The following is a 55,417-nucleotide window of genomic DNA, read 5'->3' as shown; positions in this document are numbered from 1 at the left end:
ACGGAATCGACGACCTCGGTAGCATCGGTGCCACCGACCACAAGCCCTATGCCGTGGCTTTCTACGACTACTCCCTTCCCGTTCTACGACGAGAACACGACGAAGTCTGGTACGCGACGCTGGCAGAGGACGACCCGGAAGATGCAGAGGCAGCACGGGAGCGTGCCGAAGAGGAAATACAGAACTTTGCCCTGCGAGAGCACTACGGCCTTGTGCATTCAGGGGAGCTTCCTTCACCAGGCCTCCTTCCTGACACCAGAGACGAAGGGGTCTATCGCGCAGATTGGTCAGAGTTCACACCAGGCTCGGGCAACCGCTCACGGCTCGGTGGGCCGCCCAACTGGATGCAGAGTGCCAAGTTCCCCATCAATGCCACAGGTGAACCACTCCTCTTTGTGGCACAGCTAGATTGGGTGATGGCAAACCACAGCTTCTATCTCTTTGCCTCACCCTCAGACTACTCTGTGCGTACCGGAGAGATGGTTTTCCAGAGCACCTAACCAGGATGAGCGGGGTGGACAGGCCCGCCTCCAGCGCTAGTAGTAGTAGCCGACGATTCCCTCTCCACGCGACGCGGCAAACTCGCACCAGGCTAGGATCGCGGCCAGCTCTTCGGACTTGTTCTCCACAGCGCGGAGAGGGGCGATGCTCGCCGCCGCGGCAGCGGCTTTCCAGTGCCCATAGACCGGAAAGTCATCGGGAGCAGGGGCATCGATCGGCCGCTCAAAAAGGAGGGAGTCCATCTCCACCACCGCCCCCGCAGCTCTCAGCTGCTCCCCGATCTCCTCACGGAGCCAATCAAACTTGCAGGTGTAGAAGAGACTGTTGTCCAGCGTTTTTGCGTAAAACTCGACAAGATACTCAAAGGCATAGCTATAGACAAAGCCGGGAAGTGTCTTCTCACCTCCCATAATCAGGTGCCGAATACCCTCAAAGATCGAAGGCTCCCCCCGCTCGTTGGAGAGATCGAGATCGTTGTTGCGCTGGATTATCTGCTGTCGGAACCGCCCACTGATGCTCCGCCGCACCGTGTCGTTGCCAGAGCCACACAGCGCCAAAATCTTGTCTAAGTCCACGGAGTGAACCATTAAGCCGTATCCCATACGACGAGGATAGGGCACGTCGGCAGTCACCTCCAGTATGAATTTTCAAAGATCGAGCTTCTGCCGAAACCCTGCGATGCGGTGGAAGGTGAGATAGTTGGCGTCGTGGTTGTTGTGTGCCCCGCCGTGCTCATCGTCGTAGGCCGTGCGGCAGGCGGCGATGATGTCGTCGCCGTCGAAGAGACACTCGACATACTGAAAGCCGTGGTGGACCGTGTCCGGGTGGGAAAGTATGACCGAGCGCACCTCCCAGTCGCGCAGGTTGGCGGAGCAGGTGAGGGCGAGGGTGTTGCGAATCTTGCCGGGGTCGGGCGCGCGGTACTTCTCGTCCACGATGCTTGCCAGGCTCCAGTAGCGCTTGCTCTTCGCATCCCAGCGAATGGCGAACTTCTTCGCGCCGCCGGGAAAGGGAAAAAAGCCCGTCGTAGGGTCGAAGCTGGCGGTCTTGCCATCGGGGGAGATACGCACCCAAGCTGCTTTTTCATCGGGGGACTTGGTCTGAACCCGCAGAATGTCCACCAGCGAGCCGTCGGGCGCGACCACCACATTGCCCTCCAGCCACGCGCCCATGTCGCCGCCGTTCCAGGTGCGCTCGCTCGGGAGGAAGTTGGTCGCGCTCCAGTTTTTGGGATCCATCAGGTCGGCATTCACCGGCACAGAGAGGACCCCGGCGCGGTAGTTGATGCCCCAAGCCTGCGGCGGGTTGCGCCACTCAAACGCCCGCCAGAGCCGCCCCTTGTGCTCGACAATCGGTACGGGAGCGCAGTGGTACTCGCCCTCGCTGCGTAAGACCACACTGCTCCAGCTCACGCCGCTGTCGGTGGACTTATGGAGCACGATATTTCCATGATGCCGGTCCGTGCCCAGGAGATACAGTGCTTTTTTATGGACAAAGAGGTTCGACCAGAACGCGCCGTCGATACGTGCGACCTTCTCCCAGCTCTTGCCCTTGTCACGTGAGTGGAAGACATGGCTCACTGCCCGTGTGTGCTCGGTGCTCTTGGGGCCGAACTCATCGTGACTGGCGACATAGGTGCCATCGGGGAGGACGGCGAGGCCGGGCGAGCCGATGTAGACTCCCGTGCTCGCGGGAACATGGTCGATAACAACCCCGGGAACCGTGCTCATCTCTGGCTCGCTTTCTTTGCCGCAATCACGAGGAGCACTGCGGCCACGACATAGGCGAGCGCCCCCAGGCCAATGGCGTTGCTCATGTTCTCGATCTCCGTACCTGCCCCATTCTTCGACGCCCAGCCGATAAACAGCGGCCCAAGCGCCCCTCCGCCCCAGCCGACCGTGTTCATGATCCCCGCCGCCGTCCCTCGTGCCCGCGGCTCGATACTGTCATACAGCGACGCAAAGATCCCCGAGTCGTAGAGGCCCTTGCAGAGCCCGAAGGCGGTCATGGCCCCGATGACCAGCGGCGTGGTGGTGGCGTGGCCGATCCCCCAGACAAACCCCGCCCCCAGCAGCAAGCCTGCTGCCTGCACAAGAATCCGGCCCCCACGCCGCTTCTGCGAGAGCCGGTCGGCCATCAACCCAGCCAGCGGGACACTCACGGCGCTGGCGAGATGGATAAACGCCGCGCCCGAGAGCCCGGCGGCGGCGAGCTTGAAGCCAAACTTCTCCACGAGAAAGGTCGGGGTCCAGGTCAGGAAGATAGTCGCCACAAAGTTCGCGCCCAGAAACGCCAGCATGAGCAAGGGAACCACGGGCGTTCGAAAGATCGCACGTAGTGTCTCCCCCAGCGGGAGCGCGACCTCGGGAGCCACTTCGTTCGGATTGCGCTCGCTCTCACCTCGTTTTGGCTCACGCAGGAGCTTGTAGAGCACGAGCGCCAGCACGAGACCGAGGCCGCCAAAGAGATAGAACCCTGAGCGCCAGCCGAAGCGCTCGGCCAGCGCGGCCCCGATCCAGCTTCCCAGCACGGTTCCCGCGTAGACACTCGACTGGTGCGCCGCCATCGCGCGGGAGCGGGTGGTCTTGTCGTGGTAGTCACTAACCAGGGACATCGACGCGGGGAAGTAAAACGTCTCCCCAAAGCCCTCCAGCGCGCGGACGGTCACAAAGTGCCAGAGCTTGCCGCACCAGCCGGTCGTGACGGTCACAAAGCTCCAGAAGACGCAGCCGCCCAGAATGAGATCTTTCCGCCGCACCCGATCCCCAATAAAGCCCGCCAGGGGTGCCCCCGCCGCGTAGACCCACATAAACGCCGACCCGATCAGCCCAAGCTGGAGCTTGTCAAAGCCAAACTCTTTCTGGAGCACCGGGAAGACGGCGGAGATGGCTTGACGGTCGGCGTAGTTGAAGAAGCAGATGAACCACAGCATCACCACGACGTGCCACTTGTAATTTCGGCTCATACTGTGCTTGTTCGGCACGAGGGCGCGGGATTCCTACACGCCGCCGGCACGGTCTCGGGTGGCACTCACCCAGGACACATACACTCCCCCCGGCCTCCGCTCGTTCCTCGCTCTGGCCGACCCCCTCTCCCTCTTTTCCTCCTTCGTCGGGAGGAGAGGGGGTGCCGAGGGACGAGGCGGGGGAGTGCCCCCTCGGACTCCCCCTCCCTTCGTCCCCGCGAAGCGGGAAACAGAGCGAAGGGAGGGGGCCGGGGGGAGGGATGCCGGGAGGGATGTAAACCTGGGGAGGGATGCCGGAGGAATCTCTACACCACACAAATCTGGTTGCTACCGCCGCTGTGCCTCAGGAAGGCGATTTGCTTGCCATCGGGGGAGAAGACACAGGCAAGCGCTAGGGGCGCGTCGCTAGTGCGCTTGGTCAGGCGGCGTAGCTTTCCTGTCTCAGTATCAATCGTCACCACGCTCCCATCGGCGGTGGCGGCGATGCGGGAGCCGTCGGGGTGCCAGGTGAAGGCGGAGACGACGGGGAACGGGTTGCGGGTGAGCTGCCGGAGCGCGCCGGTGCTCGGGGAGACGAGCCAGAGCTGGACAATGCCTGCGTCATCGGCCATGAGAAAGGCGAGCTGGGAGCCATCGGGTGACGAGCGCACCCAGTGGCGCGGTGCCAGCGTGACCCCGGTTTTCGTGTGGGTCAGCCGTCGCTGGGTCGGGCGCTGCGTCTCCAAGCCCTCGGCCAGAAAGACCTCAACTTTTCCGTCGGCGAGCTCTCCTAGAAACGCCAGGGTACGCGAGCTTCCTACCCAGCCCTCTTCAAAAGCGCGGCGGAGCTCGTCGGTGCCGGGCTTGGGACTAGGGGTGCTCTTGGTCGCCAGAAACGAGAAGTGGGTGCCGTCGTGGTTGCGTAGGTGGGTCTTGGGGACGCTCACTGCCTTGGGAAAGCACACGCCCACCTCGCGCACACCGCTATTCTCCAGCGCATCGTTGTAGGTATAGCTCAGCCAGTCGCCCCTCGGGTGCCAGACATGGACGTGCGAGCCGCCGCGGAGCGCACCAGGTGTTCCGGGCGGTGTCAGGTCGCGTGCATCCAGCGGCAGTGCGGCGAGCGTGTCGGTGTTGACCACCACTCCCTGCCGGTGCGAGACGCCGTAGCTCCAGTCGGGGGTGGGGTTCTCCGGGCCATGGATAAAGACGATCTTATTCTCGCTGGGATGGTGTGTCACCACCCCGACCTGCGCCCCGTTCTTCGCCTCAAAGAGCCGCTGCACCTCACCGGTCTTGACCCGGACGCGCTCGATCACGCCCCCATCAAACACCGAGCCATCGCGGTCCGAGCGCACATCGTAGACCAGCCACTCCGAGTCGGGCGACCAGACATTGATATTGGTGAGAATCCGCCCTCCGGGCCCGTGGGTAACCTGTTGCTCTGGCATGGCAGGATTGTACCGGGGATTGGAAATCCCCGGCACAGGGAAAGAGCGTCCCGAGGACGCGCCGAGCCCCTGGTTCCTGCGTCCCCGGGACGCTCCTTCTCCCTCATGCCGGGTAATTTATTGCCCGGAGGGAATGCCCGGGTACAATACCCCCATGGACCCGCGATTTATCAACCGCCTCAAGGACATTGTCGGGGAGGACGGTATCCGGCTCGCCGATGCGCAGCGCGAGGCCTATGCCTCCGATGCCTACACGCTTGCCAAAGCCCGGCCCGGCGTGATTGTACTCCCGCGCCTCACCGACCAAGTGGCCGCGATTGCCCGACTCTGCAAGGACTTCGGTGTCCCCATGGTGCCGCGTGGTGCTGGCACCGGGCTGGCGGGCGGCGCGATGGCGCGGGAAGATGCCGTCTTGCTGTGCCTCTCGCGGATGAATGCGATCCTCTCCGTCGACCTGCCCAACCGCCGCATCCGGGCGCAGGCGGGCGCGGTCAATGCCTACCTGAGCAAGGCGGTCGCCGCCGACGGCTACCAGTACGCCCCAGATCCGTCGTCGCAGGGGGCGAGCACGATCGGGGGAAATATCGCCAACAACGCAGGCGGGCCGCACACGCTCAAGTACGGCGTGACGGTCAACCATATCCTCGCTGTGCAAGTGGTTCTCCCCGATGGTCAGGTAATGGAGATCGACAGCGACGAGCACGGCTACGACCTCCTGGGAGTTCTGGTAGGCTCGGAGGGGACCTTGGGAATCATCACCGAGGCCACCGTGAAGCTCGTCCCCAACCCCGAGGCCGTGCGGACGCTTCTGGTGGTCTGTGACTCCGTGCTGACCGCCACCAACCTGATCTCCGCCATTATCGCCGAGGGGATTGTCCCAGCGGCGCTGGAGATGATCGACCAGACCATCTTGCGTGTCGTGGAGGAGACCTACAAGCTCGGCCTGCCGATTGATGCGGGCGCGGTCTTGCTAGTTGAGGTCGATGGCCCGGAGATCGGGATCGAGGCGCAGGCGACGCGGGTCGAGGCGCTCTGCAAGGCGGGGGGCGCGCTCCGTGTGGAGACCGCCAAAGACCCGGCCGAGCGGGCGAAGCTCTGGACCGCGCGCAAGAAGGCCGTGGGCTGCCTGGGGCGCCTGGCACCATCGCACGCCACACAAGACGGAGTCGTGCCGCGCACCAAGCTCCCCGAGATCCTCAAGGCAATCGAGGAGATCGCCACCAAGCACCACCTACGGATCGCCAATGTCTTCCACGCCGGTGATGGCAACCTCCACCCCGTGGTGCTCTTCGATGAGCGCGACCCGGAGGAGGTCAAGCATGTCCTCGCAGCGGGCGGCGATATCCTGCGTGCCTGTATCAATGTCGGAGGCGCACTGACCGGCGAGCATGGGATCGGCCTGGAGAAGCAAGAGTTCCTCGGAATGATGTTCAGCGACGACGACATCGACACGATGCTGCGCCTGCGCTCGGTCTTCAACCCCGATGAGCTACTCAACCCTGGTAAGCTCTTTCCGGTGGGAGGCAACTGCTGCCCGCACCTACCCCGCGCCGATGAGGCGCACCTCAAGGGAATCGCCGCCAAGGCGGCGGGGATTTAGGTTGCTACGATATGAGTCACCCCCGTTTTGTATCGCCCCCGTTGGAGGGGGGCGTCTTACTGTCCTCGTGCCTCGGACACAAAGGGCTTCGCCCATAATTCGGTATGGCCGAAGGCCTTCGTGTCGCGTAGCGATAGCGAGACGCCCCCGTTCATGGGGGCGATCATAATGAGCATACTCCTAGGCTACTACCCAGACTGGGTCGAGGCGCTGCCGCCGGCGAAAGTGCCGTACGAGCGCTACACCCACCTCACCCATGCCTTTGCGCTCTTTGGCAAGAACGGCACGCTCAAGACGCCCGAAGCCGCCGCGGAGCTCTGCCGCCGGGCACGGGCGGCGAAGGTAGTCCCCCTCCTGGCGGTCGGCGGCGCGGAGAGCGGGCCGGCGTACCTGAAGGCTCCGACAGACACGCTCGTGGCGCAGATTGTCGCGATCGTGCAGAAAAACGGCTACGCCGGCGTGGATATCGACTGGGAGTTCCCCGATGCGCCCGGTGCGCCACAGAAGCTGGTCGCACTGGCCCAGAGCCTACGCAAGCACCTCCCCCAGGCCCTGCTTACCGCCGCGGTGCCCGGCTCCGCGTGGAATGGGAAGCACTACGATGCCGCCGCGCTCCTGCCCGTGCTGGACTTTGTTACTATCATGGCCTACGACTTCGCCGGCCCCTGGAGCGCCGAGTCCGGGCACAACGCCCCTTACAGCTTCTGCGAATCCGCCATTGCCTACTGGCGCGGGCGCGGCTGGCCCGCCGAGAAGCTCCTTCTGGGGCTACCCAGCTACGGGCGCGGCTTCAAGACCCGCACGTTTGGCCAGAAGCCGACCGGAAAGTCGCCGCATGAGTACACGGGCTACACCGAGATTGCAAAACTGACCGCCAAGGGCTGGAAGAAGCTCCGCGACCCCAAAGAGCAGGTTCCCTATCTGGTCTCCCCCCAAGGCGATGAGCTGATCTCCTACGACGACCCCGAGTCGATTGGGCGCAAGGCGGCACTGGCGAAGAGATCCGGCCTCGCGGGGTGCTTCTTCTGGGAGATCACCCAGGACGATGGCACGCTGGCGGCGGCGGCGCGGGCGAACGCCTAGCTCCGCACCTTGGAGAGCAGCCCACAGACCACAAGCAGCACCGCGCTCAGTGCCACGATCATCGCGCCCGGCGAGAAGTCCCAGATAAACGAGAGATAGAGCCCCAGCGGGATAGGGATCGCCCCGAGCACCGCCGCCAGCGTGAAGGTATGGCTGATGCGCTTGGTCAGGAGCAAGGCGCTCACGGCGGGGATCACCAGGGTGCCAAAGGTCAGCAGAATCCCCACCGCGTGGATCGAGAAGGCGATCGCGATCCCGATACTGAGGGTAAGCAGGGTCTCCCAGAGCCGCGTGTTGTAGCCCGCCGCCTGCGCCGTGTCTGGGTCGAAGGAGACAAAGAGGAGCTCCTTGGCAAAGAGCCGGTGCAGGACAAAGACCACCGCCAGCGCCCCGATCGTCAGGAGCGTGTCCGCCTGGGTGACCGTGATGATATTGCCCGAGAGCAGGTCCAGAAGCTGGGTCTCGCCCCGTGGGTTTTTCGCCAGCAAGAGAATCGTCACCGCCGATGCCAGGACGTAGCCCAGCCCGATCACGGTGTCCTGGCGCACCTTTCGAGGCGACCAGCGCAGCGAGAGCAGGAACACCCCCACCAGCATCATCCCAATCGAGCCCAAGAGCGGTGCCAGCCCGAGCAAGAGCCCCAGTGCGACCCCCGCCGACGAGAACTGCGCCAGCGCCATCCCCACAAAGACCACGCGCCGCAGGACCACAAAGACCCCCAGGTAGGCCCCAATTAGCCCCACCGCGACCCCGGCGACCAGGGCGCGCTGCATGAAGTCCAGCCCGAACACTTTTGCGACCGACGCGTGCTTGAGCTCCTCGGGGAGGGCTTCGTCGTGCTCCGCTGCCGGGGTGTCCGTGGTCATAGTGGCAGCCATGGGGGCCGGTGTGGCGCTTGTGGTCTCGGGAGCGGTTGCCTCGGGCGGCGGGGGCGGGGGGGCCTGCGCACGGACACACACCGGCATCAGCGCAAGACTCGCAAGAAAAAAGACTCCGCCGAAGGCGCGGCGCGAAGCGCCCCATAGCCGGACTATCTCCGTCCTGGAACTATACATTTTCACAGTACCAGCCTCCGACCTTCCACCTCAAGGATCTTGAAGTCGTAGTGAAAGAGCCCACGCAGGGTGTCGGGCTGGACAATCTCCTCGACGGGGCCGATCTGGAAGTGGGCTCCTCCCAAGATCGCAACAGTCTGGGCGTGGTTGGCGACAATATTGAGGCTGTGCGAGACCAGCACGACCAGCAAGCGGCTCTCGTGGTGAATCCGCTCGATCAGCTCCATGGTCGCGGACTCAGCGGCGATATCCATCGCGCTCGTGGGCTCATCCAGGACCAGCACATCGGGCTCGGAGACCAGCGCACGGGCCATCAAGACACGCTGCTTTTGCCCACCGGAGAGCTCCCGAAACAGGCGCGTGCTCAGGTGCGGCAGCCCTACCTGCTCCAGGGCCCTCTCAGCGCGCGCACGGTCGTCGCTGCCGGGTGTCTTGAGCAGCCCCGCGCGGCGGTAGCGGCCCATCAGGACAATCTCCAGAACCGTGATCGGGAAGAGATCGTCGGTGGTCTGTGCCTGCGGGACATAGCCAAAGGTCAGCGGACGGTGGTGGGTCACCTTGCCCGCGGTCGGGGGGAGAATCCCCAGAATGCCCTTGAGGAGCGTGGTCTTGCCCGCGCCATTGGGCCCGACAATCCCCAGGTAGCCGCCCTCACTCAGCCCAAAGGTAAGCGAGGGCAGCACGACACGCCGCCCGTAGCCGAGCGTGGCATCGTCAAACGTAATCAGCGGCGTGTTCTCCATACCCCTAGCGCAGGGCCTTCGCGAAGCCGTTGACAATGGCATCGAGGTACTCGAAGTAGGTGCGGGTTCCCAGGCCGCCCACGGAGTAGGGCACGACCGCCACTTTCCCGCCGGCCTCGCGAGCGATCAGGTCGGCGTACTTGGTGGAGTAGATCGAGCCCATGACCACGGCGCGCACCTTGCTGGCCTTCATGCGCTGGATGAGGTCGGTGACATGCCCGCCCGATGGTGGAATCCCCGGCTTGGGCTCCAAGAAGCCGAACTGATTGAGCCCAAAGCGGGTCGCAAAGTAGACCCACTCGTCGTGGTAGGCGACAAAGCCCTGGCCCTTGAAGGGCGCAAGGGTCTTCTCCCAGCCCGCCAGCCGCGCCGTGATCTCGTCGGTGAAGCGCTTGTAGTTGGCGTTGTAGGTGTTGCCGTGCGCCTTGTCCACCGCAAGGAGCGCCAGCAAGATCTCGTAGGCGACCACGACAGCGTCCTTGGGATCGAACCAGAAGTGCGGGTTGCCCGCGGCGTGGACATCGCCCGACGCGCCATTGATGCCGCCAGTGGGGACCTCCAGCTTGCGGACCCGCGCCGAGGCATCGACATAGCCGGGAGCGCCACGCTGGACCTTGGCGTTGCGCGACGAGCCCAGGAGCGCGTCGGCCCACATGTCCAGGTCCATCCCACAGCGCACGAAGAGATCGGCGCGGGCGACCTTGACCACATCGCTGGGCTTGGCATCGACCTGGTGGTAGTTGGTCTCGGGCTTGGCCAGCGAGGTCACACTGGCGAGGGTTCCGACCAGCTCGCGGGTGATCGCGGCGAGCTCGGGGGTGGTGGTGATGATTTCCATGTTGTTTTTACTCCAAACCATGCGTGTGCGGGCCGACTCCCCAGACCCACTGAAGACGAAGCTCGTTGAAGCCTTTTTGACCGGGGCGGTCGCCGTGGGTGGCTTGCAGGCGCAGGTAGGTCTGCTCGGTGAGCTGGTGGGTCTGGATCAGCGAAAAAGACTTCTCCCGTCCAAACGACCACGGCGAGCCGCTATCGTCGTAGCGCAGCCCAATCGAGTGCAGGGGTCCTTGGCGCTTGTCCACCGAGATGTAGTAGCCCTCGGCGCGGCGCGGGACAAAACTTCCGCCTTTTTGTTCATGGGAGAGCCACTCACTGCGCACCAGCACCCGCTGGCTATCGAGCGCGGTGGTGCGGTAGGTCAGGTCCAGCCCATGAAGCGTGGTCTGTGGAGAGCCTCCTCCCGCATAGCCGATTCCCTTGCCTTGGGCATCCGAGGCCCCCAGCTCCAGGTCGCCGCCACGGAGACGATGCGACATCCAGAGCCGTAAAGTTCCAAACGTATCCCGAAAGCCTGCGCCGCTTGTTGGACCGGGGCCATCGGCGGCAGTATCCTCCACGGGCGTGGGCTGGCCCCAGTAGCCCGCATCGAGCTGGAGGAAGAACTTGGTGGGAAACAGATACGAGAGATACCCCCCATCGCCCGTCAGGCTCTCGTCGGCGACCAGGTTCTTGAGCACGGTGGGCGGCTCGATATAGGCCCAGGAGTGCGGGTGGAGCTGGTTTACCCGGCCAAAGGGTGCCTTGCGCCGCCCGACGGTCGCGGAGAGCGGGAGCTTGCCGACGTGCAGGTCTTGCACCGTCACATAGCCCTCCTCGACCACGGCCTCGCCGTTGCCAAAGACGATAAACGCGTCCTGCTTGATGCCCGGATAGACAAAGCTCTGGACCGCCAGCTCGCCGGAGTCGAAGAGAAACTTATTGCGGTCGGTGTTGGTCTTGTCGCTGGTGAAGAGGCCCTTCACCATGCTGATAAACGAGATATCCGGCAGTAGTAAATAACGGTTATTGCTACTCGCAGACTGTGCTGCAGTCGGGGCCGCGACCGCATCGGGCGGGGGCGGCGGAGGGGTCTGCGCCAAGGCAGGGACGGCCAGTAGTGCGGCCGCAAGGGTTGTGAGCCACTTCATGCGTATCTTTCCTGAGATGTGCGTTATCGGTGACAGTGCCCCAGAAACGAGGCGTGCCACAAGAGAAAGCGAGGGTCTCAGGCGACAGGGGGAGCACGTGGGGGCGCGTGGCGCACACTACGGGCAGCGAGCACCGTACGCCACGGCAGGAAGGGAGCCTCACACGATGCGCTCAGGCGGCGTGAGGCTTGAAGAACGGGATAGGCAAGGGTCGCCGATGACGACGAGAGCACACAGAGCGCACAGAGATCCTTGGTCTGGATCGCGTTGTAGTCTGTGTGACGTGTCGGGGCGTGGTGTCGGGCGTGGCGCTCTGCGACAAAGCTAGGACGGTGCTCCCGGTAGTGACCGATCTGGGTAAAGACCTGGAGCGCCAACAGAACGACCGCGAAGAAGCGGCCCAGAGCTCTCTGTCGTCGTCGCAGGGTTCCCAGCATACGCTTTTCAGCATACCATACATTGAAGTTTGCCAGAGCGAGTGGGATCTGACTGTCCATGTTGCTACCCCTCTTCCTTCTCGCCCTCCCATCGACGTTCTCGGTGCGGACACTACACCTGAAAAACCTCTCACCGTCGCAGGCCGTCACGCATCTGAATACCTCGCGCTTCGCCCAGTCTCTGGAGCAGCTCATCCCCGATGAGCAGAAGAATACCCTGGTGGTGAGTGGCCCCACCCCCGCTGTCGATAGTGTGGCCCAAGTAGTTACCTGGCTCGATATCCCCAACCCCGAGCTAGAGTTTCAGGTGACGATTCAAGAGAGCAAGAGCACCTCGCTGGAGAGACAGCTCCAGGTGAGCAACAACGCCCTAGGCTTGCTCACTGTCACGAATAAAGACCGCCGCTACCAGGTCGAGCTCCTTCCCCATCTCAACTCTGACAAGAGCCTCTCCGTTCTCATCACCACCCGTGAGCTACATCCCTCGGATAGACGCAAGCAGTGGAAGCGCATCTCGGGGATCGGGATGACGATGTTTCGGCGCGTCTCTCTTGACCAGACGGTCGAGCTACACGCCCCAACCCTGTTCGTGGGCAAGGGAGCCGCCACCCCCTATCTCCCGATCCGTATCACGCCGCGCCTGAAAAAATAAGCGGGGATTGTGCCGGGGATTGGAAATCCCCGGCACAGGGAAAGAGCGTCCCGAGGACGCGTAGAGCACCAAAGTTCCTGCGTCCCCGGGACGCTCCTTCTTCCTCATGCCGGGTAATTTATTGCCCGGACTCAAATAAAAGTGCGCCGCTTGGTATCTTCTATAGCTGTGGAGGCAATGCTGAGTCAGCCGGTAGAGCAGAGTGAGTCGCAAGCAAGGTGCGAGCGGGCCTTTGCGCGGCTCTGGGAGGTGGAGCGCCCTCGGCTCTGGCGGCTTGCGGTGCGGGTCGCGGGTAGCGTGGATGCCGCCGACGATCTGGTGCAAGAAGTCGGGCTCCGCGCGGCGCAGGCGTTTCCGAGCCTCCGGCGGCTGGAGTCGGGGCCGGCGTGGCTGACCAAGCTGACGGTCCATACCGCGCTCCGCTGGCGCCAGCGCCGCCGTGAGCTGGAGCTCTTAGACAGCACACTTCTCTCCCCCGAGCGCGGCCCCGAGGAGCAGACTCTCCAGCGCGATAGCGCCGCCCGCACCCGCGCCGCCATCGACACCCTCCCCGAGACCCTCCGCACTCCCTTGATCCTCCAGTACTGGGAGGGCCTCTCCTGCCGCGAGATCGCCGAGACCCTGGAGCTGCCCCTGGGCACCCTCCTCTCGCGCCTCTTCGCCGCCCGCAAGCGCCTCCGAAAAGAGCTACACGATGAACTTCTTTAGCCGAGAGCGCCGCCTCTCCCACTTAATCCGCACGGCAGACCCACTCGGGGGCACGGAGGCTCCCGCCTCGCGCCCTCGCCCCCAAGTCGCCTGGCTCGCCCTGCCTGTCGCGGCCCTAGCGTTGGTGTGTTTTGGGCTGATGCCAAGCCAAAAAGCCCAGACCACCGCGGAGAAATGGAAAAACACCTTGAGAGAATCAGAGATCACCACGGCACAATCGAAGAGCACCACGGGAAAATTAAAGATCGTCTTTGAAAAACCTAAAAACGTCCTTGAAAAATTAGAGAGCACCACCGGAAAATCCCGGCGCACCCTGAAGAAATCGGAGCGAGCCGTAAAAAAACGAAAGCGCGTGCTTGAAAAATCGCGGCGCGCCCCCGAAAAACGCGAGCGCATCCTGGAAAAACCAGAAAACACCCTCAAAGAAAGCCCCGAGTCCGGGGAGCTGATCGTGGTCGCGGTGCGCCCCATCACCCCCGACGAGCTGCGCCAGGAGCTACAAACGCCATGAGAACCCACGATGATAAACCTCGACGGAGATCGTCGGGCTATGGGGCGAGCAAGTCGCCGCCTCGCTTCGCTCGGAATTCTCTTGTACCGACGAGGAATGCGGGACGTTTACCGTCCACGCTTCTTGCCGCGCTCCTCCTCACCCCAGCACTGGCATGGGCACAGCAACCGACGGAGCTCGCTTCACCCCTTGCCAACGGCGTCCAGACCGTCTACCCAGAGAGTGTCACAGTGCCCCGTGCGCTCCGGGAGAAGCTGGAGGCCTACAAGATCGTCCTCCCTGAGGCCCGCCCAGGCTCCAGCGTAGTTAGCTTTGGCCAAGTGGTTAGCAAGAACAAGCTCCCCAAGCTTCTCTACGACAAAGCGCTCTTTGCCTTTGGGATTGACCTTGGGACGATGATGTCGGACCCCCAGCTTCAAGTGCCCCACGCCATTCAACGAGCCGTTATCTCGTATGGCCCCACTGTTCAGCCCCTTCCTGATTTCCTAGACCAGATCGCGCGCAGCGCCAAGGTAGGCTGGACAGCGCGGGAGGAGAATGGGGAGGTGGTGGTGCAGTTTGTCCGGCTTAAATCGACGCTTGCGCCAGAATCGTTTTGGACAGACTGGCAATGGCTCGACAACATCCCCGACAATCCTGCGCTCTACCCTGAGAGCGTGACCGTCTCTGAGGCGCTTCGCAAGCGCCTGGAGGGAGTTCGGGTCAATGTGAACCTCGTGGATCGCAATGGGGTCGGGGCGCTGACCAGCCTGCTCGATGTGCGCGTCGACCACCAGTTCGACCCCGCGCTCAAGCTCGATATCAGCAAGGGACGCCCCAACCTCAACCTATTCCTGTTCGATATTCAGTACCTCCAGCAGCGCGATCCCGAGTGGCTCTATCCGGGGCTTCGGCTCCAGAAAGTGACCATCAAGGCCAATGGGGTCGCGCTCCCGACCGCGCTGGACATGCTCACCCAGTCGCTGGGGGTGGGCTGGACCGCCGAGGTGCAGGGCGAGCGCGTGCTCGTGCGGATCGTCCGCCTGCGTAGCACGCCCAGCCCCGTCAAGACCCTGCGCAGCTCGCTCGACACGATTCATGCCGCTGTCGAGCAGCTCCCCCAAGAGCCCAACCCGCTCCAGCGCAGCACCCCCAGTGCCGCGCTCAAAGAGATGGTCTCGCTGGAGCTAGAGAGTGGGAATATCCGTGCTGCGCTGGAGGCGCTCTTGCGGACCACGGGGCGCCGCTTCGAGCTCTCGCCGGATGCCAGCACGCTCAAGCGCTCGTTTCGCTTCGAGAGTGTCAGCCTCTCTAGCGCGCTGGACCTGGTCTGCGAGAGCTACAATACGGTCTGGAGCCTGGAGCGCGACAGCAAGGGAGTCGCGTTTCTCTCCATCCGCAAGCGCGGCGAGGCCCCACCGGTAAAATAGCCACAGAAAGAAAGAAAATGCGCAAACAAGAGACCCGTGTTCTGAAGTTCAAGTACCGTCCGCCAGTCGAGTTTCTGCTCCTCCTCACCGACCCGGGCTCCTCGCCGCGCCAGGCCGTCCCTGCACCGCAGAAACCCGCGCGCACACTCCTGCCCCCCGGACTGAGCAGCCTCTCCCCCGACAATGTGAAGCAGGAGCTGACCGTGGTTGGGGAGCCGGGTGCGCTTGCGGAGCTGGAGGCGCTCCAGCGGCTCCTGGATGTGAAGAGTAAAGAGCTCACCGTGACCCTGACCGTCGGCGCGAGTCAGGCAACGGCCCAGACCCTCAACAACGAACCCGTTCGTTTGAGTGTGGTGACCGGCGGTAAGCCCTACACGCTGGAGGCGACACCGCACCTCAACGGCGATGGGAGCATCTCCTTTGCGGTGCGAATCTTCGCGGTGGAGGACTTGGTTATCATCAACTGGGGAGCGGCGAAGGAGCGCTCGACAACGGCGGCAGATGGCTCGGGAATCACGACCTTCCGACGGGTAAAGGCAGGCGAGGCGCTGGCCTTTAAGTGGGGGGCGGAGGCGGTCTCGCTGTCGGGGAGCTTGCTGCCGGTATAATGGCTGCATGACAGAACTTCCCCGTGGCGTCGCCATCGCCCATATCTGGACGCCTGCGTCCGAGCCGCTCACCCCTGCCGAGCTGGCCTACTTCCTGACCGAGCGTGGGTTCGTGCCCGGGGTCGCTGATGAGACGGGGACGATCCACGCGGACACAGGGCTGGCGGAGGCGCGCTTTGTGATCTCGGGCGCGGCCTGGAGCTTTATCAGCCTCTCGTCGTCGAAGGGCAACGGCTGCACGGTGACCGTGCTCCAGCCCGACGAGGCCCCGATGCCGGATGACTACCTGCTCAAGCGTGCGGTCCGCCGCCCTCGGCTGGTCTACCGCGTGATCGCCGGCGGCCCCAGCAACTCCGACCGAAACCTCTGTGAGAACCTGGCAGAGGCGCTCCTGGTGGCCCAGAACGGCGCGGTGCAGATCGCAGGCCGGGGCACCAAGGGCAACAAGCCTGCCAACTACACCAACCCGTGGATCGGCGAGATCAAGCACTAGCGCTAGCGGGACTGCTGGCGCTGGCGGGGTGCCGCTCGGCTCCGGGGACGCTCCGTGTGACCTTTCTGGACGTGGGACAGGGCGACTCGACCGTGATCGAGGCCCCCTCAGGCAAAGTAGTCCTGATCGACGGTGGCGGGGCACCGGGGCGCGATCCGCGCGACGGCAACGAGCCGGGGAGCCGGGTTGTCGTGCCGTTTCTGCGGAGCCGTGGCATCTCGACAATTGATCTCCTGATAGCCACCCACCCCGACGACGACCACGTGCAGGGGCTGCTGGCGGTCACGGAGCGACTGAGCGTGCGCGCTGTCTTGGACTCGGGAATTCCCAGTGCGCCGGGCAGCTCGCTTGCTCTCCTGCGTGCCGCCTGGAAGGCCCGTGGGGTGCGTGTTCACCAAGCTCAGCGCGGCCAGACCTTCGACCTCGGGAGCGGCGCACGCCTAGAGATCCTACACCCTGCCCCGCCCTTTCTCCACGGCACCCGTAGCGATGACAACAACAACGCCATTGTCGCGCGGCTGGTCTACGGCAAGGCCCGCGTGCTCTTTATGGCCGATGCGGAGACGGAGGCGGAGGAAAGCCTGCTCCAAGCCCACCTCGAGCTCGCGGCAGATATTCTCAAGGTGGGTCACCACGGTGCCAGGACCTCCACAACGCCTGCGTTTCTGCAGCGTGTCGCGCCACAGGCCGCCATAATCTCCTGTGGGCGTCAAAATCGCTTCGGGCACCCGCACTCTGAGACACTTACACGGCTTAAGAACCCGCAAATCCAGCTCTTTCGCACCGATCAGCAGGGGGCAATCGCTCTGGAAAGCGACGGAGAGCAGCTCCATATAGTGCCTCGGATAGGTCTTTAATCCTTTCTTCAGAAATGACCGTCAAAATAAGTACTGGAGGTTTTTTCTAATGGTTAAGACGATGCGAGTGGTTGTCGCGTTAGCGGCACTAACAGTACTGAGTGCATCCGCCTTTGCTCAGGGCGGTGGTGCGGGCGGCGGTCGCCAGGGTGGCGGCTTTGGTGGATTCGGCGGCGGACAGTTTGGGCGTCCCGGAGCCAATGGCGAGCTCACGACCGTGCAGATTCCTCTGGCGACTCTCACCACGGTTGCCAAGCTTACCCCCGAGCAGGCCAGCAAGGTCAAGGCGATGCAGGACAAGCTCGATGAGCAGCGCAAGGCTATGCGTCCCCAGGGCGGCTTCGGCGGTGGCGGCAATGGCGGCGGCTTCGACCGTGAGGCCATGCAGCAGATGATGGAAGAGATGCGCGCCAAGCAGGAGCAGCTCCGCAACGACGAGACCAAGGCCAGCAAGGCGATCGATGCCATGCTCAGCGCCGACCAGAGCGCCTCGCTGAAGGCTGCCCTCCCCGGTCTGAAGGCAGCGGCTTCGTTCGGGCTTCTGGAGGTCTACTCCGAGCTGAACCTGACCGATGCCCAGGTTGCCGTGCTGACCAAGGCTGCCAAGGAGCGCCAGGCCCGCATGCAGGGTGGTGGTCGTCGCGGCGGCGGCAACTAAGCCCCCTCACGAACCCGATTACGCCCCGGTCAGCCCAGTGCTGGCCGGGGTTTTTCTGTCTGTATCTGGCACTGCTGGAGTAGCGTGCGGGTCTGGCGTGTCGCAAGGAGCTCGTGCCAGCCGCTAGGCTTGACCAGCTTGACTCCGGGAACGATCCCATCGTGTGCCAGGTCCGCCAGTGCGTCCTCCAGGCTCGTCAGGAACTCCGAGAGCCGCTTCTCGGGCATGGGGATCGCGGCGAGCTCCAGGAGCCGGGGGAGCGAGAGCGTGGTCTCATCGGGGTGGTTGCCCGCGTGCCAGGCGAGGCAGAAGCCCAGCAAGATCTGGTACTTTTGGCGCACCGGGTGGTAGCCCAGCAGGCGCGGTGCGACCTGAGCGACACTCTCCTGCATCCAGCTATGCGCCTCCTGCCCGAGGTGGTAGCGGAAGCGCACAATGCTCTGCTCGCCGCCGTCTTGGCCCGCCTCCAGTGCCTCCAGCGAGAGGAGCCGGCCCAGCGCCATCCCCGCTCCGCCCGTGACATGTGGCACCGTGATACGGCTCAGGAGATAGAGATCCCGCCCCTTTGCCAGGACATCGTCGCGGTGGTACCCCCCCTTGGGTGTCGCCTTCTTCCCCTGAAAGCGCAGCAGGTCCGAGGCGGCCAGTGTCAGGTAGGTCTCGTGGGGCTGCCCGCCGAGGCGCTCCATCCAGAGGCTCGCCAGTGCCATGAAGGTCTGTGCGGCGGCGGGGCCGGAGCGCGCGATCTGCCGAATCGCCTGCTCGGGGCCAAAGCCTAGGACCTCGTCAAACTCCACCCGCACCTGTGCCGCACTGCTCACCTGCGCCACCAGCGCCCGCCCTGCGGGATCGGTCTGCCAGAGGTTGGGGGCGAAGAGCGCGGCCAGGGCATCGCGTGCGGGGAGCGCATTGGGCAGGAGCACGGCATCGGGGGGCTTGAGGCCCAGGCGCGGCGCGGTCGGTGTTTTTTCCTGCGCCAGCTCCCAGCGCTTGCGTGCCTCAACCCAGCGGGTGAGTGCCTGGGTCACCTCAGGGGGCAGGGCGTTCTGGTCCTCTCCGCCCGTGAGGCTGCTATAGAACGCCGCAAAGGCATCTTGTGCCGCCGCCTCGGCCGCGAGTGCTTCTTCTTTCAGCTTGTCTACCATCCCAGAGCTCCTCGGAGGGCATCGAGCTGGCCGTCTACGTAGGCACGCGCGGTGCGCTGCTGCTCGGCATTGAGTACGGGCGTTTCGGTATCGTGGAGGGTGTCGGGCTGGGGTAGACCCGCGCAGGCCAGCGCCACCAGGCTCCAGAGCCGCTCGACGGTCGCGATATTGTAGCCCCCGCCTCCTGTGACCACAACCGGGATTTCCTTGCCGAGCTCCAGGAGCCGCTCCACTGCTTTCATCCAGGTGCGGGAGGTCACTTGCAGGTGCGCCAGCGGGTCGGCGAAGTGGGCATCGGCCCCAAGCTGGAGGACAAGTGCCTGTGGCTGGAAGCGGGCAAAGACCTCGGGGACCACCTGCTCAAAGCCATGCCACCAGACCTCGTCTCCGGTGTAGGGCGCGTAGGGGACATTGATCGCCGAGCCGTGTGCCACCTCCCCGCCGGTCTCCTCCGGCCAGCCCGTTCCCGGAAAGAGCCAGCGTCCCGCCTCGTGGAGCGAGAGCGTCCAGACCCGGGGATCGTCCCAGTGGCACACCTGAACGCCGTCGCCATGGTGCACATCGATATCCACATAGAGCACCCGCTCCAGCCCCGCATCTAAGAAAGTCGTGATCGCCAGCGCCAGGTCGTTGAAGACACAGAAGCCATAGGCCTTCCACGGATGGGCGTGGTGCAGGCCGCCGGCGACATTGAAGGCAACCTCCACCTCGCCTGAGAGCACGAGCTTTGCGGCATCGACGCTGCCTCCCGCGTAGAGCTTCGACGCCTCCCACATCCCGGGGAAGGCGGGCGTGTCCCCCGGCCCCAGCCCAAAGCGCCGCAGGTCCAGGCCGTGGTGAGGGACACTCGCGCGCTGGACATGGCTCAGGTACTCCGCAGTATGCACCCGTCCCAGGAGCGCTTCCTCAACCGATGTCGGCGCGAGGCGGGTGATGCCCCTCCCGCCCCCCTGCAGGGGGGAGCTAAAAGCACCCAGGCTCGCCAGTTTTTGATCCACGAGCTGCAGGCGGCGCTGCTGAAGCGGGTGCTTCCCCCCCAGATCGTAGGCCAGGAAGTCGTCGGTGTAGAGAAAGGCAGTGTGGCGGCTCATAGGATTATTATGCCCGAAGACTGGTTCTTCGGGTCACTTCCTCAAGATTGCAAGCCCCCCGTTGCTGGTGAGGCGAACCAGGCCGACACTGTCGTACTCCAGGGTGGCGGTCAGGTTCTCGGGGAGCGTGAGCTGGTAGCTGCGGGTCTTTTTTGGGGTATCGGGGAGGCGCTGTAGGGTGCCATCGAGGGCGAGCTCTTCCCCGGTGAAGAGCGGAAGCAGGAGCACGGGGCGCTTTTGCCCAACGGCTAGGCCCGCCACCGGCTCGGGGAGGAGGAGGGAGGCCAGAAAGAGTGTCGTGCCGTCGGCAGGCGGGCGGACAAAGTGGGGCGGCAGGTTGGGGTAGGCATAGCGCAGCTCGCCGCTCTCCCACTCCGCGCTCAGGGTCTCCGGGGTGAGCTTGCTAGTGAAGCGGCGCAGGCGGTACTCAAAGTCCAGCTCGGCGATGAAGCGCGGGGACGGCTTGCCCGGAAGGGTCTCGGTGAGGGTCCAGCCCTCGCTCCCCTGCTCGGCACGCAAGAGAGTGCCCTCTACTGTGGGAAGGACATAGGCGGGCTGGCCTTTCTCGTGGGTAAGGGTATTGGTGGCGAGGAGACGTGGGAGAAGGTCGCTCTTGAGGACCTCCCCCTCCGTGCCTAGCCAGAGGGTCCCCCGCTCACGCTCCTTGGGGTAGCCGAGCCCCACGGTGCGGTAGCGAAAGCGGCGCGCCAAGACCTCGGTATCGCGGAGCTTGAGCGGCTCACTGCGCTCCTCGGTGAGGAAGAGAGTACCAACAAAGAGGCCCGGCTTGTCGTCCTCACGCGCCAGGGCAAGCGCCTGCTCCCCCCCACCCAACTTGAGCAGTCGCCCCAGGCTGAACCAGAGCGCTGCCTCGGGGTAGAGGAGCTTGCAGCTCTTGGGCAGGGGGAATGTCCCACGAAACCCGCTCCGCTGGAGCTGGTAGGAGCCATCGAGCGCCTGGCTCGCCTCCACGCTCTCGGGGGCCTCGCCACTCGGCCAGCGCAGGCGTCCTTTCCCCTGGTCGGGCGTGCCGTCTTTTTGGAGCCGACCGGTAAAATCCAGAGTCGGGTCGGTGGGGCGCGTGGGGGTTCCCAGGAGGCGCAGGACGCTCCCTCCCTGAATCAGCTCGGCTGTGAGGGTAAGTCGCTCGGGAAGGCGCGCTTGGGCACTGGGGCGGAACCAGCGACGGGGTAGTGTGAGCAAAAAGAGAGGATCGGTCGCTTGTAAGAGGTTCATGTAAGGCATTTCTCTAAGGCTACCGCCAAAACCTGCCGATATAGAGTACATGCGTCCTTTTGAGCACCATCGAACCGATTTTCAGCAGACTGTCTACACCCTACGGCATATCGAGACCGGAGAGTTTGTCTGTCTGCGTCAAAGTGGCGACGAGTACCTTGCAGCCTTCACCGACGGCGACTCGGCGATCCGGTTCCGGGCCGAGCTTCACCTCATTGAGTTCGTGGACATCAGCCCCATGCGCCTGGGCAGTGTCCCCTTCGACCACTACTACCTCGACGGCGAGCTCACCACGCGCTCGCTCCTCGCAACCTCCCACTAGGGCCTGTACGAACGCCGCCAGTTTCTCAGAGTCGAGCTGGCCGTCGGTACGGACACCCGAGCATAGATCGACCCCGAACGGTTGGACAGTCCGCACGGCCTCGCCGATATTGTCGGGGCGCAGGCCGCCCGCCAGGAAGACTGGACACGCCACAGTGGCACAGATCGCCGCGCTCACCTCCCAGTCGTGGACGCGCCCCGTCCCCCCGAGCACCTTCACAGTCAGCGCTGGGTTCCCTGAGTCGAGGAGGAGGGCATCGGCCACATCGGCAAACTCCTGGGCCTCCGCCAGAGACTCCGGCCCCGTCACATGAATCACCTGCACCAGCTTGACACCTGGCAGCGCCGTCCGTAGCGCCGCGTAGTGCTCCTGCTCCACCCGGTCTGTCAGCTGGATTGTCGTAGTATGGCACTGTTGCCACTGCGCCACAATCCCCTCGGGCTGGGTCTCGGAGGTCAGCAAGAAAGTCGCGATGGGCGGAGGAGTCGCTGCTGCGATCTGGGCGATGGTCTCCAGCGGAATCGGCCCCGGCCCCGACGGCATCGGCCCCACCAGCCCCAGCGCATCTGCACCGTAGGAAATCGCTCGCCGCGCTTCGTCCACGCTGGCAATGCAGCAGACTTTTAAACGAGTACGCATGGATCGTATTGTATAGTACGGTTATGCAGACAGTGATTCTCCACGGTGGCGGGATGACAGCTCCCGAGACAACCAAGCGGCTGATCGCGTGCGCGGGCGGCCCGGCAGCAGGCATTGTGGTCTTGGCGCACACCGGCGAGGATGTCGCGGGAAAGGCCAAGCGCTCAGCGGACTGGCTCCGGGAAAACGGTGCGCAAGACGTCCAAGCTCCCGTCGGTGTCTCTGAGGCCCTTGCCGCCCTAGAGAGAGCCACGGGTGTCTGGATTCCCGGCGGCGATCAGAATGTCTTATTGGCAACCTTCGCTGGCACCGGTCTAGCCATGCGCCTGAGCACTAAGAGAGTCATCGGGGGAACCAGCGCGGGTGCTGCCCTGATGAGCGGCCTCATGCCCACGGGTGAGGGCGACAGCAAGACCATGCGCAAGGGCAGTGTCGCGGTCAAGCCCGGACTAGGCGCCCTCCCCAGTGCCATCGTCGATACCCACTTCTTTGTCCGCCAGCGCACCCAGCGGCTGATCAACATGGTTCTCTCCAGCCCCTCCCCCGTCCTAGGAATCGGGGTGGACGAGAACGCGTGGTGCGAGGTCTCCCCTGAGGGCGTTCTTGTCGTGCGAGCGGGCCAGGTCGCACTGATTGAGGCACAGCGCCTTCCCCCCAATGCCCCCCTGCTAGCGGGCAATATCAAGATAAAAATCCTCGGTCTCGGTCAGTCACAGAACCTGAGCCAGCCGCTTGTGGTGTGAGAAATCCCGCATTCCTGCCATAATCAAAGGCATGAGCAAAGCAAAAACCTACTCCGCGACTCTGATACCCGGTGATGGGATCGGGCCGGAGGTGACCGATGCCGCCTTGGAAATCCTTGCGGCGGCGGGTGTCTCGTTTTCCTGGGACCGACAAGAGGCCGGTGCCGATATCATCCCACGCTTCGGGACACCGCTCCCCGAGAGTGTCGTCAACTCGATTGTCAAGAACCATATCGCCCTCAAAGGCCCCATCGGCACCCCCGTGGGCGGCGGGTTTCCGTCGGTGAATGTCGCGCTCCGCAAGCGCCTGGGGCTCTACGCCAATGTGCGCCCCGCCAAGAGCATTCCGGGGGTGAAGACCCCCTTTCCTGGCATTGATATTGTCGTGATCCGGGAGAACAGCGAGGACCTCTACGCCGGAATCGAGCATGTCGTGGTTCCCGGCGTGGTCGAGAGCCTCAAGATCATCACCGAGCAGGCCAGCACGCGGATCGCCAAGTTCGCCTTTGAGTACGCCCGTAGCCATGGGCGTAAGAAAGTCAGTGCGGTGCACAAGGCCAATATCATGAAGCTCTCCGATGGCCTTTTTCTGGACTGCTGCCGCCGCGTGGCGAGAGACTACTCCGAGATCGAGTACCAGGAGGTGATTGTCGATAACTGCTGCATGCAGCTTGTCACGCGCCCCCAGCAGTTCGATGTGATGGTGATGGAGAACCTCTACGGCGATATCATCAGCGATCTGGTCAGCGGGCTAGTGGGCGGCCTCGGGGTCACCGGCTCGGCCAATATCGGAGTCGATGCGATTGTCTATGAGGCCGTCCACGGCACCGCCCCCGATATCGCTGGCAAGGGCCTCGCCAACCCAACCGCGGTCGTGATGTCGTCGGTGCTGATGCTCCGGCAGCTGGGGGAGCTTGAGGCGGCGGATCGGATTGAGAAGGCGCTCTTTACGGTCTTTGAGGAAGGCAAGCATGTCACCAAGGACCTGGGCGGGAGCGCGGGCACGGCGGAGTTTGTGAAGGCGGTGATCGGAGGGTTGTAAGATGCGCTGGATTCTGGCTTTGTGGTGCGTCTTTTTGCTCGCGCTGGGTGCCCGTGCCGAGGGCAGTTTTCGGGTAACGGTGCGCGATCTCTGGACACAGCGCCCTCTGCCGGGAGCGATTCTGGTCATGAAGGCGGCCAAGGGCGAGGAAGACGATATCCAGTGGACGGCCAATGCCGAGGGCGTGATCGACTGTCCCTTTGGGGTGCGCACAGGCGAGCGTGACTGCACTGTGCGGGGACTTATCGACGGTATCGCCTACCGACCCGAGCGGATGAAGCTTCTCATTGCAGACGACGAAACCACGGAGCGGGAGATCTTTCTCGTTCCCATGAAGCCCATCATTTTCACGCCGTGTTGCAAGAGGGCACCTAAAACGGTGGGAGAGATCCACTTTACGGTCGTGGATGCGGTGACAAAACGCCCCCTCGAAGGTGCCGTTGTTATTCTTGAGACCGACGACAGCCTACGCGAGGAAGAGATCTACGAGCGGCACACGGTCGATAGAGCCAACGCACTGGGGCGCGCCTGGTTCGGGCGCGAGGCAGGAACCTACCGCTATGCCGTCGTGGGCTTTGTCAATGGCACGTTCTACAAGCGGCAGTACGGCGAGGTGACGATCCTACCGAGCAAAGAGACACAACAGACGATTGAGCTTCAGCCAGTCAGAGAATAACTCGCTGTATACTAGGCGTGGCGCTCGGCCCGCGCCGCCCCCCTCCTTTGGGAAAGTACCTACCGTGCAGGGCTCCTGGTTCACATCAAACCCAAGGATTGAGCAAGTCGCATAAGGAGGGGTTGCGAGAGACGCTCAGCACTGGAGGTTTGTATGACACTCTCTGCCCCGATTCCGGTCCTCAAGCAGCAGGCCAAGGCCCTCGCCCGCGACCAAAACATCCCACTCCACCAAGCGCTGGACCAGATCGCCCAGCGCGAAGGGTTTGCCGCGTGGAGCCTGCTCTCCGCCAAGACAGCATCGAAGAGCAACGCCCTCACGCTCCTAGAGCAGCTACGCCCGGGGGAGCTGGTCCTGCTGGGGTCGCGCCGGGGGCAAGGCAAGACGCGCCTCAGTATCGAGCTGGCTCTCCTGCTCATGCAGCGCGGCGGCCGTGCAGCATTCTTCACTCTTGACTTCACCCCCGCCGAGGTCGCGGCCTGCTTCACGGCGCTGGGTGCGGAGCAGGCCCGCTTCGCGGATCGGTTTCTCGTGGACGACTCCGACCAGATCTGTGCGGACTATATTGTCGCCCGGCTTGCCTCCGAGCCGCCGCAGAGCCTGGTGATCGTGGACTACCTCCAGGTGCTGGACCTCAAGCGCGAGAACCCTCCTCTGATGCACCAGGTTCCGCAGCTCAAGCGCCTCGCCCAAGAGTGCCACTGTATCGTCCTGTGCCTCTCTCAGATCGAGCGCCGCTACGACCCGGCGGCGCAGCCCCTGCCGGGGGTTGAGAATATCCGCTTGCCCAACCCTCTCGACCTTGGCCTCTTTGATCGACTCTGCTTCCTCAACGAGGGACGGCTGGAGTGCGGGCATTAGAGCCGGGCATTGGAAATACCCGGCAGGGGGAAAGGAGCGTCCCGGGGACGCAGGAACGCTGTGCTCTGTGCGTCCTCGGGACGCTCCCAAAAACGTCAGCCGGGTATTTCCAATGCCCGGCTTCATCGCACAAGATTTTAGCAAAAGGCATCACTCTTGCGATAAAGTGTTACCATGACGCAAATAACCTATCTCAAGGGCGATGCCACCGTCCCGCAAGCCGCAGGGGCCAAGATTGTCTGCCACTGCTGCAACGATCTCGGAGCCTGGGGCAAGGGGTTTGTGCGGGCGCTCTCCCGGCGCTGGCAGGAGCCCGAGCGGGCCTACCGTAAGTGGCACGCGGAGCGCGCCCACAACGACTTTGGCCTCGGGGCGGTACAGTTTGTGGAGGTAAAGCCCGGCGAGCTCTGGGTGGCGAATCTGATCGGGCAGAGGGGTATCAAGACCGGCAGTAAGGGCGTCCCCATCCGCTACGACGCGCTCTCCGAGGGACTAGAAAAAGTGGCGGAGAAGGCCCTGGAGCGCGGTGCCTCGATCCACCTGCCGCGCATTGGCTGTGGCCTCGCAGGCGGCGACTGGAGCCGGGTCGAGCCGCTCCTGCAAAAAGTGCTCTGCACAAAAGACATCGCGGTCACGGTCTATGATTTTTAGCCGGGCAATGTTGGCGGGCATTGGAAATACCCGCCTGCGGCTGAGGGAGCGTCCCGGGGACGCGCAGAGCCCTAAAGCTCCTGCGTCCCCGGGACGCTCCTTTCCCCCTGCCGGGTAATTTATTGCCCGGATGTCATGCGATAGAATAACCCCATGCCAAAGATTGCCTGGATGAGATCCTACGAGGCCGCGGTCAAGAGTGCCCGTGCCAGCAAGAAGCTCTTGTTGGTGGACTTCTACACCGACTGGTGAGGGTACTGTAAGAAGCTGGAGGCCGAGGTCTATCCTGATCCCAAGGTTGTCCAGTTCTGTGGCCAGTTGGTCGCAGTCAAGGTAAACGCCGAGTACGAAGGGCGTGCGCTCGCCAAGAAGTACGGAGTCACGGGCTTCCCCACCGTGCTCTATCTAGACGCGGAGGGGGGCGAGTGGGGCCGCATGCCGGGCTTTCTGCCCGCGCAAGGCTTTATCACGGTCGGGAGCGAGGCACTCAAGACCTACAAAGAGCAGCCCGCTCTGGAGGCCAAGCTCAAGCGCACCCCGGGCGATCTCGCTCTGGCGACCGACCTGGCGCAGCGCTTCGCGGACCAGGGCAACGAGCCCAAGGCGCTTTGGGTGGCAGGGCTTGTGGCGAAGGCTCCGCAGAGTGGCAAGTGTGCCGCGGCCTACAACGCGCTCGGCTCGCTCTACATCCGCAAGCAGAGTGCCACCAAGGCGCGTGCCTGGCTCCAGAAAGCCCTCACGGTGGCGACCGAGGGACGAGACAAGGCCTACGCGCACTTTGGGCTCGCGTTTTGCTTCATGGGCGAGCGCAATGCCAAGGGGACGCGGGCAGAGCTCAACGCCGCGCTCAAGACTCCCGGCTGTCCCGAGCGCATCCAGCAGAACGCCCGAAAGCTCCTGGAACAGATCCCTCCGTAGGCCGTTATGATATAATTTGAGTTCCCTCTCAGCGCGGAAGGGAGTGCGTGCTCTGTCGCCGCGTTCGTCGTTGTTTGTTAACATAAACGTGAGAGAGAGACAGGTACGAGAGAGTGGACAAGCGAGTGGCTGCGGGGTTGTACGACCCAGCGTTTGAGCATGATGCGTGTGGCGTGGGTTTTGTAGCACACATCAAAGGCAAACGCTCGCATGAGCTTGTCCAGACAGGCCTGACCATCCTCGACAACCTGGTTCACCGCGGTGCAACCGGCTGCGACCCTGAGACCGGCGATGGCGCAGGCATTCTGCTCCAGATCCCGGATCGCTTTCTGCGGGAGAGTGTCAGCTTCGCGCTTCCTGTCGCAGGCGAGTACGGGGTCGGGGTGGCGTTTCTTCCCCAGGAGCGCGATGCCCGCCAGCAGTGCGAGCGCACCCTAGAAGCACTCACCCGCCAAGAGGGGCAGATCTTTTTGGGCTGGCGCGATGTGCCGGTCGACTCCAGCAAGATCGGACGCCAAGCCGCCGAGACCGAGCCGGTCATCCGCCAGTTCTTTATCCAGCGTGGCCTCACCACCGCTCCCGATGCCTTCGACCGCAAGCTCTATGTCATCCGCAAGCAGGTCGAGCGCGAGGTCGCCGGTGCCACGGGGATTCCCGATCCGTCGCGCTTCTACATCCCCAGCCTCTCCACCAAGACCCTGATCTACAAGGGCCTGCTCCTGCCCCACCAGATGCGCGGGTACTACTTGGACCTCAGCGACGAGCGCATGGAGAGCGCTATCGCCCTGGTCCACCAGCGCTTCTCGACCAACACCTTCCCGAGCTGGCCGCTGGCCCACCCGTATCGCTATATCGCCCACAACGGGGAGATCAACACGATCGGGGGCAACCGCAACTGGATGAAGGCGCGCGAGCAGGGCCTCACCAGCAGCGTCCTGGGCGACGACCTGCGCAAGTGCTACCCGCTGGTCAGCCCCACCGGCTCGGACTCGGCAAGCCTGGACAACGCCGTGGAGCTGATGCTCATGGGCGGCAAGACCCTGGCCCAGACCCTGATGACCCTGATCCCCGAGGCGTGGGATGGCAACGAGATCATGGCACCGGAGCGCAAGGCGTTCTACGAGTACCACGCTTGTCTGATGGAGCCCTGGGACGGCCCCGCGGCCGTGGCCTTCACCGATGGCGTGCAGATCGGGGCGGTGCTAGACCGCAACGGCCTGCGCCCCGCACGCTACACGGTCACCACCGACGATCTCGTGATCTTGGCCTCGGAGACGGGCGTCGTGCAGGTGCCGGCGGAGAAGATTGTCGAGCGCGGGCGCCTAACACCGGGCAAGCTCTTCTTGGTCGATACCGAGCAGCAGCGCATCCTCAGCGACGACGAGGTCAAGAGCACGGTGTGTGGCCTGCACCCCTACGGCGAGTGGCTGGAGAAGCATAAAGTCGATCTGGCAAGCCTCCCTGAGCCGCCCGAGCCCGAGCACCCGGTCCATGCCGAGCTGATCCAGAAGCAGCGCGCCTTTGGGTACACCTCGGAGGAGCTCCGCCTGCTCCTCACGCCCCTGGCACAGAACGGCGAGGAAGCGCTCGGCTCGATGGGCACCGACACGCCGCTGGCCGTGCTCTCCCACCGCCCCCAGAACCTCTTCTCCTACTTCAAGCAGCTCTTTGCGCAGGTCACCAACCCGCCGATCGACCCGATCCGTGAGAGCATTGTCATGAGCCTCTGGGACTATATCGGCACCGATGGCTCGCTGCTCGACGATGCCCCGGAGAACGCGCGCCAGATCAAGGTCGCCACCCCGATCCTCTCCAATGCGGACCTGGAGAAGCTCCGAACCCTCAGCGACGACGGCGGCTCGGTGCGGCTCTGGACGGCGCGTGCGGTCTTCCGCACCGACAAGCCCCTGGGTGAGCTGGAGCGCGCAGTCGAGCGCCTCTGCCGCCAGGCCAGCGATGCCCTAGAGCGCGGGGTCGGCGTGATCGTCCTCTCGGACCGCGATGTCTCCCCCGAGTACGCCCCGATTCCGTCGCTCCTGGCCATCTCCGCGGTCCACCACCACTTGATCCGTGAGGGCACCCGCAATAAAGTCGCGCTGATTGTCGAGACCGGCGAGGCGCGCGAGGTGCACCACTTCGCCTGTCTGGTCGGCTTTGGCGCGAGCGCGATCAACCCCTACCTGGTCTTCGAGACCCTCGATGATCTTGTGCTCAACGGCGTGCTGACCAGCGTGACGTTTAAGGATGCGGTCAAGAACACGATCAAGGGAATCAACAAGGGTCTGCTGAAAGTGATGTCCAAGATGGGCATCTCGACCCTGCAGAGCTACCGCGGTGCCCAGATATTCGAGGCAGTCGGGATCAACACAGAGGTGATCCGCCGCTACTTCACCGGCACCGCAAGCCGGATCGAGGGAGTCACGCTAGAGGACATCGAGCGCGAGGTGCGCAGCCTCCACGACGGCGCGTTCTCCCCCGAGCAGGCGGCGGGCGCGTTCGACCTTGAGCCGGGCGGCCAGTACCAGTGGCGGCGCTACGGCGAGAAGCACGCCATCAGCCCCGAGATGGTCGAGAAGCTCCAGAAATCCGTCCGCGAGGGCCGCTACGATACCTTCGCCGAGTTCTCCAAGGCAGTCAATGAGAGCGCGGTCGAGGCGTCCACCCTGCGTGGGCTCATGACCTTCCGCAAGGTGCGGCCACCCGTGCCGCTTGAGGAAGTGGAACCGGCCAAGGAGCTGGTCAAGCGCTTCGCCACGGGCGCGATGAGCCTGGGCTCCATCAGCCGTGAGTCCCACGAGGGTCTGGCGATCGCCATGAACCGGATGGGCGCGATGAGCAACACCGGCGAGGGCGGCGAGGACCCGGCACGCTACACCGACGAGCGCCGGAGCAAGATCAAGCAGGTAGCGAGCGGGCGCTTCGGGGTGACCACGCACTACCTAGTCAACGCCGATGAGCTCCAGATCAAGATGGCTCAGGGTGCCAAGCCCGGCGAGGGTGGCCAGCTCATGGGGCACAAAGTCGACGAGTACATCGGGAGCATCCGCCGCTCGACCCCCGGTGTGACCCTGATCTCCCCGCCCCCCCACCACGATATCTACTCTATCGAGGACCTGGCGCAGCTGATCTTCGACCTGAAGAATGTCAACCCCGCGGCCCGCATCTCCGTGAAGCTGGTCGCCGAGGTGGGGGTGGGGACGGTCGCGGCGGGTGTCGCCAAGGCCCACGCCGACCATATCCTGATCTCCGGCTACGAAGGCGGCACGGGCGCATCCCCGCTGAGCTCGGTCAAGCACGCCGGGATTCCCTGGGAGCTGGGCCTGGCCGAGACCCAGCAAGTGCTGGTGCGCAACGAGCTCCGAGGCCGTGTGCGCCTCCAGGCCGATGGCCAGCTCAAGACGGGCCGCGATGTGCTGGTCGCCGCGCTGCTGGGCGCGGAGGAGTTTGGCTTCTCCACCATGCCGCTCGTGGCGCAGGGCTGCATCATGATGCGTGTCTGCCACCTGGGCACCTGCCCAGTCGGGATCGCTACCCAGGACCCTGCGCTCCGCGCCAAGTTCGCCGGCAAGCCAGAGCATGTCATCAACTACTTCTTCTTTGTCGCCGAGGAAGTGCGCCAGCTGATGGCCGAGCTGGGCTTCCGCACGATGGACGAGCTGGTCGGGCACACCGAGTATCTGGACACCAGCGAGGCCGTGCGCTACTGGAAGGCCCGCGGGGTCGATCTCTCCACGATCCTGGTCGGGACCCCATTTGCCGGCGAGACGATCGCCATCCGCAAGATCGAGGACCAAGACCACGGGCTCACGGGCGCACTAGACTACAAGCTGATCGAGCAGGCAAAGGCCGCGCTGGAGGATGCGCGCCCTGTGAAGTTCACGATGCCGATCTTCAACCACAACCGTACCTGCGGAACCATGCTCTCGGGCGAGGTGGCCAAGCGCTACGGTGCCGCGGGGCTCCCCGATGGGACGATCAAGATCGACTTCACCGGCTCGGCAGGACAGAGCTTTGGGGCGTTTCTCGCGCCCGGCATGCAGCTCCACCTGATCGGCGATGCGAACGACTATGTCGGCAAGGGAATGTCCGGCGGCCGGATCGTTGTCCATCCGCCCGCAGAGACCACCTTCGACGCGTCGGAGAATATCATCGCGGGCAACACCCTGCTCTACGGAGCCACCGGCGGCGAGGCCTACCTCACGGGGGCCGTCGGCGAGCGCTTCTGCGTGCGTAACTCCGGTGCGGTCGCGGTTGTGGAGGGGGTCGGGGACCACTGCTGCGAGTACATGACCGGCGGGATCACCGTGGTTCTGGGCCGCACCGGGCGCAACTTCGCGGCGGGGATGTCCGGCGGGATCGCCTTTGTCTACGACCTCAAGGGGGGCTTCCCCAAGCGCATCAACCCCGACCTGGCGGCGGGCTGCGGCCCGGTCGAGGGCCACGATGTCGCGCTGATCCGCGAGCTCTTCCCCAACAACCTCCCGCCCGTCCTGCGCGATGCCAAGTCCGAAGACGATGCCGGCGTGCTCCGCGAGCTGATCGAGGCCCATGTCCAGTACACCGGTAGCAAGCGCGGCAAGCGCTTCCTGGACAACTGGGAGGCTGAGCTTCCGCGCTTTGTCAAGGTCATCTCCCCCGAGTACCAGCGCCTGCTGGCCAACCGCAAGGCGGAAAAAGACCTCAAGGCCCTCGGCGGGAAACACTAGCAACCGCCCCGAATACGGGGCGGATCGGCTATAATCTCCGCATGAGAACAACCCTACTTTTCTGCGCGGCTCTGGTCGCGCCCGCCCCTGTCTTCGCCCAGCAAGCTCCCGCCCAGAAGACTCCCACCCGCGCCGAGGCGATTGCCGCCACCAACGAGGCCGATACCAAGCGCATCGACGCGATGGTAAAGGGCGATCTGGCGGCACTGGAGACGATCTTCACCAAGGACCTGACCTACACACACTCCAGCGGTAAGAGCGACACGAAGGAGTCGCTGCTGGAGGCGATGAAGACCGGCGCGACCAAGTACCTCGCCGTGACCCTCTCGGAGAAGAAGCACCAGGTCTATGGCAACACGGTGATCGTCACGGGGCTTACCGAGGTGAAGGTCAAGGCGGGCGAAAACGAGGTCGCCTTCAAGGCACGCTTCACCGAGGTCTGGACACGGCAGAAGGGTGAGTGGCGCTTCGCCGCCTGGCAGACCACACGGCTCCCCGAGGCGAAGTAGTTTTACCTCCCCCGGCTCGCTTAGGCTCGCCACCCCCTCCGGCTCCGCGAAGGGGGGCGTGTCAGTAACGAGACCCACGCTCCGTTTTACCCTCTTCGCGAAGCCGGAGAGGGTCGCGCTCTAAGGCGCAGGGAGAGGCGGGGCACGATGAGAGGCAGTAAAGAATAGATGCGTGTTTTGTATATCGGAGGCACCGGGATTATCTCGTCGGCCTGTGTGGAAGAGTCGGTGCGGCAGGGGCAGGAGGTCTTTCTGCTCAACCGGGGCTCGTCGAAGAAGTATCTCCCGCCGCCGGGCGTGACCGTCATCACGGGGGATGTGAAGGGCGACCAGGCGGAACTGAAGGCAGTTTTAGCGGCGCACGGGCCTTTCGATGCGGTGGCGGACTTTATCACGTTTACGCCTGAGGACCTAGAGTCGCGGCTGGCGCTGGTGGAGGGAATCGCGGAGCAGTTTGTCTTTGTGAGCTCCGCGAGCTGTTATCAGAAGCCGCCCAAGCACTACCTCATCACCGAGGAGACGCCGCTGGAGAACCCGCACTGGCAGTACTCCCGCGACAAGATTGCGTGCGAGGCGATTCTGGCAGGGCAGAGCAAGCTCGCCTACACGACCGTGCGGCCGTCGCTGACCTACGGGCACGCGAACCTACCGCTGGTCCTGAATAGCTGGCTGCATCCCTGGACCGTGGTCGAGCGGATGCTGACCGGCAAGCCGGTGATCGTCCCCGGCGATGGGACGTCGCTGTGGACCAACACCTGGAATGGGGACTTTGCCAAGGGGTTTTCCAGCCTACTGGGCCGCCCCGATACCTACGGCGAGGCGTTTCATATCACCAGCGACGAGGTCCTCTGCTGGAACCAGCTCTTTCAGACCGTCGCAGATGCCCTCGGCGTTAAACCTGACTTTGTCCACGTGCCGTCGGACTTCTGCATGGGTCTCTACCCGGACTGGGAGGGGACGCTAATCGGCGACAAGGTGAACTCGGTGGTGCTGGACAATAGCAAGATCAAGCGCTTTGTGCCGGGCTACAAGGCCGAGGTGCTCTGGGCCGAGGGTGTCCAGCGCTCGCTGGCGTGGTTCCGGGAAGACCCCAGCCGCCAGACGGTGGATGCGGAGGTCAATGCCCGCCAAGATGCGGTGATCGCGGCGTTTCGTCGGTAGATTGCCGGGGATGGAAAGCCTCATCTCCCGAAAAAGAGCGTCCCGTGGACGCGCAGAGCACAATGGCTTTGCGCGTCCACGAGACGCTCTTGGCTTGTGCCGGGGATTTTCAATCCCCGGCGTACTTACTCGCCCTTTTCGGAGCGCTTGCGGAGCTTGAAGTTTAGCTCGCGCTTGCGCATGCGAACGTTCTTGGGGGTCACTTCCATCAGCTCATCGGGGCCGATGTACTCCATACAGCGGTCGAGGCTCATCTCTGTGTGGGGGGTCAGGCGCACCGAGATATCGGCGTTCGACGACCGCATGTTAGTCAGCTGCTTGGCCTTACACACCGACATCACCAGGTCGCCCTCGCGCTGGTGGCGGCCGACAATCATGCCTTCATAGACCTCGGTGCCGGGGCCGATAAAGAGCTCCCCGCGCTCCTCGGCGTTGGCCAGCCCGAAGTTGGTGGTCATCCCCGATTCATTGGCGATCAGGCTTCCCTGCGAGCGGTGGGGCAGCGGCCCGGCCCAAGGCAGGTAGCCTTCGAGCAGAGCGGACATGATCCCCGTACCACGGGTGAGGGTCAGGAAGCGGGAGCGGAAGCCCAGCAGACCGCGGGTGGGAATGACAATCTCCAGGCGCGTGTCGCCCCGGTCGGACTGCTGCATGTTCATCAGCACCCCACGGCGCTCCCCGAGGGCCTGCACAATGCCGCCCGCGTACTCGTCCTGGAGGGAGATAAAGACCCGCTCGAACGGCTCTAGCTTCTCCCCGTTCTCGCCCACACGGGTGATCGCCTCGGGCATCGAGACCTGGAGCTCGTAGCCCTCGCGCCGCATGGTCTCGATCAGCACGGCCAGGTGAAGCTCACCGCGTCCGTAGACCACGAAGCTATCGGGCGTCTCGCTCTCCTCGACCTTGAGGCTGACATTGGTCTCCAGCTCCTTGAAGAGGCGCTCACGCAGCTTGCGGCTGGTGGAGAACTGCCCCTCCCGGCCTGCCAGCGGCGAGGTATTTACCGCGAAGGTCATCTTCAGGGTCGGCTCATCCACGTTCGGAGGCGGAATCTGCTGGGGATCGTCGCCCGTCGCCACCGTCTCTCCAATCGTGATCTCCGGCAGGCCCGTCACGGCGATAATATCACCGGCATAGGCCTCTTCCACAGGAATGCGCTTCATCCCCTCATACACAAAGACACTCTGGAGGCGGGCGTTGTAGCGCGAGCCATCGCGGCGGAAGACCGTCACGTTCTGGTTGGGCTTGAGGGTCCCCGCAAAGAGCTTCCCGATCCCCAGTCGTCCCAGGTACGTGTCGCCGTCGATGGTCGAGATCATCGCCTGAGTCGGGGCATCTTTATCGGCGAGCACCTTTGGCTCCGGGACCGCGGTGAGGATCGTGTCGAAGAGCGGCTGCAGGTCCACGGCGTCTTCGTAGTCCTCCCGCAGCGACGAGCGCCCGTCGAGCGCGGTGGCGTAGACCACGGGGAAGTCTAGCTGCTCATCGCTGGCCCCCAGCTCCGCAAAGAGATCGAAGGTCTCGTTGACCACCCAGTCCGGGCGTGCCTCGGGGCGGTCCATCTTATTGATCACCACGATCGCGCGCAGCCCGGCGGAGAGTGCCTTCTCCAGCACGAAGCGGGTCTGCGGCATGGGGCCGTCCACGGCATCCACCAGAAGAAGCACGCCATCGACCACGAGGAGAACGCGCTCCACCTCCCCGCCAAAGTCCGCGTGGCCGGGGGTATCGACAACATTGATCTTGTGGCCCTTGTAGGTCAGCGCGGTGTGCTTGGAGATAATGGTAATGCCGCGCTCCCGCTCCTGGTCCATGCGGTCCATCACCCGCTCGGCGACTTCCTGGTTCTCGCGGAAGACCCCGCCCTGCTTGAGCATCCCGTCAAGAAGGGTTGTCTTTCCGTGGTCAACGTGGGCAATAATGGCGATATTTCTAAGCATAGCGGATAACCTGACATAAAAAGACCCGCGCAGGGCCAAGCCATAGCGCGGGTTTAGCATAGGATTATATCACGCCTGCAAAATTGTGCGAATTACCTCCCCGTGCACATCGGTGAGGCGCCGATTGGCACCGTTGTGGTAGTAGGTTAATTTTTTGTGATCCAGGCCGAGCAGGTGAAGAACCGTGGCATGAAAGTCATAGATTGTCGTCACGTCCTGCTCCGCCTTCCAGCCCAGCGCATCGGTGGCACCGTGGGAGAAACCGCCTTTTACGCCCGCTCCTGCCATCCAGACCGTGAAGCCCTGTGGGTTGTGGTCGCGGCCCTGGGTCTTGGCCTGGAAGGTCGGCATGCGCCCAAACTCCGTGGTCCAGAGCACGAGCGTGTCCTCCAGGAGCCCCCGCTGCTTCAGGTCGGTCAGGAGCGCCGCCGTGGGCTGGTCCAGGATCGGGCAGTGCCGATCAAGATCGGACTTGAGCCGCTGGTGCGCGTCCCAGTTGATCGAGCCCTCCACCGCCGACGACGACGCGCCGCAGAAGAGCTGGACAAAGCGCACGCCCCGCTCCACCAAGCGCCGCGCGAGAATGCAGTTCTTGGCATAGGCTGCAAGGTATTGATTGCTACTATCGGTCCCGTAGAGCTTGTGGGTGGCTTGGGTTTCTTTCGATAAGTCGGTCGCCTCGGGGGCAGAGAGCTGCATGCGTGCCGCCAGCGCGTAGCTCGCCAGCCGCGCGTCCAGCTCGGTGTAGCCCGGTGCCTTCTTGCCATAGCCCTTGTTGAGCGCGTCCAGAAAGCCCCGCACGCGCCGCTCGCTGTCCGGCGATGCGCCCGCAGGGAGTGCCAGATCGGGGATCTGCTTCTCCGTATTGAACGCCACCCCCTGAAACGCGGCGGGGAGAAACCCATTGCTCCAGTTGGCAGGCCCCGCGATCGGCAGGCCGCGCACATCGGGGATCGCGACAAAGGCGGGCAGGTCCGACGTGAGGCTCCCCAGTGCGAAGGTCGCCCACGCGCCCATGCTGGGGAAGCCCTCGAAGATAAAGCCCGTGTTCATCTGGAGGGTCGCAGGGCCGTGGGTGTTGCTCTTGGCGGTCATGGCATGCAGGAAACAGAGCTCGTCGGCGTGCTGCGCGATCTGCGGGACGGCATCGCTGAGCCACTTTCCGCTCTGGCCGTACTGCTTCCAGCCGTAGGGGCTCTTGGCCAGCTTGCCCTGGCTCCCCTGAAAGGTCACGAGCGCATCGGCACCGGGGAGCGGCTCGCCATCGCGCTTGGTCAGCTCGGGCTTGTAGTCCCACATGTCCAGCGAGCTGGCCGCGCCGGGGCAGAAGATCTGGATGACGCGTTTGGCCTTGGCACTCCCGGCACTCCCCGCACTCCCCGCACTCCCCCCGCTCGTGCCTCGCGACCCCCTCTCGCTCTGTTTCGGCGTTCCGCCGGACGAGAGGGGGTGAAGAGAGGGAGAGGCTTGTGCTTCGTCGGCGAGGAGGCTGGCGAGGGCGATGGAGCCTAGCCCGGTGGCAAGGTTTCCCAGAAAAGCGCGGCGGTCACTCATGGTCTCCCCCCTAACCCCCGCCCGGCGGGGGGAATGTGCGGAACGATTCCATTTTGTCCCCCCGCCGAGCGGGGGTTAGGGGGTTGGCTAGTAGTACAAGAATTCATGGGCGTTGAAGAGCGCTCGACAGAGCGCGGGCAGGCCGTCCTTGGCGACCAGGGGACGGGCAAGTGCCAGCTCATCCGGGCGGGGGGTGCGGCCAAAAGCAAGCTGGAAGGCACGCGAGATCTGTCGTTCGGGCTGTGGGCCCGCCTCTTTCTGGACACGCTGGGCCAGGTGCGTGGCCTGCTCACGGATGAAGGGGCCGTTGAGTAGCGAGAGTGCCTGGAGCGGAGTGGTCGTGACCTCGCGTTTGGGGGCTCGCTGGGCGCTCTCGGGGCAGTCGAAGCAGGCGAGCAGGTTGTCGCGCACGGCACGGACCGCCATGCGGTAGACACTGCGTCGCCAGGTCTCGGAGCCGTAGCTTGTGGCGGGGCCGTAGAAGGCGATGTTCTCCTGCTTGTAGGTAAAGAGCCGGTAGGGCGGACCGCCAAGCGTGCGGTCGAGCGTGCCACTGGTCGCCAGCACCGCGTCCCAGAGCGCCTCGCTCTCCATGCGCCGCAGGGGGCCGCGCCAGAGCAGGCGGTTGCTGCCATCGAGAGCCTGGGCCTTGGGCTGCGGGGTCACCGCGGACTGCTTGTAGGTCGCCGACGTCACGATCAGCTTATGGAGCTTCTTAAACGACTGGCCGCTCTCCCGAAACCAGACCGCGAGGCTATCAAGGAGCGCTTGGTTGCTGGGCTTGGCACCGTTGTTGCCAAAGTCCGAGGGCGTGGTAACCAGCCCCACCCCAAAGTGCTGCTGCCAGATACGGTTGACAATCACCCGCCAGGTCAGGGGGTTATCCCGGCGCACCAGCCAGCTTGCAAGGGCCAGCCGCGGCTCCTCCCCCTTCGCAAAGGGGGAAACGGCGCTGTCGCCGAGGGGGGCACCAGGAGAGACTTCTTCGACACGCTGCATCACGTCGCCGCGGCGCAGGAGGTAGACCGGCTCGGGGGAGACCAGCTTCCCAAGGTAGGCACGCTTGCCATCGCGCAGCTCATAGACTTTTTTGAGCAGTGCCTCGCGCTCTTTCGCGGCAGGCTGCTCCACGCCACGGCTCTCGTGGGTCGCGACCGTGTGCCAGCGCTCGCCGTCTTCGGAGACCTCGATCTTATAGGTGGCCGCGAGGCGATCTGCAAACTGGCCCGACGCATCCCGGCCCCACGTCACCAGGTTGATCGTGGTCTCGTGGGGTAGCTCGACTTGCACCCAGCCCTTCCCCGGTTCGTTGCTAATCCAGGAGTACGCATTGCCCAGCCAGCCATCGGTGAGGTGCGCGAGCTGGTGGTCTTTATAGCCGGGCAAGAGCGACGATGCCGTGGGCTTGCCGTTGAGCGCGAGGTTCTCCGAGCTCTCCGGACCATAGACCGCCAGCTCATCGAGGCATGGCTCGCTGCCGTCCTGGGTCGAGAGAATCGTAAAGCGCACGAACTTGGCGTAGGTTGGAGGAAAGGCATCCTCATTGCCCAGCGCGGAGAGCTTCTGCTCCGCCTTTGCCAGCCCGCGCACCTCCCAGAGCGCACTCTGGAACCGCCTCTGCCGCTCCAAGGCGCTTACTTTACCTTGTGGCTCCAGCTCCCGCTCGCCGTGGTAGACCCCCGCAAAGACCGCGCTAAGCCGGTAGTAGTCAGTCTGGGGGATCGGATCGAACTTGTGGTCGTGGCAGCGGGCACAGCCGACCGTCAGCCCTAAAAAAGTCTCCGCGGTCGTGGCGACCATGTCGTCGAGGTCGCTGGCGCGCTGTTGGCGGGTGAGGACCTCATCCGGGCTCGGGACATCGTCGTGGACCCCCGCCACCAGAAAGCCGGTCGCCGCCGCCTCCCCTACCTGATCGCCGGCGAGCTGCGCCTTGACAAACCGCTCGTAGGGCATGTCGGCATTGAGCGCCCCGATCACCCAGTCCCGGTAGGGCCAAGCGTTCTCTCTGAGGAGGTTGCGCTCGTAGCCATTGCTCTCCCCGAAGCGCACCACATCGAGCCAGTGCCGCGCCCACTTCTCGCCATAGGCCGGGGATGCCAGCAGCCGATCCACGAGTTTTTCATAGGCATCGGGCCGCATGTCCTTCACAAACGCCGCGATCTCCTCGGCCGTGGGCGGCAAGCCGGTCAAGTCCACGGTCACCCGCCGGATCAGCGTCCGCTTATCGGCCTCCGGCGAGGGCTTCAGCCCTTTCTTGGCGAGCTCGGCACGCACCAGCGCATCTATCGAAACCCCCTTGCCTTTAGGTGAGGGGGCAGGGGGAGAGGTGAGGGGCTTGAGTGACCAAAGTGTCGTTGTTGTCGGCAGAGCCTTCTTGAGAAGCGCCAGCTCGCTCACCGGCAGCTTCCCCGACGGCGGCATCTGGCCGGACTCCGCGGCGCGCAAGATTCGGCTCGCGTTTTGTTTAACGGCCTCCACGCGGGAGAGATCGAGCCCGCCCGCAGGCTTTGTCCCACTATGACAGCTCACACAGCGGCGTTGCAGAACGGCGTTTTGTGCCTGCGAGGGCAAGGCGGCCAGCAGGGCCACAAGAGTCATCCACCAGCGCATACCGCATTGTACACGCTTCTCCTAAAAACAGAACAACCCGCCGCAACGACAAGGCCAATTTATGGGTCTTGCCGTTGCGGCGGGCTGCTTTAGCCGCGCGTCTCTCAGACGAAAAATATTACGAGAGACCGCTCACCGCACGGGCGAACAGATCCGACAGACCCGCGCGGTCGCCGATCGCACGCAGGGCGTTGAGCTCGTCGGCGTTGATACGGGTGTTGCAGATCTCCAGCGCGCGGTTGAAGTTGCGCACCGAGCGCGCCACCGATGCGTTCTGCTGGTCTGCGGTGTCGGTGTTGAGCGGCTGGCAGTCGATCCCCACGACCGCGTTGTAGCCGATCTCCTGCATCGTGTAGACCGTCTCCACCGCCATGCCAAAGTCGTTGTCCCCAAAGGCCAGGTCTTCGTCGAACTTGAGGCCGGAGCCCGAGTTCAGGTGGACATAGAACGCCTTCTTGGCCGCCGCAACCAGCCCGAGCTCGGCGGCGTAGCGCTTGCCGGCCATGGTCGAGTGGCAGACCTCCAGGTTGGTTCCGACAAAGGGCTGGAGCTCGGCGGGCATCATCCCAATGATCGCCAGCGTCTCCCCTGCATCGGCGGGAACCGCCCAGTTAGCGGGCTCGTTGGGCTTGGGCTCGATGGCGATCGGCAGCGCCTTCTCGGGGCCGTAGGTATCGAGCATCCACTGGACAATCTCGCTCAGGCTCTCGGCGGTCTGGCGGTAGCAGTCAGCGTAGTTGACCATCAGCGGGCCACCAAAGCCATTGGAGCTGTTCCAGTAGACATAGATCTCGCTCTGAAACACCTCGATCCCTGTCGTGATGTAGTTCTTCGTGCGGCGAATCGCCTCGGCGCGGGTGGCGGCCACGGGCGCGCCCAGGTTGCCAATCGCAAACTCCGGCCCCCGCTTGAAGAGGTTGGCGGTACACATCGCCACCTTCATCCCCGCGTTGTCCACGGCCTTCTTGATATCGACCGCATCCTCCGGCTCCGCCTCGGTATCGTGGAACTCGACATGGGAGCAGCCTGCATCCTTGAGACCAACGAGGGTCTCCTCCAGCGAGAGCGCGGGGCGCATGACCGGCGCGAAGCGTCCCCCACCCGTTCCCATGTTCCAGACACCAGCCGCGAATGCCTCACCCAGCGTGTACGTCGTTGTTGCCGGGGCCCAGTTGCCCTGGCTGTCTTTGCGAAATGCCATCGTTCAAAGTACTCCTGTTGGCAATATCTTAACGTACTTTTGAAATTATCGCCAGAGTAGTGGAGAAGCGGTAAAATAGAGGGATGGGAAAGCCAAGAGTGACCAAACAGAAACAGGGATATCGTCACCACGAGCCTGGTTACCTGATGCCTAGCAGCCTTGTCCGTAAGAAAGTCCAACCGATCACGCAGCTCTTAGGGGCGACCGCGGGGGTGATTCTGGCCTTTACTCTGCTGAACATCTTTGTGGTGCGTAAGTTTGATAAGCCGCCTGTTTTCTCCAAAAGGTCCGCCAAGGCGACTCTGGGACAGTCGAAGATTCCTGAGCCTTCCGAGCTGGCACCGACCGACTTCAACGCCGAGAACCCTATGGTCACTGCCGAGGAGCTCGCGCAAGCCCGCAAGTGGGCTAAGGAAACGGCAGCGGCGAGCAAGCGCCCCGTACCGGTGGGCATGGTCCCCAATCTAAACCTGCAGCTCTTCAATGCCCTTCCCACCAGTGAGAAGCAAGAGTTCCTCAACAGTCTCCCTCAGAAGGTGCGAACCAGCTACCTAAACACCATGCCGGCATCCCAACAGAGCGCGCTCTTGGATGCTTTGGAAAAAAAACCGAGTACCACCAGCTCTCTCCCCACAGCCAGGGTCTCCCTGGGCCCGACAGGTGGGGTGGAGACCATTCGTGAGCAGGCGAGGCCCACGGCGAAGTACTTGGATCGGCTGGAGAAAATTGAGTCCCAGCGAGGCACGGCCTCCTCGGAGAGCCTTCTGAGTGAGCTCAATAGCATCATCCCTCCCGTGAACTGCCGCAAGCTCCACCAGGCCTATATCGAGCTCGTGCGCTCTGCCCCCGCGAGCCCGCCCCCCAGCACAACCACCGATACGCCCAGCACAACCACCGACACGACAACCGCGCTCGATAGGCCCCAGCTCAACCGGGTGGACTTTGTTCTGCGCGATCTCCAGAGCACGGTTCCCGGCCTCCCCGACACCGCGCGTAGCTTCCGTATCGGGCGCTAACCGATGGACCCGACTCCGCAGATAAATGCCATTGAGCCGCCCTCGTGGTGGCGACAGACCGCGCAAAAATCCCTGCGCTTACTGCTCCGTGGCGCGGGGCTTACCGGTGCGAGCGTGACCGTCAGCGGCGCGGGACTGCGCCTTGGGAAGCCCCGTGTGAGCGCCGATGGGAGCGCGCTCTTTGTGGAGGCCACCCTCGCCAAGGACGCGCCGCTGGGAGCGCACACGCTGACCGTCACGACCCGTGCGGGCACCACGACCGCCCGCTTCACCGTGCTGGATAGGCCCGCGCCGCGCCTGGGAGGGGTCAACAACGACGATGTGCTCTACCTGATCCTGCCGGATCGGTTCTGCGACGGTGACCCGAAAAACAACGACCCGGAGAAGTCCAAGGGCATCTACAATCCCAAGCGCCCACGCCACTACCACGGTGGCGATCTGGCCGGGATTCGCAAGAAGCTCCCCTATCTCAAAGACCTGGGTGTCACGACTCTCTGGCTGACCCCACTCTACGACAACGCGGATTTCCAGCACCCCACTCTGGCCTGGGCCGGTGAGCCCGCGATCGACTACCACGGCTACGGCGCGGTGGATTTCTACGGCCTTGAGGAGCACTTCGGCACCCCCGACGACCTCCATGCCTTGGTGAGCGAGGCGCACCGGCTCGGGCTGAAGCTGATGCTCGACCAGGTCGCCAACCACTGCGGGCCGTTCCATCCCTGGGTAAAAACGCCCCCCACCCCGACCTGGTTTCACGGCACACCCGAGAAGCACCTGGACTGCGACTGGAATGTCGTGAACCTGCTCAGCCCCCACGCGACACAGGCATCGAAGCGCGCGACCCTGGAGGGCTGGTTTGCGGGAATCCTCCCCGATCTCAACCAGAGCGATCCCGAGTGCCGCCGCTATCTGATCCAGAACGCGCTCTGGTGGGTGGGGGTCTATGGCTTCGATGCGATCCGCCAAGACACGGTGCCCTATGTAGCCCGGGACTTCTGGCGGGACTGGCACGCCGCCCTGCGTGCGGAGTTCCCCGAGCTGACGACCCTGGGCGAGGTGAACCTCCCCGATGCCGCGGTCAATGCCTTCTACCAGCGGGGCAAGCGCGGCTTCGACGGAATCGATGCGGGCTTTGACCTGCTCTACGACTTCCCGCTGGAGAGTGGCATGATCGCGGCCTTTGCCCACGGCGAGCCGCTCCAGAGGCTTGGGTTCACCGCCGGCTCCAGCGATATCGCCGGCGCGCTGGCCCACGATAGCCTCTATCCCAACCCCGACTCCCTGGTGACGTTTCTGGGCCTCCACGACACGACGCGCTTTCTGGGCCGCAAGGGCGCGACTCTGGCGGGCCTGAAGCTCGGTGCGACCTTTCTGTTCACGTCGCGTGGCATCCCGCTCTGGTACTACGGCGATGAGGTCGGGCTCTCGGGCGGCGACGATCCCGATAACCGGCGGCACTTCCCCGGCGGCTTCCCCGGCGACAAGGCCAATAAGTTCACGCCGGAGGGGCGCACGCAAGCGGAGGAGGACCTCTTCCAGCACATCAAAAAACTCACCCACCTGCGCGCCACGCACCCTGCCCTGCGCCACGGGAGCACCCACGTCCTCTATGCCCAAGGCCAGCACTATGCCTACGCACGGGTGGATTCCCCCCCGTCGGACAGGGGCAGGGGGGGCTTCGTGCTCGTCGCGCTCAACAACGACTCGGAGAAGCCCGCCACGCTCACGCTTGACCTCACCGAGCTCAAGCTCCCCGTCGGCACACGCCTCACCGACGCTCTGACTGGCACCATTGTCACCGCCGCTAACCCGACACTCATCCTCACGCTTGCGCCACGCTCTGCCCAGGTGCTCGTGCGATAAAGAACCATGACGATCTATATCGTGCGCCAGTGGCGCTGGGAGCTCCACGACGAAGTGTTCTACGTACTCCAAGACCAGACTCCGGTTCGAGCTTTCACGACTCCCGAGGCAGCACAGCAGTTCGTCGCACAAGAAGACGCACGGGAGCGGGCACTCTGGCGTGAGCGGGATGCTCCCCTGCCCGATGACACACAAGTGCGTGATCAGGAGCTCTACGACGTGGTCGCCGTGGAGCTAGAGGAAAGTCTATGAGAGTCTATCTGGTACAGAGACGCCACTGGGAGTTCAACGATGACTACTACGGGGTCACACAGAAGGAGCCCCTCAAGGCATTTCAGAGCGCCGAAGATGCTGGATTTTACCGGGACCAGTGCGAGCATACGGAGCGCCGTCGGATCGAGCAGGAGGGGATAGACCCTGGATACTCTGGCACGAATCCTTTTTTGGTCTTCGATCCCCAGGAAGCCCCCAATGCGGAGCCCGTCCTGAGCTCCCTCCCCGAAGAAGAGCTCGTCGCCTGGCTACAGAGCCAGGGGCTCCCCTGCCCTGCAAAGCACCCAGAGGAGTATGGGTTTTACGAGGATAACTGGTGGGCGAGCTTCCTTCAAGCATCCACAACGGAGCAGCGCGATGCGTTTTGGGACCGCCTTGACTATGTCCAACTCTTTGAGGTTGTCGAAGTGGAGCTGGAGGACACATGACCGTCTACATCGTCCAGAAACTGGATTGGAAGTACGATGACGCTTTTTACTGCCTGTACGACGACGAGCCTGTAAAAGCGTTTGCCAAGAAACATGATGCCGAAGTCTACCAGCCCCTACTAGAGAAAGAAGCACGCGAGAGCTGGCAGGGGCAAGGCCGTTACTGTATCGGGGAGAACGGTGATTGCGACGAACCCGATGCCTTCTTTGAGATCGTCGCGCTGGAGCTAGAGTCGTGAGCTCTGTTTTTCTGGTGCGCCTGCGCCGGGAGCGTCGCTACATCGAGCATGTCTACCAGTATGTTGAGACGCGCCATGTCGAGCGCCACCCCGAGTCGCATGTCTTCTCCACAAAAACGGCGGCGGAGCAGTTTGCTCTTGTCGGCATTCCCTCCGTCAACCCCTTTCGGCTGGACTACGGTCTAGAGGGCGATGAGCTAGGCTTTCGTGTCTCCAGCTACCCGGAGCTACAGCTTAATATCCCAAAGCTGACTTCAGCAATCGAAGCAGAAGGCTTGCCCGTTCCTGAGTGGTGGAAAGAAGACGCCTGGATAGGCTGGTGGGAACAGCTCCAACAAGAGCACACGCCCCAAGAGCTTGCGTCTCTCCAGAGACGTCTGGGACTCCCCAACTGGAGCGTGAACCCCTTTCACGGCGCTTGGATCGGCTCTTGGCCCGACACGATCTATCTTGATTACCATCTTCCCTACCAGACCCTCTACGAGCTAACCAAGGCCGAAGCCCTCCCCGAGATGCCTTCCCCTGAGGTGGGAGTGAGCGCATGGGAGCTCTGGTGGGAGGAAAACGCACCGCGCATGACCGACGAGCAGAAAGCCGCGCTCTGGCGCTTACTGGACCCACAACCTTGGGAGATCGTTGAAGTGGAGTTAGAAGAGGCATGACTGTCTATATCGTCCAAAAGCTGGATTGGAAATGGAACGACGAGGCTTTTGTCCTCCGCGACGACACCCCCGTGAAAGCCTTCGCCAGCCGCCGCGATGCCGAAACGCTCTGTGAAGAACTAGAGTCAACGGCGCGCCGCGAGTGGAAAACCTGGCACGAGACCAATACCTACATTGGGGAGCAAGGGCGCGGGGAGTCAGTCGAGACATTCTACGAAGTGATCGCCATGGAGCTGGAGCCATGAGCCAGACACTCTATTTGGTGCGCCTTCGTAGTGTGTTTCGTGTTCGAGAGATATACGATGTGCGGGTGGATCGGATTCTGCCTCAGGCACTCTTTGCTTCACAAGACGCTGCCGAGCATTTTGTCCAAACCAACATTCCCATTGAGCACAATCCCTTCCTACGTGATGGTCTTTGGTCTGTAAACGTGGGTACTGACTGGATTGATTTTATGGAGATCTTATGGGAACGCGACCTGACCTGGTTCCTAGAGAAGTTACAGGAGATTCAACTGCCTTCGCCTGAGGTATATCAGTGGGATTGGACACTGTGGTGGTGTGAGGTAACCAAGAATCTGAAGGAGCAGGACAAAAGTCGTCTCTGCGCCTGGCTAGAGCTTCCACCGTGGGGGGAGAGCTTATTTGCCCCTGAGAGCTACTACATTTCCATGGACGGCTATGTGCGGCTCTGGTACGGCATCCCTCTATCAAAGCTCATCGAATATCTTACTTCTCATGGACTGTCCTTACCCGACATGCTCTCGGGGACGAAGAATTGGGAGTTCTGGTGGGACGAAACCGGGCCGCGCATGACCGACGAGCAAAAAGCCGCGCTCTGGCGCTTGCTGGCCCCACAGCCGTGGGAGATTGTCGAAGTGGAGCTGGAGAAAGAGAAAGTATGAAACCACTGATGCACGCGCGGTCGTCGGCGCGGCGGTTTGGCGGCACGCCGGAGGACTACCTACCGATCCACGAGAAGATGGACTCGACCAAGGCGGCGCATGCGGAGGTGACCCACCGCTGCGTCTTCCACTCGGCGTTTGGGATCTTCCTGATCGAGGAGCTCTTCGGGCAGACCCTGACCAACGCCGACGGCAAAGAGGTCTTCGTGCGCGATATCGCCGAGCAGCACGTTTTAGAGGACCTCGGCTGCATCCCCTCGCTCTCGGACTGGCTGAAGGAGATGCCATCGCAGCCGTGGATGGCGGGCGCGCGCAAGCTCAAGGTCAGCGAGGTCGAGCTAATTCCTGCACGAGGACGCGATTGAGAGAGGCACGGGTCGCCGGGGTCTTGCTGGGGCTGGCGGCGGGCGACCAGATCGGCGGGCCTGTGCGAATGGCGCTGCGGCTGGGGCAGAGCCTGGTGCACTGTGGGGGATTTTCGCAAGACGACCTTATGGGGCGCTACTTAGACTGGTGGCGCACCGATGCCTTCGACATGGGACCGACCGCGGCGCGGGTCTTTCTGCGGGTGGAGCGGGGCTGCACGTGGGAAGAGGCGGCTCGCCAGGTGGATGCCGAAGCCGGTGGCCTGACTGCGGGCTGCAACCCCGCCCACCGAAGCGCCCCGCTGGCGATGTGCACCACGATCCCCACTGAGGCACTGGCAGACCTAGCACGGCGTGAGGCACGCGTGACCCACTGCCACCCACTCGCCGGTGATGTCGCCGCCGCGGTGGTGAGGCTCTGCCGCGCGCTGATAGAGGGTGCGGACTGGGAGCTTGCCTGTGAACAAGCCGCGCGAGGCCGCCTCCCCGAGACAAGGCAGGTACTAGAGGGCACTTCGGTTGCCCCACTCTCCCCCGGGGGCTTTGCGCCCGAGGTGCTCCGCGCCGCCGTGGCCTTTGTCAGCGCCGCCGATTCTGCGGAAGAGGCTCTGCATCATTCACTTGCGTTTGCTGGCCCCGCGAACTACTGCCCTGTCCTCGTCGGAAGCCTCGCCGGGGCGCGCTGGGGAGTCAACGCGATCCCTTCCTCATTACTTGCTCATCATACGGCTTTGCTTCCCCTGCTCCAGCAGACTGCACAGGCGCTTGCTCTCGGCTGGCAGGACTCTGTGCTCACAGTGTGAAATATTAAAACCGTATGAAAATCTTCATGACTTCTTCATCCACCAGCCATACCCTACGTCCTAAGCAGGCGCAGCTGCCTGTGGAAAGAGAGGGAAGTCTCCAATGAAACAGCGATTACACGTAGCGACCGCAGCGACCCTTTTTCTGGGCGTGGGGGCTTGCGGAGGCGTCAGCCCCAGCTTTACTCCTATCGGGGCCGAGCTTCCGGGCCTGACTCGCGCGGAGCAAGAGAGCTTCACCGAGGGAAAGACCGTCTTTGCAACACCAGAGGATGTCGATGAAGGGCTGGGGCCGGTCTTCAATGGCCGAAGCTGCGGCGAGTGCCACTCGGCAGGAGGCGTGGGGGGAGCAGGTGAGGACCTGGTGCTCTCGCGCGTGACTCGGATCGGGGCGGGCGCGGGAGCCCGCTACTCGGACCTGGTCGAGCTCGGTGGCCCGGTGCTCCAGCGCCGCACCATCGATGAGCTGGAGCCAGGGCACAGTATCCCCGCCGAGGTTGTCCCCCCAGGAGCCGAGCATGTCTCCCGGCGCATCACCACACCGCTCTTTGGGGCGGGGCTGATCGAGGCGATCCCGGATAGCGAGATCCTCAAGAACATCAAGAGCGGCGACCCCGATGGAATCACGGGGGTCGCCAACTACGCCACCAGCCCCTTCACGGGTCTGCGGCAGGTGGGACGCTTCGGCTGGAAGTCGCAGGTGGCCACACTGGAGCACTTCTCTGCCGATGCCTACCTCAATGAGATGGGCATCACCACCCCGACGTTCTCCCTCGACCTTCTGCCCCAAGGTAAAGCGCTCTACGATGTGGTGCCGGAGCCGGAGGACGATGGCGGAGATGTCCAGGTCTTTGCCACCTTCATGCGCCTCCTGGCCGCGCCCGACCCCGCACCGGCAACGGTCACGAGCGCACGGGGGAGCCAGGTCTTCACCAAGATTCGCTGTGCGGCCTGCCACATCCCCACCCTCCGAACGGGCACGAGCAGTGTGGCGGCGCTCTCCAACCGCCCCGTGAACCTCTTCTCCGACCTGCTGACCCACGACCTAGGGATGGGTGATGGTGTCGTCCAAGGCAGCGCCGATGGCGACCACTTCCGCACCGCGCCGCTCTGGGGCCTGCGGCTGCGCAAGTTCTTCCTCCACGACGGCCGTGCCACGACAGTCGATGCGGCGATCCGTGCCCACGGCGGCGAGGCGAGTGCGGCAGCGCAGCGCTATGCCAACCTCAGCGCCACCGACAGAGCGGATCTATTAGAGTTCCTCGGGACGCTCTAAAAACAAAAATCCCCCGTGCCGCAGGCTGCGGCACGGGGGATTTCCTTATGTCTCCCCCACTTGTGGGGGCCAGGGGGCCTATCCCTTGAGCGCGTCGGCGCCGCCCACGATCTCGGCGAGCTCCTTGGTGATACCGGCCTGGCGGGCGCGGTTGGCCGCGAGGGTCAGGCCCGCGATCATCTTGCCGGCGTTGTCGGTTGCGGACGACATCGCGGTCATTCGGGCACCGTGCTCACTCGCCACGGACTCGATCAGCGCCTGGTAGACCAGCGTGTCCACCGAGCGGGGCAGCATGTTGCCAAAGAGCGTCTCGGCATCGGGCTCGAAGATATAGTCCTCGTTGGTCCCACTCGCCTCGATATCGTCCTCGGCCACCATCGGGAGCATCTGGACCGCCATGGGCTTCTGCACCAGCGCGGAGAGGAACTTCGTGTAGACCAAGTAGATCACATCGACCTCACCGCTGGTGTAGAGATCCCGCGCTTGCTTGGCGATCTCTTGTGCCTCGGCAAAGCTCGGGTTGGTCATGTTGAGCGTGAACTCCCCCACGATGGCGTAGGGGCGGCGGCGGAAGTAGGTCTGTGCCTTGCGCCCCGCCAGCAGAAGCTTGGTGGTCTCGGGGGTGACCGCACCGCCCTCGACACCGCCGGTTCGGAGCACTTCCTGGACCTTCTTGAGCAGGTTGGTCGAGTACGAGCCGCAGAGCCCACGGTCCGCGCTGATCACCACAATCCCGACCTTCTCGGGCGCGCGCACCTCAAGCAGGGGGTGGGTGATGTTGCCCGCACCGGCCTTGCTCAGCGACCCCATGACTTCCTTCATCTTGTTGGCATAGGGGCGAGCGGCGACCACACGGTCCTGAGCACGCTTGAGACGGGCAGCGGCGACCATCTTCATCGCCTTGGTAATCTGCTGGATATTCTTGGCGGTGCGAATACGACCGCGAATCTGACGCATGGAGGGCATAGCGGCCCTATTTTACCATATCCCCCCTCCCTAACGCCGTCTTGCTACGGAGTTTTCCAAGTGGTCTAATGCCTGCTGTGAAAGAAGTTCTGGCAAAGGTAATCGGTGGCCACATGCTCTCCGAGGCAGAGGCGGAGGCCGCGATGGGCAAGGTCATGGCCGGCGAGGCGACTCCTGCCCAGCTCGGGGCCCTGCTCACGGCGCTGCGGCTCAAGGGAGAGAGTGTCGAGGAGCTCACGGGGTTTGCGCGCGGGATGCGGGCGCACTCGCTCAAGGTGACGACCACGCGCCGCCCGCTGGTGGATACCTGCGGCACTGGGGGCGCGGCCCGCAAGACCTTCAATGTCTCCACCACCGCTGCCTTTGTCGCCGCCGCCGCGGGAGTCGCGATCGCCAAGCACGGCAACCGCGCCGCAACCAGCAAGTTTGGCTCCGCCGATGTCTTAGAGGCGCTCGGGGCGCGGCTGGATCTCTCGCCCGAGTCGGTAGGGCGCTGCATCGACGAGGTCGGGATTGGCTTTCTCTTTGCCCGCAGCCACCACCCCGCGATGAAGCACGCCGCCCCTGTTCGCGCGGAGCTGGGCTTTCGGACGATCTTCAACGCCTTAGGGCCCCTCACCAACCCGGCCGGCGCGACACGCCAAGTCCTCGGGGTCTACGACGGCGCGCTCTGCGAGCCGCTCGCCACTGTCTTGCTGCGCCTTGGGGCCGAGCATGTGCTCGTGGTCCATGGCAAGGCGGGCCTCGACGAGCTCTCGACCTTCGGCGAGACGCTGGTAGCGGAGGGCAGGGACGGCACGGTGACCACCTACACCCTCACTCCCGCAGACCTCGGCCTGAGCGAGACGACTCCTGAGGCACTGGCCCCGCACGACGATCCCGCCGCGACCGTCCGCGCGATCCTCGCCGGCGAGCCCGGCCCCCGCCGCGAGATTGTCTTGGCCAACGCCGGCGCGGCGCTCTATGTCGCCGGGAGCGCCGAGTCTCTACGCGCCGGTATCGCCCTCGCCGCCCAGGCAATCGACTCTGGCGCGGCCCGCACCAAGCTAGAGCAGTTTGTGGAGTTTACTGCCCGAGACGCATCATGAGCACGATTTTAGATAAGATTCTCGCCACCAAGCGCGACGAGCTCGCGGCCCTGCGCGCCCAGCACACCCCCGCCAGCCTCACCACCCGCTGCGCCGACCTGCCGCCCACGCGGGGCTTCCGAACCGCACTCGCTCCCCCCTCCTTGGGGGCGGGGGGGGCCAAGCTGATCGCAGAGGTTAAGAAAGCATCGCCGAGTAAGGGGCTGATCCGCCCGGACTTCGACCCCGTGGCGATCGCGCGCGCCTACCACGCCGGCGGTGCGAGCTGCCTCTCGGTGCTCACCGATGAGCAGTACTTCCAGGGGAGCCTAGGCTACCTCGCCGCGATCCGGGAAGCCGTCCCCCTGCCCCTCCTGCGCAAAGACTTCCTCATCGACCCGCTCCAGATCTACGAAGCCCGCCTCGCAGGTGCCGATGCCATCCTCTTGATCGTCGCCGCGATTCCGTCGCCGTCGCGCCTTGCGGAAATGCGCCATGTCGCGGAGCTGCTTGGGATGGACGCGCTGGTCGAGGTCCACAACGAGGCAGAGGTGGCGCTGGCGGTCGAGTCGGGCGCGACCCTGCTGGGTGTCAACAACCGCGACCTCAAGACCTTCGAGGTGCACCTAGAGACCTTCGAACGCCTAGCGCCCCAGTTCCCCAAAGACGCCGTCGCGGTCGCGGAGAGCGGCATCTTCACCCCAGCCGATGTCGCACGCATGGGCGCCGCCGGAGCGCATGCGGTCTTGGTCGGGGAGTCCCTCATGCGCCAGCCCGATGTCGAGGCCGCCACCCGAGCACTCCTCACCCGTGCATAGCCACCATACCTACCTCCCGCTCCTCGCCCAGGCACGCCGCGACACGACTGCCTGGGCACCGCTTGCCTACGCCCCTGCCACCGATGACCAGGGCGAGTGGTATGATGCTAACCAAAAAGCCCGTGTTGCCCTTCTCTACTGTCTCCAGTTCGACCGCCAGCCCAGCGACGAAGCTCTGGTCCGTTTTCTCTTCACCCAGGAGACCCAGTCGCGACTGTCGGACCCGTTTCAAGGGCTCACCGCCTCCCTGAAGCAAGCGGCCTATCTTCTGGCAACCTACCAGCGCCTCCACGACCTTCCCCTCTTCTGCGAGGCCAAGTGCGCCAACTTCGATACCTACTGTGGCTTTGATAGCGAGTATCTCTGTCGATTCGGCGAGGAAGGCGCGCAGTTCTTCCAAGCGCACGGCACCGAGGAAATGCAAGAGCTTCTGGAAGAGCGCGACGTGTTCTCGCAAGAGCACCTCGCCAACTGGTGGGAAGATAAGCAGCAAGAGTTCCCTGCCCAAGAATCCGCGCTGGATATTCTGGAGTGGTACGAGCTTGCCGTCGCCCTCGACGATCTCCCGACAGCCCGTACCTGCCTAGACACTTGGGAAAAATCCCTGCCGCTTCCCCACAGCAAAAATACCCTAGGTGCCCTAGCCAACTACCGCGCCGAAGTCGGACACTCTTTGGAAGCCTACACAGCACAGCGGGCGCAGCTCGCTCTCTTGGAGCAAGGCACTCCTGCGGGTTGGGAGTGGAACTTCTGCCTGCACAAAACCGGGCAGCGGGCCCTTGAAGCCAGGCTCTACCCCGAGGCACTGGAGCTTCTCGGACGCGCTGCTCCCTCAGAGCAGACTGCAGAGCTCCTCTTCCGGCTTGCCCTCGGCCCCAGTCCACAGGCGCTCACCGCGTTTAATGCCGCCCATACTCTCCTCGAAAGCGGTGTCGGTGCCCATCTTGCGACCCTGGAGAAGGCGGAGCGTGCCGCACAGCAGCTTGCCTCCTCGCTCCATGCCCACTATCAGCAAGCGGTCGCCCAGGAAAGGGCGCGGATCGCGCAAGAGCTTAGTGGGTTGTAGCCACAAGTAGCGTGGGCTTGGTGGCGGTGAGAATCTCGCGGATGGCTTTTTTATCTGCTTCTGTGAGGTGGGCGAAATCAGACGTGGTGTCTTTCCCGCCGAGAACCTCCTCGAGGCGCTGGCGGATGTAGTCACGGGCCTCTTTGGGCAGGGCATCGAGCTGCGGCGAGTAGACCATCCAGCTCAGGGGGTAGCGGGCGAGGCGGGTCTTGAGGTCGAGGTCGCGCAGGGAGCGGCCGTTGCCATCCAGCGGCCCCTGCTGGGCGAACTGCCGCGCAAAGGGGGTCGTGCCCGCCACGGGCTCTTTCAGCGGAGCCTCGCCGCAGTAGAGCAGGCCCTTCACCAGCGGCTCGCAGGCACTGGCGATCCGGCGGGTCGTGCTCTCGCGCCGCCCGGTCTCCTTGAGCGCCGCGTTGAGCTGCTCTTCATCGCGCAGGCTATCGCGCACCAAGTAGCTGGCACGGGTCAGCAGGTTCTGGACATGGCCCTGGTGCTCCGCCACCAGCAGAGCGACAATATCGGAGTGGGGCGTCAGATACGGAGTCGTGTCAAAGCGCTCGCGCAGGTTGGTCAGGTTCGCCCCCGCCTCGGAGTCCACGTGTGCATCGCCGTCGCCGCCCCGCGCGATCTCATTGCCCAGGTGTCGCTGCCTGCCATGGGTCCCCGTCACGTACCAGCCACCCCAGCGCTCCTCGAACGGGCTCTCGTCGGTGGTGACCTTGGAGCCCGCCGAGAAGTCCGGGGTGCCGTCGGCGCGCACAAAGAGCGAGCGCATGACATGGCCCGGCACGCTCTGGGTCAGCGATGACTGGTGGCACTGGAGGCACTCGTAGGTATGGCGCTTGAGCTGAATCCGATTGGGGTTCTGGGTGAGGGTGTAGAAGACCGCGCCGTGCACGGGGTCCTGCGCCATGAGCTCCAAGACACTCCCCCCCTGCACAAACCCGACCCAGCAGCTCTCGTTGAAGTACAGGGCGCGTGGCGTGCTGGGGGTAATAAACTGCAGCTGGAGGCTCGTCTTGGAGAACACCAGCAGCTGCGAGCTCACCGGCACCTGGAGGGCCGCCAGCAGAGACTTGAGGTAGCCTCCCTGTGGCTCATAGCGCAGCTTTACCTCGCCACGGTCCAGCCGCTTCTGAAGCCGCGCAATGGGATCGTCCATCGTGGCCGTGAGGTACTCCGACGTCGCATCGGGCGCTTTGGGCGCACTCGCCAGCGCCGCGGTTGCGAGTGTTGCCAAGACAAGCATAATCAGACGCATTTGTCCTATTTTACCACCCCCGTTTGTGATCGCCCCCGTTTGGACCGCCCCCATGAACGGGAGCGTCTTGCTATCGTCGCAAGCTCCGACACGAAGGCCTCCGCCCATAACCCCGAGTAAACTCGGTATGGCCGCAGGCCTTTGTGTCCGAGGAACGAGGACAGCGAGACGCCCCCCTCCAACGGGGGCGGTCCAAACGGAGCGATCCAAGCGGATCAGGTAAAATCCGAGTATGAAGCACCTCCTCGTCCTCGCCTTGGCTGTCGCGTGCGCCCCCGCAACGCTGGCACAGAAGCCCAAGCCCAAACCCAAGCAAGCGACCAAGCCCACCGCGGCGGCAGTTCCCATGACGGGGCTCTACGAGGGCGCGATCACCCTTCCCAACACGCTCAAGCTGCGTATCGCCTTCCACTTCGATGGCAAGGGCGCGGGCACCTGGGACAGCCCCGATCAAGGCGCGACCGGCCTCAAGCTCGCCAGCGCCACTGCCAAGGGAGAGGTGGTCTCAGTCACCTGCACGACCCCACCCTGGACCTTCACCGGCAAGCGCTCCGCTGATGGGACGAGCCTGACCGGGAGCTTTGTGCAGGGAGGCACCCCGATGGAGATGAGCCTCAAGCGCGTGGAGAGAGTGACCACGCTGCGCCGTCCCCAGACCCCCAAGCCGCCGTTTCCCTACAAGACGGTCGAGGTGACGATCCCCAACCCCGCCGAGGCAGGGGTGACTCTGGGCGGAACGCTTACCGTCCCGCCGGGCACCGGCCCGTTCCCCTGCGCGGTCTTTATCACCGGCTCAGGGCAGCAGGACCGCGACGAGATGATCTTTGAGCACAAGCCCTTTGCCATCCTCGCCGACGATCTGGCGCGGCGGGGGATCGCGAGCCTGCGCTGCGACGACCGCCTGGTGGGCAAGTCCAAGGGCGACCTGAGCAAGGCCACCAGCGCAAGCTTTGCGACCGATACCGAGGCGCAAGTGGCGTTTCTCAAGACCCGCCCAGAGATCAATGCGCAAAAGATCGGGCTAATCGGCCATAGCGAGGGCGGCCTGATCGCCCCGATGCTCGCGGCCAAGCCGGAGAATAAGATCGCCTTTATGGTTCTCCTAGCCGGCCCCGGAGTTCCTGGCGACCAGGTGATCCTAGAGCAGGCTGCGGCCGTCGCGCGCGCCTCCGGTGCCACAGATGCGCTTGTCGCGGCGACCCGTGCCAACCAGGAGAAGCTCTTCCCTATCGCCAAGTCCGAGCCCGACCCACAAAAAGCGGTCGATGCCATGGCAAAGGCCCTCGGGCTTCCCGGTGCCAGCACCCTGCCCTCCGCGGCGCTCGCGCAGCTCCAGCAGCTCGCCAACCCCTGGATGCGCTTCTTTCTGGGCTACAACCCCGCGCCCGCGCTCTCGAAGACGACCTGCCCCGTGCTGGCCCTCAACGGCGACAAGGACCTGCAAGTACTTGTCAAGCAGAACCTCCCAGTGATCGAGAAGCTCCTCAAGGATGCGGGCAACAAGGAGGTGACGGCGGTCTCGCTTCCGGGGCTCAACCACCTCTTCCAGCACACCAAGACCGGCAATCCTAGCGAGTACAGCACGATCGAGGAGAGCTTCGCCCCGGAGGCCATCAAGCTTATCGGGGAGTGGATCGTGAGCAAGACAAAGTAGCCACACCATGCCCGAGCCCCAGATAATCCTCCTCAACGGTGCCTCCAGCTCCGGCAAGAGCACGCTCGCCAAGG

Annotated in this window: 55 protein-coding genes and 1 pseudogene (2 of these 56 only partly in view); 37 read left to right on the top strand and 19 right to left on the bottom strand. The window is 63.9% G+C overall.

What is annotated here, in order from left to right:
* On the top strand, window positions 1-500 hold the 3' portion of the coding sequence (locus tag HNQ39_RS03545) for a DUF1963 domain-containing protein (protein WP_184192575.1). It extends 310 nt beyond the left edge of the window; the window shows 500 of its 810 coding nt (coding positions 311-810); the start codon falls outside the window, past its left edge; the stop codon is at window positions 498-500.
* A gap of 36 nt (window positions 501-536) precedes the next feature.
* On the opposite strand, the gene HNQ39_RS03540 is transcribed toward HNQ39_RS03545, so the two are convergent.
* From HNQ39_RS03540 to HNQ39_RS03525, 4 genes are all read right to left on the bottom strand, one after another.
* Window positions 537-1,103, bottom strand: a complete 567-nt coding sequence (locus HNQ39_RS03540; RefSeq protein WP_184192574.1) for a DUF7691 family protein — start codon at window positions 1,101-1,103, stop codon at window positions 537-539.
* A 45-nt stretch (window positions 1,104-1,148) separates the two neighbouring features.
* Window positions 1,149-2,231: a sialidase family protein gene (locus HNQ39_RS03535; protein WP_184192573.1), complete on the bottom strand. Its 1,083-nt coding sequence runs from the start codon at window positions 2,229-2,231 to the stop codon at window positions 1,149-1,151.
* Window positions 2,228-3,466, bottom strand: a complete 1,239-nt coding sequence (locus HNQ39_RS03530; RefSeq protein ID WP_184192572.1) for an MFS transporter — start codon at window positions 3,464-3,466, stop codon at window positions 2,228-2,230. Before HNQ39_RS03530 ends, HNQ39_RS03535 begins: the two co-directional genes overlap by 4 nt.
* Window positions 3,467-3,771: 305 nt before the next feature.
* A complete protein-coding gene (locus HNQ39_RS03525; RefSeq protein ID WP_184192571.1) occupies window positions 3,772-4,896 on the bottom strand; it encodes a DUF3748 domain-containing protein in 1,125 nt (374 codons plus the stop codon).
* A gap of 154 nt (window positions 4,897-5,050) precedes the next feature.
* Here HNQ39_RS03525 and HNQ39_RS03520 point away from each other — a divergent pair, with 154 nt between their 5' ends.
* On the top strand, window positions 5,051-6,496 hold the full coding sequence (locus tag HNQ39_RS03520; RefSeq protein ID WP_184192570.1) for an FAD-binding oxidoreductase: 1,446 nt from the start codon (window positions 5,051-5,053) through the stop codon (window positions 6,494-6,496).
* 168 nt (window positions 6,497-6,664) lie between these two features.
* On the top strand, window positions 6,665-7,579 hold the full coding sequence (locus HNQ39_RS03515; RefSeq protein ID WP_184192569.1) for a glycoside hydrolase family 18 protein: 915 nt from the start codon (window positions 6,665-6,667) through the stop codon (window positions 7,577-7,579).
* Here the strand turns inward: HNQ39_RS03515 and HNQ39_RS03510 are convergent.
* From HNQ39_RS03510 to HNQ39_RS03490, 5 genes are all read right to left on the bottom strand, one after another.
* On the bottom strand, window positions 7,576-8,544 hold the full coding sequence (locus HNQ39_RS03510) for a metal ABC transporter permease (protein WP_184192568.1): 969 nt from the start codon (window positions 8,542-8,544) through the stop codon (window positions 7,576-7,578). The genes HNQ39_RS03515 and HNQ39_RS03510 overlap by 4 nt on opposite strands.
* A gap of 92 nt (window positions 8,545-8,636) precedes the next feature.
* Window positions 8,637-9,377: a metal ABC transporter ATP-binding protein gene (locus HNQ39_RS03505; RefSeq protein WP_184192567.1), complete on the bottom strand. Its 741-nt coding sequence runs from the start codon at window positions 9,375-9,377 to the stop codon at window positions 8,637-8,639.
* Window positions 9,378-9,381: 4 nt separating this feature from the next.
* Window positions 9,382-10,215, bottom strand: coding sequence for a metal ABC transporter substrate-binding protein (locus HNQ39_RS03500; protein ID WP_184192566.1), 834 nt, complete (start codon window positions 10,213-10,215; stop codon window positions 9,382-9,384).
* 7 nt (window positions 10,216-10,222) lie between these two features.
* Window positions 10,223-11,344, bottom strand: coding sequence for a hypothetical protein (locus tag HNQ39_RS03495; RefSeq protein ID WP_184192565.1), 1,122 nt, complete (start codon window positions 11,342-11,344; stop codon window positions 10,223-10,225).
* A 77-nt stretch (window positions 11,345-11,421) separates the two neighbouring features.
* Window positions 11,422-11,841, bottom strand: a complete 420-nt coding sequence (locus HNQ39_RS03490) for a hypothetical protein (RefSeq protein WP_184192564.1) — start codon at window positions 11,839-11,841, stop codon at window positions 11,422-11,424.
* On the opposite strand from HNQ39_RS03490, the gene HNQ39_RS03485 reads away from it, so the two are divergent.
* The 8 genes from HNQ39_RS03485 to HNQ39_RS03450 all read left to right on the top strand — a co-directional run bounded on the left by HNQ39_RS03485 (window position 11,840) and on the right by HNQ39_RS03450 (window position 17,677).
* A complete protein-coding gene (locus HNQ39_RS03485; protein WP_184192563.1) occupies window positions 11,840-12,433 on the top strand; it encodes a hypothetical protein in 594 nt (197 codons plus the stop codon). The two genes, HNQ39_RS03490 and HNQ39_RS03485, sit on opposite strands and share 2 nt — an antisense overlap.
* A gap of 177 nt (window positions 12,434-12,610) precedes the next feature.
* Window positions 12,611-13,141: an RNA polymerase sigma factor gene (locus HNQ39_RS03480; protein WP_184192562.1), complete on the top strand. Its 531-nt coding sequence runs from the start codon at window positions 12,611-12,613 to the stop codon at window positions 13,139-13,141.
* Window positions 13,128-13,652 (top strand): hypothetical protein, encoded by a 525-nt coding sequence (locus tag HNQ39_RS03475; protein WP_184192561.1) that lies wholly within the window; start codon window positions 13,128-13,130, stop codon window positions 13,650-13,652. The genes HNQ39_RS03480 and HNQ39_RS03475 overlap by 14 nt, the downstream gene beginning before the upstream one ends.
* Window positions 13,649-15,061: a hypothetical protein gene (locus tag HNQ39_RS03470; protein WP_184192560.1), complete on the top strand. Its 1,413-nt coding sequence runs from the start codon at window positions 13,649-13,651 to the stop codon at window positions 15,059-15,061. The genes HNQ39_RS03475 and HNQ39_RS03470 overlap by 4 nt, the downstream gene beginning before the upstream one ends.
* Before the next feature lie 17 nt (window positions 15,062-15,078).
* Window positions 15,079-15,669, top strand: a complete 591-nt coding sequence (locus tag HNQ39_RS03465; RefSeq protein ID WP_184192559.1) for a hypothetical protein — start codon at window positions 15,079-15,081, stop codon at window positions 15,667-15,669.
* A 7-nt stretch (window positions 15,670-15,676) separates the two neighbouring features.
* Window positions 15,677-16,162: a hypothetical protein gene (locus tag HNQ39_RS03460; protein ID WP_184192558.1), complete on the top strand. Its 486-nt coding sequence runs from the start codon at window positions 15,677-15,679 to the stop codon at window positions 16,160-16,162.
* A complete protein-coding gene (locus tag HNQ39_RS03455; RefSeq protein WP_184192557.1) occupies window positions 16,138-17,019 on the top strand; it encodes an MBL fold metallo-hydrolase in 882 nt (293 codons plus the stop codon). The genes HNQ39_RS03460 and HNQ39_RS03455 overlap by 25 nt, the downstream gene beginning before the upstream one ends.
* Window positions 17,020-17,080: 61 nt before the next feature.
* The gene (locus HNQ39_RS03450; RefSeq protein WP_184192556.1) at window positions 17,081-17,677 is read left to right on the top strand and encodes a hypothetical protein; all 597 of its coding nucleotides are present in this window, start codon (window positions 17,081-17,083) and stop codon (window positions 17,675-17,677) included.
* A 29-nt stretch (window positions 17,678-17,706) separates the two neighbouring features.
* Here the strand turns inward: HNQ39_RS03450 and HNQ39_RS03445 are convergent, their stop codons facing one another.
* From HNQ39_RS03445 to HNQ39_RS03430, 4 genes are all read right to left on the bottom strand, one after another.
* Complete coding sequence (locus tag HNQ39_RS03445) at window positions 17,707-18,822, bottom strand: hypothetical protein (RefSeq protein WP_184192555.1); 1,116 nt, start codon at window positions 18,820-18,822, stop codon at window positions 17,707-17,709.
* Window positions 18,816-19,913, bottom strand: a complete 1,098-nt coding sequence (locus HNQ39_RS03440) for an acetoin utilization protein AcuC (protein ID WP_184192554.1) — start codon at window positions 19,911-19,913, stop codon at window positions 18,816-18,818. The genes HNQ39_RS03445 and HNQ39_RS03440 overlap by 7 nt, the downstream gene beginning before the upstream one ends.
* Window positions 19,914-19,946: 33 nt before the next feature.
* A complete protein-coding gene (locus HNQ39_RS03435; RefSeq protein ID WP_184192553.1) occupies window positions 19,947-21,149 on the bottom strand; it encodes a hypothetical protein in 1,203 nt (400 codons plus the stop codon).
* 100 nt (window positions 21,150-21,249) lie between these two features.
* Entirely contained in the window at window positions 21,250-22,110 is an 861-nt protein-coding gene (locus tag HNQ39_RS03430; RefSeq protein WP_184192552.1) for a phosphoribosylanthranilate isomerase, read from the bottom strand.
* A gap of 23 nt (window positions 22,111-22,133) precedes the next feature.
* On the opposite strand from HNQ39_RS03430, the gene HNQ39_RS03425 reads away from it, so the two are divergent.
* The 10 genes and pseudogenes from HNQ39_RS03425 to HNQ39_RS03385 all read left to right on the top strand — a co-directional run bounded on the left by HNQ39_RS03425 (window position 22,134) and on the right by HNQ39_RS03385 (window position 33,377).
* The gene (locus tag HNQ39_RS03425; protein ID WP_184192551.1) at window positions 22,134-22,853 is read left to right on the top strand and encodes a cyanophycinase; all 720 of its coding nucleotides are present in this window, start codon (window positions 22,134-22,136) and stop codon (window positions 22,851-22,853) included.
* A gap of 31 nt (window positions 22,854-22,884) precedes the next feature.
* On the top strand, window positions 22,885-23,895 hold the full coding sequence (locus tag HNQ39_RS03420) for an isocitrate dehydrogenase (NAD(+)) (protein WP_184192550.1): 1,011 nt from the start codon (window positions 22,885-22,887) through the stop codon (window positions 23,893-23,895).
* Window position 23,896: 1 nt separating this feature from the next.
* Window positions 23,897-24,571, top strand: coding sequence for a collagen binding domain-containing protein (locus HNQ39_RS03415; RefSeq protein ID WP_184192549.1), 675 nt, complete (start codon window positions 23,897-23,899; stop codon window positions 24,569-24,571).
* 153 nt (window positions 24,572-24,724) lie between these two features.
* Window positions 24,725-25,432, top strand: a complete 708-nt coding sequence (locus tag HNQ39_RS03410; RefSeq protein WP_184192548.1) for a DNA helicase — start codon at window positions 24,725-24,727, stop codon at window positions 25,430-25,432.
* Between the two features lie 174 nt (window positions 25,433-25,606).
* On the top strand, window positions 25,607-26,083 hold the full coding sequence (locus tag HNQ39_RS03405) for a macro domain-containing protein (protein ID WP_184192547.1): 477 nt from the start codon (window positions 25,607-25,609) through the stop codon (window positions 26,081-26,083).
* A 153-nt stretch (window positions 26,084-26,236) separates the two neighbouring features.
* Complete coding sequence (locus HNQ39_RS29590; protein WP_221289781.1) at window positions 26,237-26,335, top strand: thioredoxin family protein; 99 nt, start codon at window positions 26,237-26,239, stop codon at window positions 26,333-26,335.
* Between the two features lie 12 nt (window positions 26,336-26,347).
* Window positions 26,348-27,001: pseudogene (locus tag HNQ39_RS03400) on the top strand (thioredoxin fold domain-containing protein); the annotation flags it as partial.
* Between the two features lie 113 nt (window positions 27,002-27,114).
* Window positions 27,115-31,707 carry a glutamate synthase large subunit gene (gene gltB, locus HNQ39_RS03395; protein WP_184192546.1) on the top strand — a complete coding sequence of 1,531 codons (4,593 nt, stop codon included), beginning with the start codon at window positions 27,115-27,117 and terminating at the stop codon, window positions 31,705-31,707.
* A 41-nt stretch (window positions 31,708-31,748) separates the two neighbouring features.
* Window positions 31,749-32,216: a nuclear transport factor 2 family protein gene (locus HNQ39_RS03390; RefSeq protein WP_184192545.1), complete on the top strand. Its 468-nt coding sequence runs from the start codon at window positions 31,749-31,751 to the stop codon at window positions 32,214-32,216.
* A 168-nt stretch (window positions 32,217-32,384) separates the two neighbouring features.
* Entirely contained in the window at window positions 32,385-33,377 is a 993-nt protein-coding gene (locus HNQ39_RS03385) for an NAD-dependent epimerase/dehydratase family protein (protein WP_184192544.1), read from the top strand.
* Between the two features lie 125 nt (window positions 33,378-33,502).
* Here the strand turns inward: HNQ39_RS03385 and typA are convergent, their stop codons facing one another.
* The 4 genes from typA to HNQ39_RS03365 all read right to left on the bottom strand — a co-directional run bounded on the left by typA (window position 33,503) and on the right by HNQ39_RS03365 (window position 40,682).
* Entirely contained in the window at window positions 33,503-35,317 is a 1,815-nt protein-coding gene (gene typA / locus HNQ39_RS03380; protein WP_184192543.1) for a translational GTPase TypA, read from the bottom strand.
* A gap of 69 nt (window positions 35,318-35,386) precedes the next feature.
* Entirely contained in the window at window positions 35,387-36,871 is a 1,485-nt protein-coding gene (locus tag HNQ39_RS03375) for a DUF1501 domain-containing protein (RefSeq protein ID WP_184192542.1), read from the bottom strand.
* 87 nt (window positions 36,872-36,958) lie between these two features.
* Window positions 36,959-39,481 carry a DUF1553 domain-containing protein gene (locus tag HNQ39_RS03370; RefSeq protein WP_184192541.1) on the bottom strand — a complete coding sequence of 841 codons (2,523 nt, stop codon included), beginning with the start codon at window positions 39,479-39,481 and terminating at the stop codon, window positions 36,959-36,961.
* Window positions 39,482-39,599: 118 nt separating this feature from the next.
* On the bottom strand, window positions 39,600-40,682 hold the full coding sequence (locus HNQ39_RS03365; protein WP_184192540.1) for a TIM barrel protein: 1,083 nt from the start codon (window positions 40,680-40,682) through the stop codon (window positions 39,600-39,602).
* 83 nt (window positions 40,683-40,765) lie between these two features.
* Between HNQ39_RS03365 and HNQ39_RS03360 the strand changes: the two genes are divergently transcribed.
* From HNQ39_RS03360 to HNQ39_RS03310, 11 genes are all read left to right on the top strand, one after another.
* Window positions 40,766-41,698 carry a hypothetical protein gene (locus HNQ39_RS03360; protein WP_184192539.1) on the top strand — a complete coding sequence of 311 codons (933 nt, stop codon included), beginning with the start codon at window positions 40,766-40,768 and terminating at the stop codon, window positions 41,696-41,698.
* Between the two features lie 3 nt (window positions 41,699-41,701).
* Window positions 41,702-43,561, top strand: coding sequence for an alpha-amylase family glycosyl hydrolase (locus HNQ39_RS03355; protein WP_184192538.1), 1,860 nt, complete (start codon window positions 41,702-41,704; stop codon window positions 43,559-43,561).
* Between the two features lie 6 nt (window positions 43,562-43,567).
* On the top strand, window positions 43,568-43,813 hold the full coding sequence (locus HNQ39_RS03350; RefSeq protein ID WP_184192537.1) for a hypothetical protein: 246 nt from the start codon (window positions 43,568-43,570) through the stop codon (window positions 43,811-43,813).
* Window positions 43,810-44,262, top strand: a complete 453-nt coding sequence (locus tag HNQ39_RS03345; RefSeq protein WP_184192536.1) for a hypothetical protein — start codon at window positions 43,810-43,812, stop codon at window positions 44,260-44,262. Before HNQ39_RS03350 ends, HNQ39_RS03345 begins: the two co-directional genes overlap by 4 nt.
* Window positions 44,259-44,501 (top strand): hypothetical protein, encoded by a 243-nt coding sequence (locus HNQ39_RS03340; protein ID WP_184192535.1) that lies wholly within the window; start codon window positions 44,259-44,261, stop codon window positions 44,499-44,501. Before HNQ39_RS03345 ends, HNQ39_RS03340 begins: the two co-directional genes overlap by 4 nt.
* Window positions 44,498-45,163, top strand: a complete 666-nt coding sequence (locus HNQ39_RS03335; protein WP_184192534.1) for a hypothetical protein — start codon at window positions 44,498-44,500, stop codon at window positions 45,161-45,163. The genes HNQ39_RS03340 and HNQ39_RS03335 overlap by 4 nt, the downstream gene beginning before the upstream one ends.
* Window positions 45,160-45,408 (top strand): hypothetical protein, encoded by a 249-nt coding sequence (locus tag HNQ39_RS03330; protein WP_184192533.1) that lies wholly within the window; start codon window positions 45,160-45,162, stop codon window positions 45,406-45,408. Before HNQ39_RS03335 ends, HNQ39_RS03330 begins: the two co-directional genes overlap by 4 nt.
* A complete protein-coding gene (locus HNQ39_RS03325; protein WP_184192532.1) occupies window positions 45,405-46,067 on the top strand; it encodes a hypothetical protein in 663 nt (220 codons plus the stop codon). The genes HNQ39_RS03330 and HNQ39_RS03325 overlap by 4 nt, the downstream gene beginning before the upstream one ends.
* Complete coding sequence (locus tag HNQ39_RS03320) at window positions 46,064-46,432, top strand: DUF6915 family protein (RefSeq protein ID WP_184192531.1); 369 nt, start codon at window positions 46,064-46,066, stop codon at window positions 46,430-46,432. The genes HNQ39_RS03325 and HNQ39_RS03320 overlap by 4 nt, the downstream gene beginning before the upstream one ends.
* Window positions 46,429-47,235 carry an ADP-ribosylglycohydrolase family protein gene (locus tag HNQ39_RS03315; protein ID WP_184192530.1) on the top strand — a complete coding sequence of 269 codons (807 nt, stop codon included), beginning with the start codon at window positions 46,429-46,431 and terminating at the stop codon, window positions 47,233-47,235. Before HNQ39_RS03320 ends, HNQ39_RS03315 begins: the two co-directional genes overlap by 4 nt.
* A gap of 103 nt (window positions 47,236-47,338) precedes the next feature.
* Complete coding sequence (locus tag HNQ39_RS03310; protein ID WP_184192529.1) at window positions 47,339-48,511, top strand: di-heme oxidoredictase family protein; 1,173 nt, start codon at window positions 47,339-47,341, stop codon at window positions 48,509-48,511.
* A gap of 78 nt (window positions 48,512-48,589) precedes the next feature.
* Here HNQ39_RS03310 and atpG read toward each other — a convergent pair whose 3' ends face one another.
* Window positions 48,590-49,477, bottom strand: a complete 888-nt coding sequence (atpG, locus tag HNQ39_RS03305) for an ATP synthase F1 subunit gamma (RefSeq protein WP_184192528.1) — start codon at window positions 49,475-49,477, stop codon at window positions 48,590-48,592.
* Window positions 49,478-49,545: 68 nt separating this feature from the next.
* Here atpG and trpD point away from each other — a divergent pair, with 68 nt between their 5' ends.
* The 3 genes from trpD to HNQ39_RS03290 are packed head-to-tail and all read left to right on the top strand — an operon-like array spanning window position 49,546 to window position 52,428.
* Window positions 49,546-50,565, top strand: coding sequence for an anthranilate phosphoribosyltransferase (trpD, locus tag HNQ39_RS03300; RefSeq protein ID WP_184192527.1), 1,020 nt, complete (start codon window positions 49,546-49,548; stop codon window positions 50,563-50,565).
* Window positions 50,562-51,362: an indole-3-glycerol phosphate synthase TrpC gene (gene trpC, locus HNQ39_RS03295; RefSeq protein ID WP_184192526.1), complete on the top strand. Its 801-nt coding sequence runs from the start codon at window positions 50,562-50,564 to the stop codon at window positions 51,360-51,362. Before trpD ends, trpC begins: the two co-directional genes overlap by 4 nt.
* Entirely contained in the window at window positions 51,355-52,428 is a 1,074-nt protein-coding gene (locus HNQ39_RS03290) for a hypothetical protein (RefSeq protein ID WP_184192525.1), read from the top strand. Before trpC ends, HNQ39_RS03290 begins: the two co-directional genes overlap by 8 nt.
* Here HNQ39_RS03290 and HNQ39_RS03285 read toward each other — a convergent pair.
* Window positions 52,415-53,689 carry a hypothetical protein gene (locus tag HNQ39_RS03285; RefSeq protein WP_184192524.1) on the bottom strand — a complete coding sequence of 425 codons (1,275 nt, stop codon included), beginning with the start codon at window positions 53,687-53,689 and terminating at the stop codon, window positions 52,415-52,417. The genes HNQ39_RS03290 and HNQ39_RS03285 overlap by 14 nt on opposite strands.
* Before the next feature lie 232 nt (window positions 53,690-53,921).
* On the opposite strand from HNQ39_RS03285, the gene HNQ39_RS03280 reads away from it, so the two are divergent.
* Both HNQ39_RS03280 and HNQ39_RS03275 read left to right on the top strand, forming a co-directional pair.
* On the top strand, window positions 53,922-55,343 hold the full coding sequence (locus HNQ39_RS03280; RefSeq protein WP_184192523.1) for an alpha/beta hydrolase family protein: 1,422 nt from the start codon (window positions 53,922-53,924) through the stop codon (window positions 55,341-55,343).
* A 7-nt stretch (window positions 55,344-55,350) separates the two neighbouring features.
* On the top strand, window positions 55,351-55,417 hold the start of the coding sequence (locus HNQ39_RS03275) for a chloramphenicol phosphotransferase CPT family protein (RefSeq protein ID WP_184192522.1). Its footprint extends 461 nt past the window's final position; the window shows 67 of its 528 coding nt (coding positions 1-67); it begins with the start codon at window positions 55,351-55,353; its stop codon lies off the right edge, out of view.

The sequence above is a fragment of the Armatimonas rosea genome (genome assembly GCF_014202505.1).
In the GTDB taxonomy this organism is placed as follows: Bacteria; Armatimonadota; Armatimonadia; order Armatimonadales; family Armatimonadaceae; genus Armatimonas; species Armatimonas rosea.
This window is presented reverse-complemented; position numbering and strand designations above follow the sequence as displayed.

Bases quoted from the DNA above. Each gene is read 5' to 3' on its own strand.
- HNQ39_RS03540 (WP_184192574.1), bottom strand. From the start codon at position 1,103: ATGGGATACGGCTTAATGGTTCACTCCGTGGACTTAGACAAGATTTTG.
- HNQ39_RS03535 (WP_184192573.1), bottom strand. From the start codon at position 2,231: ATGAGCACGGTTCCCGGGGTTGTTATCGACCATGTTCCCGCGAGCACG.
- HNQ39_RS03530 (WP_184192572.1), bottom strand. From the start codon at position 3,466: ATGAGCCGAAATTACAAGTGGCACGTCGTGGTGATGCTGTGGTTCATC.
- HNQ39_RS03525 (WP_184192571.1), bottom strand. From the start codon at position 4,896: ATGCCAGAGCAACAGGTTACCCACGGGCCCGGAGGGCGGATTCTCACC.
- HNQ39_RS03520 (WP_184192570.1), top strand. From the start codon at position 5,051: ATGGACCCGCGATTTATCAACCGCCTCAAGGACATTGTCGGGGAGGAC.
- HNQ39_RS03515 (WP_184192569.1), top strand. From the start codon at position 6,665: ATGAGCATACTCCTAGGCTACTACCCAGACTGGGTCGAGGCGCTGCCG.
- HNQ39_RS03510 (WP_184192568.1), bottom strand. From the start codon at position 8,544: ATGCCGGTGTGTGTCCGTGCGCAGGCCCCCCCGCCCCCGCCGCCCGAG.
- HNQ39_RS03505 (WP_184192567.1), bottom strand. From the start codon at position 9,377: ATGGAGAACACGCCGCTGATTACGTTTGACGATGCCACGCTCGGCTAC.
- HNQ39_RS03500 (WP_184192566.1), bottom strand. From the start codon at position 10,215: ATGGAAATCATCACCACCACCCCCGAGCTCGCCGCGATCACCCGCGAG.
- HNQ39_RS03495 (WP_184192565.1), bottom strand. From the start codon at position 11,344: ATGAAGTGGCTCACAACCCTTGCGGCCGCACTACTGGCCGTCCCTGCC.
- HNQ39_RS03485 (WP_184192563.1), top strand. From the start codon at position 11,840: ATGTTGCTACCCCTCTTCCTTCTCGCCCTCCCATCGACGTTCTCGGTG.
- HNQ39_RS03490 (WP_184192564.1), bottom strand. From the start codon at position 11,841: ATGGACAGTCAGATCCCACTCGCTCTGGCAAACTTCAATGTATGGTAT.
- HNQ39_RS03480 (WP_184192562.1), top strand. From the start codon at position 12,611: ATGCTGAGTCAGCCGGTAGAGCAGAGTGAGTCGCAAGCAAGGTGCGAG.
- HNQ39_RS03475 (WP_184192561.1), top strand. From the start codon at position 13,128: ATGAACTTCTTTAGCCGAGAGCGCCGCCTCTCCCACTTAATCCGCACG.
- HNQ39_RS03470 (WP_184192560.1), top strand. From the start codon at position 13,649: ATGAGAACCCACGATGATAAACCTCGACGGAGATCGTCGGGCTATGGG.
- HNQ39_RS03465 (WP_184192559.1), top strand. From the start codon at position 15,079: ATGCGCAAACAAGAGACCCGTGTTCTGAAGTTCAAGTACCGTCCGCCA.
- HNQ39_RS03460 (WP_184192558.1), top strand. From the start codon at position 15,677: ATGACAGAACTTCCCCGTGGCGTCGCCATCGCCCATATCTGGACGCCT.
- HNQ39_RS03450 (WP_184192556.1), top strand. From the start codon at position 17,081: ATGCGAGTGGTTGTCGCGTTAGCGGCACTAACAGTACTGAGTGCATCC.
- HNQ39_RS03445 (WP_184192555.1), bottom strand. From the start codon at position 18,822: ATGGTAGACAAGCTGAAAGAAGAAGCACTCGCGGCCGAGGCGGCGGCA.
- HNQ39_RS03440 (WP_184192554.1), bottom strand. From the start codon at position 19,913: ATGAGCCGCCACACTGCCTTTCTCTACACCGACGACTTCCTGGCCTAC.
- HNQ39_RS03435 (WP_184192553.1), bottom strand. From the start codon at position 21,149: ATGAACCTCTTACAAGCGACCGATCCTCTCTTTTTGCTCACACTACCC.
- HNQ39_RS03430 (WP_184192552.1), bottom strand. From the start codon at position 22,110: ATGCGTACTCGTTTAAAAGTCTGCTGCATTGCCAGCGTGGACGAAGCG.
- HNQ39_RS03425 (WP_184192551.1), top strand. From the start codon at position 22,134: ATGCAGACAGTGATTCTCCACGGTGGCGGGATGACAGCTCCCGAGACA.
- HNQ39_RS03420 (WP_184192550.1), top strand. From the start codon at position 22,885: ATGAGCAAAGCAAAAACCTACTCCGCGACTCTGATACCCGGTGATGGG.
- HNQ39_RS03415 (WP_184192549.1), top strand. From the start codon at position 23,897: ATGCGCTGGATTCTGGCTTTGTGGTGCGTCTTTTTGCTCGCGCTGGGT.
- HNQ39_RS03410 (WP_184192548.1), top strand. From the start codon at position 24,725: ATGACACTCTCTGCCCCGATTCCGGTCCTCAAGCAGCAGGCCAAGGCC.
- HNQ39_RS03405 (WP_184192547.1), top strand. From the start codon at position 25,607: ATGACGCAAATAACCTATCTCAAGGGCGATGCCACCGTCCCGCAAGCC.
- HNQ39_RS29590 (WP_221289781.1), top strand. From the start codon at position 26,237: ATGCCAAAGATTGCCTGGATGAGATCCTACGAGGCCGCGGTCAAGAGT.
- HNQ39_RS03390 (WP_184192545.1), top strand. From the start codon at position 31,749: ATGAGAACAACCCTACTTTTCTGCGCGGCTCTGGTCGCGCCCGCCCCT.
- HNQ39_RS03385 (WP_184192544.1), top strand. From the start codon at position 32,385: ATGCGTGTTTTGTATATCGGAGGCACCGGGATTATCTCGTCGGCCTGT.
- typA (WP_184192543.1), bottom strand. From the start codon at position 35,317: ATGCTTAGAAATATCGCCATTATTGCCCACGTTGACCACGGAAAGACA.
- HNQ39_RS03375 (WP_184192542.1), bottom strand. From the start codon at position 36,871: ATGAGTGACCGCCGCGCTTTTCTGGGAAACCTTGCCACCGGGCTAGGC.
- HNQ39_RS03370 (WP_184192541.1), bottom strand. From the start codon at position 39,481: ATGCGCTGGTGGATGACTCTTGTGGCCCTGCTGGCCGCCTTGCCCTCG.
- HNQ39_RS03365 (WP_184192540.1), bottom strand. From the start codon at position 40,682: ATGGCATTTCGCAAAGACAGCCAGGGCAACTGGGCCCCGGCAACAACG.
- HNQ39_RS03360 (WP_184192539.1), top strand. From the start codon at position 40,766: ATGGGAAAGCCAAGAGTGACCAAACAGAAACAGGGATATCGTCACCAC.
- HNQ39_RS03355 (WP_184192538.1), top strand. From the start codon at position 41,702: ATGGACCCGACTCCGCAGATAAATGCCATTGAGCCGCCCTCGTGGTGG.
- HNQ39_RS03350 (WP_184192537.1), top strand. From the start codon at position 43,568: ATGACGATCTATATCGTGCGCCAGTGGCGCTGGGAGCTCCACGACGAA.
- HNQ39_RS03345 (WP_184192536.1), top strand. From the start codon at position 43,810: ATGAGAGTCTATCTGGTACAGAGACGCCACTGGGAGTTCAACGATGAC.
- HNQ39_RS03340 (WP_184192535.1), top strand. From the start codon at position 44,259: ATGACCGTCTACATCGTCCAGAAACTGGATTGGAAGTACGATGACGCT.
- HNQ39_RS03330 (WP_184192533.1), top strand. From the start codon at position 45,160: ATGACTGTCTATATCGTCCAAAAGCTGGATTGGAAATGGAACGACGAG.
- HNQ39_RS03325 (WP_184192532.1), top strand. From the start codon at position 45,405: ATGAGCCAGACACTCTATTTGGTGCGCCTTCGTAGTGTGTTTCGTGTT.
- HNQ39_RS03320 (WP_184192531.1), top strand. From the start codon at position 46,064: ATGAAACCACTGATGCACGCGCGGTCGTCGGCGCGGCGGTTTGGCGGC.
- HNQ39_RS03310 (WP_184192529.1), top strand. From the start codon at position 47,339: ATGAAACAGCGATTACACGTAGCGACCGCAGCGACCCTTTTTCTGGGC.
- atpG (WP_184192528.1), bottom strand. From the start codon at position 49,477: ATGCCCTCCATGCGTCAGATTCGCGGTCGTATTCGCACCGCCAAGAAT.
- trpD (WP_184192527.1), top strand. From the start codon at position 49,546: ATGCCTGCTGTGAAAGAAGTTCTGGCAAAGGTAATCGGTGGCCACATG.
- trpC (WP_184192526.1), top strand. From the start codon at position 50,562: ATGAGCACGATTTTAGATAAGATTCTCGCCACCAAGCGCGACGAGCTC.
- HNQ39_RS03285 (WP_184192524.1), bottom strand. From the start codon at position 53,689: ATGCGTCTGATTATGCTTGTCTTGGCAACACTCGCAACCGCGGCGCTG.
- HNQ39_RS03280 (WP_184192523.1), top strand. From the start codon at position 53,922: ATGAAGCACCTCCTCGTCCTCGCCTTGGCTGTCGCGTGCGCCCCCGCA.